Below are 57,671 nucleotides of genomic sequence, written 5' to 3' on the forward strand. Positions count from 1 at the left end.
GTTTCTTCTCAGCTCCTTCTGAGTCTTTCATAAATAAGTCGAATTTGTGTCAACTTATTTCAGGACGGGACATAAATTCAACTACTAAAGGCCTTTTAATAAAGGCCTTTTTTCAATAATAATGGGTAAATTCAGCATCTAAATTTTTAATGATGCTAAAACGATTTTCTCTTGTGCTTGCTGCCGGACTCACACTTTACGGCTGTAAAACACAAAAAACTGCTGCAACTACCTCCACAGCAGATTCTTCAACAAAACAAAAGTCCAAATTCAAACCTTACAACAAGGTAATTACTGCCGAAGCAAAATCAGATGCCGGTCTTTTTACCACCCACAAGGTTGACGACAAACTGTATTTTACCATCCCAGACAGCTTGATGGGTAAAGATATGCTGCTGGTGAGTCGTATCGCAAAAGTACCTTCAGGCTATGGTGGAGGCTACGTTAATGCCGGCTCCAAAGTAAATGAGCAAGTCATTAGATGGTCAAAACGCGGCAATTATGTAGACGCGCGTGTGATCAGTTTTGAGAACCAAAGTGATGAAGACAGCCCGATCAGCAAATCGGTTGAGGCCAATAATTTCTTTCCTATTCTTTTTAGTGCAGAGGTTGAGACCAAAACACCCGATTCTACAGGTGTAGTGATTGATGTGACCAAATTATTCACACAAGATATCGCGGCAATCAATGCGGTTTCACCAAGATCAAGAAAACAGTATAAAATACGTAGACTTGACAACAATCGTAGCTATATCGAATCGGCACACGCCTATCCTCAAAATGTTGAGATCAAACACGTAATGACTTACGAAGCCGAAGAACCGCCACAACGCGATCAGGCAAGTACGCTTACTTTTTTAATGAATCAGTCGATGATTCTTCTTCCCGAAGATAAGATGCAACCACGTCTTGCTGATGAGCGTGTAGGTTGGTTCACGCTTAGAAAATACGATTACGATTCTGATGCGCTTAAATCTGATGATTATCGCATTTTAAGAAGATGGAGACTGGTCCCTAAAGATATCGAAGCTTACAAACGTGGCGAGCTCGTAGAACCGGTAAAACCTATCGTGTACTATCTAGATCCTGCGACTCCTATGAAATGGAGACCTTATTTTAAACAAGGAATCGAAGATTGGAATGCCGCCTTTGAAAAAGCAGGTTTCAAAAATGCCATAATCGCAAAAGACCCGCCTTCTCCGGAAGAAGATCCAGAATTTAGCCCTGAAGATGTGCGCTATTCTGTAATTCGCTATGTGGCGAGTACCACCCGAAATGCTGTTGGACCTTCAGTATCTGACCCACGTACCGGTGAGATTTTAGAATCTGATGTGATCTGGTATCACAATCACCTACGCTCTTATCGCAACCGCTTTATGATCGAAGCAGGTGCTCAGAATCCGGCTGCAAGAACTTTAGAAACTCCTGAAGCTGAAATTGGCGAAATGATGCGCATGGTAATCGCACACGAAGTAGGTCACGCGATCGGTCTTCCTCACAATATGAAAGCTAGTTCTGCTTACCCAACAGACTCTTTACGTGTCGCTTCGTTTACACAGAAATATGGCTTAACGCCTTCGATTATGGATTATGCCCGTGTAAATTATGTAGCGCAACCCGAAGACGAAGGTGTTCGCTATATCAGAATGATGGGGCCTTACGATTATTATGCTGTGAACTGGGGATATCGCTATCTTCCGGAAGCAGACAGTCCTGAAGCTGAAAAACCTACCTTAGACCAATGGATTCTTGAAAAAGCAGGAAATCCTTGGTATGAGTTTGGCAGTTCAAGAGGTGTTGATCCACATTCACAAACCGAAAGTTTAGGAGACGATAACATCAAAGCCAGTTTATACGGATTGGCAAATATGAAAAAGGTCGTTCCTAACTTAATTGACTGGACGACTAAAGACGGTTACGGCTACGACGATCTTGACGAAGTTTATGGCGAATTAACCCGACTGTGGAGAGGTTATGTTTATCACGTGATCACTAATGTTGGTGGAATTTATGAAACCCGCAAAACAGCAGATCAGGAGGGTGTGGTGTATGAGCCGGTTCCTGAAAGCATTCAAGAGGAAGCGGTGGCATTCTTAAATGAGCATGCCTTCACCACTCCAGAATGGCTTCTTGATGAGGAAATTTTAAACCGAATAGAATCAGACGGTGCTATTGAACGCATTCAGAATTTACAAACACGTGCTTTAGGAAGTCTGCTTAGCGTAGATCGCATCAACCGTATGGTGAGCACCGTAGAACAAGAAGGAAATTCAGCCTACACGCCTCTTGAGCTGATGACCGATCTACGCAAAGGAATTTTCAGCGAATTGTATGCTGCTCAAAAAACCGATGCTTACCGTCGTAATTTACAGCGTGCATTTGTAGATATCGCTTCAGAATATATCAAAAAGGAAAAAGCTGCAGAAGACGAAGTGTTGAAGTCAGACGTAAGCGCGTTGATGCGCGGTGTGCTTACGCAATTACGTCGCGACTTGAATAGAAGAAAAAATTATTCTGGCGACACGATTACAAAATATCATTTTGAAGATTTAATCGCACGCATTGATACCGCTTTTGACCGAAATTAAATTTAAACACCCAACCCTATTTTCAACGCCCGGCTGCTCCCAGTCGGGCGTTATTTTTTTAACAGAATTCTTCTTAAACCCGCTGTTAATTTGCCTTAAATCAGGTTAAACCCTGTTAATTGCAAGAATATAAGCGTGCTCCTGAATACTTTAGTAGTGGATTTCAGCATAAGTTGAAGTCTAAACCAAAAAAAAAATTAAGCTATGAGTTATTCTGATAAAATGGGCGAAAAGCTCAACGAACTACTAGAGAAAAATTATGATGCCGAAGCAGGTTATAAAAACGCTGCTGAGAAAGTAGAAAATTCAGCATTAAAAAATTATCTGCTAAGTCGTGCGCAAGACCGTTATGATTTTGGTCACGAATTAAAAGCAGAACTAAAAACTTTTGGACAAGAGCCTGAAAAAGGAACAAGCCTCGCCGGTGATGCACATCGCTTATGGATGGATTTAAAAACAGCTTTAACTTCAGATAAAGATGAAGCTGTACTAGAAGAAGCTATTCGCGGCGAGCGCGCTGCAGTAGATGAATATGATGAGATTTTGAAAGAAGAGAGCCTTCCTTCATCTACAAAATCGATCATTACCGCACAGCGCAATTCGGTGAAAAATGCTTTAAACGAGGCGAAAGCGCTTGAAGTACTTGCATAAAAACAGAAACTGAACCTGAAGATTTTCAGGTTCAGTTTTAAATTGTGTTAAACTAACCAACCTAACGTTAAACAATCTTAATGTATTTGTTTTCAGAGTATTGAATCGCTATATTAAGAATGGATGTTAACGAAACACATCCCACCAACCAAAAATTTGTTTCGCTAATTTAAAGAAGATAGAAGATGAAGTTTACTGAGAAAATTTCGAACAATTTAAACGAACTATTAACCAAAAATTACGATGCCGAAGCCGGTTATAAATTGGCTGAAGAAAACGTAAAGGACAATACGCTAAAAGAATATTTTGGGCGTAAAGCAAAAGAACGTTACGACTTTGGGCATCAAATCAAAAATGAAATAAAAGTGTACGGCGAAAGTCCTGATAAAGGAACCAGTGTAGCCGGAGATGCGCACCGTTTATGGATGAATGTAAAATCGACCATATCTAAGAATAGTGAAGAAGCGATTTTAGAAGAAACCATCCGTGGAGAAAAAAATGCGATCGAAGAGTACAATGCTATTCTCGAAAATCCAAATCTCCCACCAACAACGGAAGCCATTTTAAACACACAACTAGACCTAATCAAAGGCACATTAGAAGAAGTAAAAGCCTTTGAAGTTATGGCATAAACACATTTATTTGAATTAGCCAACCGAAAGTAAATGTTGAAAAGCGCCTTGATCTCACGATCAAGGCGCTTTTTATTTGTATTGTCAAAAGAATTAATACTTCAAGATTTCCCTGAGGCAGTTTAACTCAAATACCCCGTTAATAACTCCTCATATCTTAACTTTTTAAAGCCTCTGTTTTTCTTTAATTTTAAACTTTTCCGCGTTTGCGACTTCGCAAAAAATAACCCAAAGAGAACCAGAGATGTACCTGATATTTGATACCGAAACTACCGGCTTACCCAAGAACTGGAGCGCTCCCATCACCGATTCTGACAACTGGCCAAGAGCCATCCAGATCGCTTGGCAGCTGCACGATGATATGGGCAACTGTATCGAGCACGAGGATTATTTAATTCGTCCTGACGGATTTGACATTCCTTTTGATGCCGAGCGTATCCACGGGATTTCTACCGAACTCGCACAACGTGATGGTTTACCTCTTGGTGAAGTTTTAGGCAAATTCAAAGCGGCGCTTGAACGCACCAAATTTGTGGTAGGTCAAAACGTGGGCTTTGACGTTAATATTATGGGAGCGGAATTCCATCGATTGGATGTTACCAATCAACTACAAGAATTACCTGTTCTTGACACCTGTACCGAAACCACAGCACAACTCTGCCAGATTCCCGGTGGACGTGGTGGTAAATTCAAATTACCCACACTAACCGAGTTACACCAGTACTTATTCAATCAACCCTTTGCAGAAGCGCACAATGCTACTGCCGATGTGGAGGCAACCACGCGTTGCTTTTTTGAACTGGTGCGCAGACGCATTTTTACGCAGGAAGAATTAGACGTTCCCGCCGGATATTTTGAGAACTTCTCAGAAGCCAATCCGCAGCCTATTGAGTTTATTGGCTTAAAACACATCAACCTCAAAAAGGCTTCAGACGAAATTCGCAAAGAGCTGCAAAAAGCAGATCAGGCCGATATTTCAAAAGAAGAAATCAAGGAGAATAAAGAGCAACTGGCCAAGGTAGATTTTGTGCATTTGCACAACCACTCACAGTTCTCTATTCTTCAGTCTACTGCCAGTGTTCACGATCTGGTGGCAGCAGCAAAAAAACATAAAATGCCCGCGGTGGGAATCACCGATATGGGTAATATGATGGGAGCCTTCCACTTTGTGAAAGCCTTGACCGCACATAACAAAGCAGCGCAAAAGAAAAACGACGAGCTTTTAGAAGCCGGTGAAGAACCTACGGAAACCATCATCAAACCTATCGTGGGTGCCGAGCTTAACGTTTGTCAGGATCACACCAACAAAAGCCAAAAAGACAACGGATATCAAATCGTTTTTCTGGCAAAGAATAAACGCGGTTATCACAACCTTGCAAAAATGGCGTCCCTCGCCTACACCGATGGTTTTTACTACGTGCCACGTATAGACCGCAAGATCGTTGAGCGCTACAAAGAAGATATCATCGTGCTTACCGGTAACCTGTATGGAGAAGTCCCCAGCAAGGTGCTGAATGTAGGTGAAAAACAAGCCGAAGAAGCCCTGCTATGGTGGAAGGAAACTTTTGGTGATGACCTATATATCGAGGTGATGCGTCACGGTCAGGAAGATGAAGATCGTGTGAATCAAACCTTGATCGAATTTTCTAAAAAACATGATGTAAAACTGGTAGCGACCAACAACACCTTTTACATCGACAAAGAAGACGCTCCCGCACACGATATTTTGTTATGCGTGAAGGATGGCGAAAAAGTGGCTACGCCAAAAGGTCGTGGCCGCGGTTATCGTTTTGGTCTTGACAATGAAGAATACTACTTCAAGTCGGCAGACGAGATGAAAGCGTTGTTTACTGATCTGCCGGAAGCCATAAGTAACGTTGATGAGATCGTTGATAAAGTGGAAGCTTTTGTTCTGGCACGTGACGTACTTTTACCGGCCTTTACCATTCCTGAAGAATTTCAGTTTGAAGAAGACAAGCAGGATGGTGGTAAGCGCGGAGAAAACAAATACTTAAAACACATCACATTTGAAGGTGCACGCCAGCGCTATCCTGAGATCACTCCAGATATTGAAGAGCGCCTCAACTTTGAGCTCAGCGTTATTGAAAATACCGGGTATCCAGGATATTTCTTGATCGTGGAAGACTTTATTCGTGAAGCCCGCAATATGGGCGTTTCGGTAGGTCCCGGTCGGGGTTCTGCTGCCGGTAGTGCGGTAGCCTATTGCTTGGGAATCACCAATATAGACCCGATCAAGTACGACTTGCTTTTTGAGCGTTTCCTGAATCCGGATCGTGTGAGTATGCCCGATATTGATATCGACTTTGATGATGAAGGCCGAAGCCGCGTTATGGATTATGTGATCGATAAATATGGGGCCAATCAGGTGGCGCAGATCATCACCTACGGTACGATGGCGGCAAAATCTTCGATCAGAGATACCGCGCGGGTTTTAGATCTTCCGCTAAGTGATGCCGATCGTATCGCCAAGCTGATCCCTAATATGTCGAAACTCGCCAAGATTTTTGGGCAGAGTGAAGCCGACTTAAAAAAGAAATTCCGTTCTGAAGATTTAGTCAAAGTCAACGAACTTTTAAACCTCGCTGAAGGTGACGATCTTGAAGGACAAACCTTAAGACAAGCGCGCCAGCTGGAAGGTTCGGTACGTAACACCGGGATTCACGCCTGTGGGGTGATCATCACACCCGACGATATCACCAACTTCGTTCCGGTTTCTATCGCTAAAGATTCAGACTTATACGTCACCCAGTTTGACAACTCGGTCGTAGAAGAAGCCGGTCTACTAAAAATGGACTTCTTGGGTCTGAAGACCCTGACCTTGATCAAAGACACGGTAAAACTGGTAAAACATAAGCACGGGATCGATCTGGACCCCGACAGTTTTCCGCTAGATGATCAAAAAACCTATGAGTTATTCCAGCGCGGAGATACGGTTGGGATCTTTCAATACGAATCACCGGGGATGCAAAAACACATGCAGGCGTTAAAACCTACGGTTTTTGAGGATCTTATCGCAATGAACGCTCTGTATCGCCCGGGACCTATGGAATACATCCCGAGTTTTATCGCGCGTAAACACGGGGAGGAAGAAATTCAGTATGACCTTCCTGCGATGGAAGAGTATTTGGAAGAGACTTACGGGATTACGGTCTACCAAGAGCAGGTGATGCTGCTGTCGCAAAAACTGGCAGGCTTTAGTAAAGGTGATGCCGATGTTTTGCGTAAAGCGATGGGTAAAAAGATCTTTGCCCTGCTGGAAAAACTGAAACCACAATTCTTAGATGGTGGAGAGAAAAACGGCCACGACCGAAAGATTCTCGAAAAGATCTGGAAAGACTGGGAAGCTTTTGCTGCATACGCCTTTAACAAATCGCACTCTACCTGTTATGCGTGGATCGCCTACCAGACCGCGTATTGCAAGGCCCACTACCCTGCCGAATATATGGCTGCGGTACTGTCAAACAATATGAACGACATCAAGCAGGTGACCTTCTTTATGGAAGAATGTAAACGTATGGGACTTGAAGTTTTGGGGCCTGACGTGAATGAATCGTTCAGAAAATTTACTGTTAACGATCGTGGTGCGGTGCGTTTTGGAATGGGTGCTGTAAAGGGTGTTGGTGCCAATGCCGTAAAAACGATTGTTGAAAACCGGGAGGATGGCCCTTATCGCAGTGTGTTTGATTTGGCTAAACGTATCGACCTGCGTGCTGCCAATAAAAAAGCTTTTGAATCTCTGGCACTTGCCGGTGGCTTCGACAGTTTTATGCCTACACATCGTGCGCAATATTTTAAAGATGAAGGCGACGGCATCACTTTTCTGGAAAAAGCGGTGAAGTATGGTGCCAAATTTCAAGAGAATGAAAACTCAGCACAGGTAAGTCTGTTTGGCGAAGCCAGTGAAGTTCAGATTCCCGAGCCGGTGGTGCCTCCTTGTGAAGAATGGGGAACGATGGAAAAACTACGCCGCGAGAAAGAAGTGGTGGGTATTTATATTTCGGGACATCCGCTGGATGACTTCAAACTGGAAATGGATAATTTCTGTAACGGAAAAATAAGTGATTTTAATAATCTGGAAATGCATCTCAACCGCGAACTCACCATTGGTGGGGTCATTAGCGACGTGCAACACCGGGTTTCTAAAAACGGAAAAGGCTGGGCTGCTTTTACGGTTGAAGATTTTGACGAGTCGTTTGAGTTTAGAATGTTTGGCGAAGAGTACCTCAAGTTCAGGCACTTTCTAATCCCCAACTCCTTTGTGCATATGCGTGTATTTATTCGTGAGGGATGGACCAACCGCGAGACGGGTAAAAAAGGCGATCCGAGAATGCAGTTCAACAACTTTATGCAGCTGCAAGACGTGATGGAAACCTTTAGCAAAAAGCTTACGATCAATCTGGATCTGCAAGAAGTACAAGGCGACCGCATCGAGCAATTGCGTGAAACTTTATTTAATCACCGTGGCGATCATAATTTGCATTTCTACGTATTTGAACCCAAAGAAAAAATAGCGCTACAAATGCCAAGTAGAAAGAAAAAGGTAAAAATCAGCAGCGCATTATTGAATGAATTAAAAGCGCAACGGTTTAGTTTTAAATTGAACTAGTGGCAAAACAATAGATCAGCCCAAAATCGAAATATGATCTTAAGGCATTCAAAAATCAATTTAACTGATTAAAACATAGTCAAATCTAATTCGCTGGTTGTAAGCTTTGGAAAAATAATTGACTAATTTTGCATTATAACCTAATAACAGAATTAAAATGGCACTAGAAATAACAGACGCAAATTTTGAAGAAACCGTATTACAATCTGACAAGCCTGTATTGGTAGACTTTTGGGCTGCTTGGTGCGGACCTTGTAGAATGGTAGGACCTGTAATTGAAGAGATCAGCACAGAGTATGATGGTAAAGCCGTTGTAGGTAAACTTGATGTTGATGCTAATCAGGAGTTTGCTGCTAAGTATGGTGTGCGTAACATCCCAACCGTTTTGATGTTTAAAGGCGGTGAAGTTGTAGGTCGCCAGGTAGGTGTTGCTCCAAAAAATGTATACACAGAAGCTATTGACGGTTTACTTTAAGAGTTTATACTCTTGATTTGAGTAAACACGTACATTATAAAAAAGGTCTGACGTAGCGTCAGACCTTTTTTATTAACGACGCTAAAGGGTTTAATCTTCAAAGGCTTGTCTAACTCCGTTTACGAGGTAAAACTTTAGCTGTATGCAAGCAGTCTCTGCAAGATTTTACGAGCAATTCATATCTTAAATGCGTATACTTGTTAGACTAAATTTTGTACGTTAATCTATAGAAAAAGCCATAGCGCTATTCAAATAAAATTCAGAAAATGGAAACTAAAAAAGGAAAACCACAAGATCTCATCGATGCTAAATTATTAGAAGAACGCAAAGTATTCTTATGGGGTCAGGTAGACGATAAAAGTGCAAAACACGTCGTAGATCGCTTATTATATCTGGACGCGTTGAGCAACGACGAAATTCAATTTTACATCAACAGCCCGGGAGGATATGTGACTTCAGGATTTTCAATATACGATACGATCAAATCGATTAAAAGTCCGGTTTCTACCATTTGCACCGGCCTGGCTGCGAGTATGGGAAGTATTTTACTTTCGGTAGGTGAAAAAGGACGTCGTTTCATTCAGCCACACGCCCGTGTGATGATTCACCAGCCAAGTGGTGGTGCACGCGGACAAGCAAGCGACATTGAAATTACCGCTCAGGAAATCTTAAAGACCAAAGAGTTGAGTGCAAAAATTCTTGCTGACAACTGCGGGCAGGATTTTGATAAAGTAATGAAAGATTTTAACCGTGACCATTGGATGGGTGCAGAAGAATCTGTTGCCTACGGAATCGTAGACGGAATCGTTTAATCAAAAAACAGTAAGCAGCTTGCAGTAGCAGTAGGCAGTATCCGAAATACGGTCAACTGATACTGCGAGTTGCAATCTGAAAACCCCGAAACCTAAACCACAAACGTGATCGATCTACAGGCGCATCTTAACAGCATTGCCGGTTTCAATAATCTGGAACTGCTCGCCGGTCAAGTGGTAGAAGGTTTTATTAGCGGGATGCATAAGAGTCCGTTTCACGGCTTTTCTGCAGAATTTGCAGAGCATAAGGTTTACAATACGGGTGAAAGTACCAAGCACATCGATTGGAAGCTGTACGCACGTTCAGACAAGTTATACACCAAACGCTACGAAGAAGAAACCAACCTGCGTTGTCATCTCATTATAGACAACAGCAGCAGTATGCACTACCCTAAACTCAAACAAACCGATTTTAATCAACCTAATAAAATTGCGTTTTCGGTATTGGCAAGTGCGGCTATTATGCAATTGATGAGGAAGCAGCGGGATGCGGTTGGACTCAGCATTTATGCAGAGCAGTTTGATTACTATGCTCCGGAAAAAGGAAGTGAGCGCCATCATCATATGTTGCTCGATCAATTGAATCAGGTTTTAATTCAACCCGACAAAGCGCAAAAAACAGATACCTACGCTAATCTTCATTTTATTGCTGAAAAATTGAAACGACGTTCGCTGGTGTTTTTATTCAGTGATCTTTTTCAAAACGAATTACAACAAGAAAAGACCTTTGAAGCTTTGCAACATTTGAAGTACAATAAGCACGAAGTCGTGCTTTTTCATACCTACGATAGCGCTACCGAATTAAATTTTGATTTTGACAGCACACCCAAGCGATTCGAAGATGTAGAGACCGGAAAAAGCATCGATGTTTTTTCTGACAATGTAAAAGAAGGATACAACAAAGCCGTAAGTGATTATTTTACAGCACTTAAACTGCGATGCGCGCAATACAACATCACCTATGTAAGTGCTGATATACAGCGTGGTTTTGCGCCAATTTTGAGCACATTTTTAGTAGAACGAAAACAGTTTTTATAAGAAATAAAAAAACTTTCATTTTTTGTTTGCACACTTAAAAAAGGAATGTATATTTGCACCCGCAAGAAAGGAAATGATCAACGCTTCTGCTCTTGCAAAGTTCATAAAATATTGGTCTGGTAGTTCAGTTGGTTAGAATACATGCCTGTCACGCATGGGGTCGCGGGTTCGAGTCCCGTCCAGACCGCAAAAAGCTCTTCAAGAAATTGAGGAGCTTTTTTCGTTTTATATCTTTTGTGAACTTTTTATTTTCTTCCTTCTAGATTCTGAAGGTTTTTAATTAAAGGGAATAGCGTAAACTTCAGTCGATTAAATAATTCCCTGACGTGCGAGTTTAGCGACCAGATGCGTCGAATTCTTTACATCAAACTGAATAAAGAGTTTGCTTACGCGCTTATCTAAAGAACTCTCACTATTGGGTTTGATGCCTTGCTTGATGAGTCGCTCACGTATCTCTCGTTTACTATAACCTTCAGCGAGATCGTTGATCACGATAAGATCTAATTCTTCAAGTTCAATAACATTACGCTTTTCGCTTAAATCGATTTGAGGCGAAACAAAAACAGCACCTGTAGAAGCTTGCTTTACAGCTTGTATGAGTTCGTTTAAGCTACTTCTGCCTTTGCATACATAACCATCAATTTTATAAACGTCAAGTAGTTCTTTGATCTTAACCGGATTATCTTCTACAGAATTTACAATGATCTTAATCTCCGGGTCTAAAGCTCGTACTGCTTTGATCAAGGCGTAGCCCGATGTAAGTTTTCGGGTTAAGCTACCGGGTTTAAATGATAAATCGGTTATCAAGAGTTCAAAAGGCTGCTGCTCTTGAAGCGCTACCTGAATGCGCGTATATGCGGTATCACAGTATTGCGCCTCATAAACTTCAGTAATAAAGGTTTGCTCTTTAAGGGTATCAACGATGCTCTTGGTATCTCCTTGAAAATCTTCAGCTATCAATACTTTTTTAAACATAAATCCTACTTTTTAATAAGGCAATTTGATCACCGCTTTAAAACCAGTTCCGGGTTCTGTTTCAAAAGTAAGGGTTCCGCCGATGGCTAGAATACGCTTTTCCGTAATCTGAAGTCCATTTCTTAGCTGCAAGTCTGCTGTGCTCGCTCCGCGACCGTTATCTGTATAGGTTACTTCGAGCTGTTGCGACGCATTACTGAATTTTAAAGTAACCCGTTGAGCAGCGCTATGTTTACGCATATTGATCATCAACTCGCGCAACACTTTGTACAGCGTGATCTTACTCACTGCATTAAGCCGATCCCAATTCACCTGCTGGTAGCCTAACAACAACAAATTTGTCCCCTCTGGTGTCTGCTCGCGCAACATCCCGGAAAGGATTTGTGTATAGCCGGCTCCTGTATCAATCTCGTTGAGCGTACGCGAAAAATCCCTGCTTTGATCATATAAGCCTTCTAAACGATCTAGCACTTGCTCATTACCGGCATTACGCTGCAACATCAACATCACATTATTTAACCCCGAACCAAAATCGTCGTGCAAACGCCTCGAAATAGCAGCTTCGGTATCATAGGTGGCTTTAAGTCTGTCAATTCGATGCGCATCTTTTAAGCGTTTTGCACGGTATTTTTGATTGAAATAAATCAATACCGAAAGCAGTATCGCTACGACCAACGCGGCAATGATCCAAAGTTTTGTGTAGCGCTCTTCGGCTAGTTTTAATTCATTTTCAACATTTTGCTTTTCAAGATTTAAAAGCGCTTCCTGCTTGAGTTGGTCGTCGTATTTGTATTTAGCAAATTGTGTTTTGACTTTGAGTTCGCTTTCATACAAACTATCTCGTAATGCTATATAACGGTCTTTATACCTTAGATTTTCCGGATCTAATTTCATTTTAAAATGTAGAACATCCAGCTCAGCTCGTGGGACATGAAGTTTGCGTGAAATCCCTATAACTGAATCAAAATAGGCTGTAGCCCGTTGCGGTTGCCGCGTCATAAAAAACTCACCTAAATGCGTGTAGCTAGCCATAGATCCTGTGTGATCATTGGCTTTTTTACGTATTTCTAACGGAATAAAAAAAGCTTCTAACGGTGTTTCAATTTTAGAAGACCACATCGCATACGCCATATTATCAAGCACTCTTGCCTTTAAAGTACTAGAATCCTCAAGGGTTTCTGCCGGAATATCGTTAAGTAATTCAAGTGCTTTTGTATACTCTTGCTGATCAATATAGAGTGTTGCCAAGTTATTTTTATAAATCGGCAGATCTTCGCGAGGTGCTCCTTGTAAAATTTGATCATAGAGCGCTTCTGCTTCCTGTAGATTTTTTAGCCTGCGATGATTTTGAGCAAGACGGTCTAAGGTTGAGAAATACGTCTGAGCATTTTTACCTTGATCGATATATTTTAAAGCTTCGGTAAGGGTCTCTTTACTTCCAAAAAAATCATTTTGCCTTTTCTGAATTGCGCCCATATTTAACAAGGCTTTTCCTATCCCGTTACTATCTGACACTTTCTGGTAATAAAATTTAGATCGGTTATAGCGCACAAAAGCACTATCGGGCTGCTGTATGATGGCCTCAAAATAGTAACCCATCAAGTACTCCTGCATCGCCAAAATAGCGGGAGCATTCATAAACCGCGTGCGATTCATTTGTCTATCGTAAACGAGCAAGCTATCGTACTCACCTAATGATAAGTGCAAATAGTTCTTTTGGTAAGACAAGCGCGCAAAACGCTTCGTGTTTAGCTCACTATGCGCTTTTTCAAAGGCCTTATTCGCAAAATGTTTTCGCTCTTCTAAACTGTATTCCAGATTCTGCGCTTTCTTATCATAGAAGCTGATAGAATCAGAAGGGTCTTCGCTGGTTTTTAGGTCGGTATTTGAATTAGAGGTGCATCCTACAATTAAGAGAACGAAAATCACAAGAAAGCGGTAATACAAGGGGTCAGGATTTTAGCTTAAAACTTCTATGATTAGAAGCTAGTATATATAAAAAATTTAAAGCGCAATAAATTTGATTGAGTTTGAAGATCACTTAAACTGTCTAGGCTCTGGAAGCGGAACATATTCTTCTTCATCCCCCGGGACTTTAGGAAATGCGTCTAAGTTTTGATTTTTCCAATCGGTTTTGGCTTGCTCTAAAACAGCTTTATCTGAATTGACAAAATTCCAAAACATAAAACGCTCTTCATCAAATGGCTCACCGCCAAACAAATAAAGGGTAGTTTCCTCATTAGTTTCAAAAGCGCATAATGAAGCTTTTTTAGCCACCAGAAGTTGTTTGGTTCCGTAAGTGTTTCCTTCAACCTTTACCGAGCCTTCTAAAACATACATCGCCACTTCGCCATAAAGTCGGTCGCCTATGTCAATTTTTTGAGCAGCTTCGGTTTTTATTTCGATAAAAAACAGCGGACTATGCACAGGAACGGGAGCAGATTTCCCTTCAATTTCCCCTGCAATGAGCTTGTACTGAATTCCGTTTTCTTCCCACTTGGGTAAAGCTTCTTTTTCAATATGATAAAACGAAGACTCGCTTTGCTCCAGCGCTTTAGGTAAGCCGACCCAAATCTGAAAACCATGTAGAAATTTAGATTCGTCTCGCAGATATTCCGGAGTGCGTTCAGAATGCACTACTCCTTTTCCTGCAGTCATCCAGTTGACAGCACCCGGCTTGATCTCAACCGCATTGCCCAAACTGTCCCGATGAAAAATAGATCCTTCAAACAAATAGGTCAAGGTTGAAAGCCCAATATGCGGATGTGGAGGCACATCGAGATTTTGATATTCTTTTAAACAAGCAGGCCCCATATGGTCTATAAATAAAAACGGCCCCACGGCGCGCTTCTTTCTAAACGGCAGCAACCTGCCCACCATAAAATTCCCAATATCTGCTGCTTTTTCTTCAATTACCAGACCTACGTTTGATTGCATGTGCTACTCTTTTTAGATATAGTGTTTCTTACACATACCTTAAAAATAAGACAGAAATGCAAATTACAAGCATCACATAGCGATCCTTCCGCTATAATAATCTAAGATTCGTGACGTCAATAAATAGGCATAACGCGCGTTGGTAAGATTAATACGCGCATTGTCAAGGTTATTTTTACTGGTGATGTAGGCCACGCTGGTAGAAACACCCAAATTGAATTTCACTTCATTAATGCGGAAAGATTCTTCATAGGCTTCAACCTGCGCTTCTAAAAGTTGGAAATTTGAGTATGCTGTATCCAGATCATTGTAAGCGCGTGTTATATTTTGTTTTAAGGCACGCTTCGTCTGCTCCAGCACCACCGAAGCCTGATCGCGATTTACCTTTTGCAATTGTACAGCATTCTTTGCCTGAAAGCCATTAAAAATAGGAATGCTCACCGAAACACCCGCAGCACTATTCAGGTTGTTGTTGAACTGATCGGTGTACGAAATGGGAGAGGCTTCAAACAAACCTTCTTGTGTAAAGACAGCATAATCGGTCCCGTCAAGGCGCACAAAATCTCCGGTTTGTACGGTTTGCGTTCCGGCGTCTTCAAACAGGCGCGCAGCGCTAGAATAATTGGTTCCAAAATTTGCAAACAAACTGATTTGCGGTGCATATTGAGCACGGGCTACCGCAACTCCTTTTGCTGCTGCTTCCTCGCGCAATTCTTTTGCTTTCACCGCTGCTAAATTGTGCAACGCAGCCTCATAAACTGCATCTGCAGTATCTGACCGAGGTTCAAGATCCAGTAAAAGCACCAGTTGTGAAGCTTCGATAGGACGCTCTGTATTCAGCAGAAATTTTAGATCTGCAAGTGCATTGTTCAGACTATTCTTAGCGTCATTTACCGCGGTTTGATCTAAAGCTACTTGCCCTTGCAAATCGTGATAAGCCACAGGATCTCCGGTTTCTTCTTCTTGTAATTTATGAAGTCGGTTGAGTTGCTCTTTAGAAGTGATCAAGCGTGTTTCGGCTAGTTTTACTAACTCCCGAAAGTTAAGTACCTGAAGGAAACTCAAAGTCACATCAAGCACTAAATTCTGCCGTGCTTCTTCGATTTCCATTTCGGCGGCAGCCTTATTGAGACTGTTTTGCTTCAGCGTATTTAAAATTCGAAAACCGTCAAAAATGGTCGTATTAATACTGAGTCCGGCGTTAGAGTAGGTCAGCTCTTCATTCACATAGCTGTTTGTAAACGGGTCGATACTTCGGCCATTGCTCAACCCCAAATTATAATTGGCATTGATTGACGGAAGCAGCGCATTGCGGCTTTGCTTAAACTGAATGGTTTCGGTTTCTGCGCGTAGACCGGCAGCTTTTAAATCCAGGTTATGAGTCAGTGCGATCTCTATACACGCTTGCAAACTGATATTTTGTGTTTCTTGTGCATTTAACGTATAAACACAAGCACAAGCTACAAAGGCGTGCTTTAGCAATTTGATAAGCATACTTAATTGATTGATGATGAATTTTAACTAACAGCCCTGAGCAAGCCCAAGGCTGATGTTTCCCGATTGTCGGAAAAAAGGTTGATTAGGCCTTGGTTTTGCTTCCGTCTAAAAGGTGAATGATTCGGTTACCATATTCGGCATTGGCTTCAGAATGCGTGGCCTGAATGATCGTCACGCCTTCTTGATTCAGTTCTTTAAAAAGCTGCATGATTTCTTCTCCTTGTTTCGAATTGAGATTCCCGGTAGGTTCATCTGCCAGAATGAGTTTGGGTTTTGCGATCAAGGCACGCGCGATCCCCACAAGCTGTTGCTGCCCCCCGCTCAACTGACTGGGGAAAAGATCTTTTTTACCTACAATATTAAACCGGTCGAGCATGTCTGCTACCAAAGCTTTACGCTCTGAAGACTTGATATTTTTGTACAACAGTGGCGTTTCTATGTTTTCGTAAACCGTCAATTCATCAATTAAATGATAGGCCTGAAACACAAAACCAATGTATTCTTTATAGAGTTTAGAGCGGTGTTTTTCCTTAAGCGTATGTACCGACTCGTCCAGGAAATTATATTCGCCTTCCTGAAATTCGTCAAGCATCCCGATAACGTTGAGCAAGGTTGACTTCCCCGAGCCCGACGGACCCATTATCGAGATAAATTCGCCTTCTTCTACCTGAAGACTGATGTCATTTAAAAGGAAAACACGTTTTCCTCCTTGTTTGACCCACTTGTAAATATGATTGAGTTGTAAAAGCATAATGTATTTATAGTTCTATTCTAAGGTTCTTATTCGGTTCTTAAAGAGCGTACAGGATTTTGTGAAGCCGCCCTTATGGTTCTAAAGCTGATCGTGAGTAAAGCGATGAATAAAGCCGCAGCCCCGGCTGCGATAAAAATCCAAATGTTTAGGGTGATGTGACTGGCATAACCTTGCAACCAATTATGAGCAAACCACCACGCGAGCGGCACAGCAATAGCAAAACCTACAGCAACCAGTTTTAAAAAGTCGGTAGAAAGCATCAGGGTGATTCTAAGAACACTTGCTCCCACCACTTTGCGCACACCGATTTCTTTTTTGCGCTGCGCCACCATGAGCAGGGAGATCGCAAACAGCCCGATACAACTTAAGATAATCGCCAAGATCGAACCGCTGGTGATCATTGTAGCCATTCTTTTTTCTGCTTTAAACGTGCGGTCTACATTCTCATCGAGAAAGGACCCGAGAAAATCGGCCTTTGGCTCGATCTCGCCCCAAACTTTTTCTAAAAGCGGAAGTGCTGTTGCCGCTTTATTAGGAGCCACTTTTATATAAGCATAATGCATATTCCAGTCGGGCTTTAAAAATAACGTGAGCGGTGCCACCGAAGTGTTAAGCTTCTGAAAGTTGTAATCTTTCAACACTCCTACGACATTGTAAGCTACGCTGTCGTCCATAATAAACCGGGTTTCCAACGGATTCTTTTCCTGCAATTGGGCCGCCATTTGCTCATTGATCAACACCGCAAGACTATCTGAAGCATAGTCTCTTTTAAAACTACGGCCGGCAACCAGTTCCATATCTAAGGTTTCAGGATAGTCGTAATCTACCATCAAAATATGCGTGGTAACCATACGGCCTTTATACTCAAATCCCATCTGGCTTGTTCTGGAGCTTCCGTCGCGTCCCAGCCCCAAGCTGTTATTAGAAGCCGTGATGTCTAAAATTTCAGGATACGCCTGCAATTTATTCCGTAGTAATTGCATCACCTGCGCATCAGAACGTTTTCCGTTAAGCGGTATTGAAATCACTTGCTCTTTGTTATAGCCCAGATTTTTATTCCGCATAAAATCGATTTGTTGCCAAAGCACAAACGTACCACTGATCAATAAAATCGCGATCCCAAACTGAATGACCATCAGCACATCCCGCACCCGATTTTTACGCGTGAGATTGAGTTTTCCTTTTAAGGATTGAAGCGTCCCTAATTTAGAAAGCAGCAGTGCAGGATATCCACCGGCAATCAACGTGATCACCATAAAGACCAGTATAAAACCTAAAAGCACTTTAATACTAAAAACAGCTTCAAAAGTAGCCCGAGTTGAAAACAAGGTTTTAAAAGAATCTGAAAAAGCGGCCGCCAATGCACCTCCTAAAATTGCAGCACCCAAAAAAATAAAAATGCTTTCACCCCAAAACTGAAAAAACAGTTGTGCTTTGCCGGCGCCTAAGGTTTTACGCATCCCTATTTCCCGTAAACGCTGTGTGCTTTTTGCAATACTCATATTGATGAAATTCACACAAGCGATAAACAAGATCAAAAAGCCCACACCTAGCACCAAATACGGCATCGCTTTATCTACGTGCGCGATTCCGTAATCAAAATTGGCATAGGCTCGGTCTTGAAAAGGCAGTAAGCGTATTTGTTTGTAGTTTCCGTTTTGATCGGGCTGTGCTCCATCGCGCTTGGCGGCTTCTAGATCTTCTTTATAATGCAATTGTGTGAACGGAGCGGTTGCCTGCTCAAATTGTTGCGGAGTGACCCCCTGCTCTAGCTGTACAAAAACCTCGTGATTCTCTTTACTCCAATCGTCTTTAATACTCGCATAAGAGAACGAAGCCTGATTACTGAAATCTAAAGCTAAGTCAAACTTTATACTGCTCTGATCGGGGAAATCTGCTGTAATTGCATTTACTGTAAATAATTTCTCTTCTCCTTCGGTGATGACGCGCAGGGTTTTACCTAAGGCGCTTTCTTTGCCAAAAATACGTTCTGCCGCGTGCTCCGTTAGCGTTACAGTACTCAAGTCTTTTGTGGGTTGCGTTTCAACTCCGCGAAGTACAGGAAAACTAAACATCGAGAAAAAATCAGGATCTACGTAGGCAGCACTCATACGCAATTCCTTATCACCGGCTATGACCAAAACGCCTTTACCGTTAACTCGTGTGCTTTGGGCGATTCCCGGTACTTCTTCTTGTAAGGCCGGAGTAAAAGGCACCGATTTAGGAACGCTTGACACGATCCCTTCGGGCGTTTGTTCAGTGGAATACACCTGATATAAGGATGCATTATTTTGATGAAACCCGTCGTACGAAAGTTCGAAAAAGGCATACATTCCCAAGAGAACGGCCACCGCAAAGGCCGTACTCAAACCTACAAGATTCAGTATACTGAAGGTTTTATCCTTCCATAAATTCCGTAGGGCGATTTTGATATAATTCTTTAACATAAGGATTGATTTTGATTGATGAATTATTCGGTTCTCAGTGCTTTTACGGGATTGGCAATTGCGGCTTTCAGCGTTTTAAAACTCATAATGAGTACTGCAAGCAGCATCATCCCTAATCCGCTTAAGGCAAACACCCACCAGCTCATTTCGGTTTTATAGGCATAATCTTCGAGCCACTGATGTAATCCCCACCAGGCAATGGGCAGCGCGATCACATAGGCTACGATGACTAGTTTTAAAAAGTCGGTACACAGCAAGGCATTGATTTGAAGAATGGAAGCTCCCAACACTTTGCGAATCCCAATTTCTTTGGTGCGTCGTGAGGTGGTGTGAATTACCAGCCCCAACAATCCTAAACAACTAATGAGCACCGCAAGACCGGTCGCCCAGTTGAGTAAGGTTGCAATACGCTGCTCTTGCTTATAAAATTTTGAAATGCTCTCGTCTACAAACGAGAGCCTAAACTCCTCTCCGGGATACACCTCTTGATAAAGCTGCTCTACTTTTGCAATGGTATTTTGCCAACCGGAAGATGCACCGGTAAGTTTGACGTGCAGTGTTCTAAAATTGGTACGGCGATCTCGGCTGGTATCTCCGGTAAGCATCAGCGGCATCACTTTATCTTTAAGCGAGCGCTGATTAAAATCCTGCATCACTCCAACGATCAATCGTTGATGCGAATTGAGTTCAAGATATTGCCCTACAATTTTCTCAGGATCTTTAAAACCAAAAGCACGCATTCCGGTTTCATTGATCACATATTCTTCGATGGTATCATTAAGTGCTGGTCTTCCGGCAAGCAATTCGATATCATAAAGCTTTAGGTATTCGGTATCACCATTCAGAATTTGTAGTTCCTGAATAAGCTCCTGACCGTCTTTTTTAAAAATCCCCATTCGAGTCGCCATATTGAATGAAGCAGGCGGCATACCCCCCAGACTCACGTTTTGAATTTCAGGAATACGCTTCAATTCCTGTTCTAAAACAAGCCGTTTGTCTATTGAAAAATCATCCCATGGCGTTTGCAGGTAAGCAACAGCCTCGGTATTAAACCCTAAATCCTGATGCATCATATAATAGATTTGCTTTCCTACAAGGAGTGTGGCGATCACAAAAACCTGTGCAATCGCAAACTGAGAAACGGTTAACACCTGACGCAAAACGCCCTTTTCTTTGCTGCTCGAAACGCTTCCTTTAAGCACGCGTGCCGGTTTAAAACGGGACAACACGACTCCGGGATAGAAACCCGACAATAATGTGATCACAATAACAAGCACGACAACTAGTGCCGCAAACCAAGGAGTCAGCATAAGACTCAGCTCAATTCCTTCAGCCATAAAACTATCAAAAGCCTTAAGCGCTAAGACGCAGAAAACAACAGAACATAAAGCGGCTATAAGCGTGAGCAGAAAGGTTTCGCCTAAAAACTGAAGCACCAATTGACGTTTAGAGCTGCCCATGGTTTTGCGCACTCCAATTTCTTTAGCACGACTCGCTGCTTGAGCGGTATTCAAATTGATAAAATTGATGCTGCCTAAAAGCAACAGGAAAAGCGCCACAAAAACCAAGCTTATCAAAATACCTTTATCGGCTTCATAACCCGAATAGCCATAGGCGCCATACTCGTGATCAAAATGCAAATCAGACAAGGCTTGTAAATTGAACGTACGCTTATTGTTGTACTTGAGCATATCGGCATCAACGTGCGCTTCGCTCAAAGTAGCCAACTGCGTTTTGATTTGCTCCGGCGTACTCTGCTGCGCGATCTTGATATACAATTGCGAAGCATTATTGGTGTTTCCCCAATCATCACCAAAAATCTGATCGCTGCTTTCGGTTTGCTTTGCGGTTTCTAGCGAAATGAACTCATTAAAGTGTAAGTCGGTACGCTTGTCAAAATCTTCAACAATCCCGGAAACTGTTGCTGAAATGGTTCCATCATATACCAAAGATTGTCCCATTACAGCTGCTAAAGGCATATTCGGAAAATATGCTTCAGCACGCTTTCGGGTTAACACGACACTGTTGGGTTGCTGCAGCGCCGTTGCTTTAGAACCGGCGATCCATTTGTATTGAAAAATGTCAAAATAGCTGGCTTCGGTAAGAATTATACGTTCAGGATCTTTAAAGGTTTGCTTGTTTGCTTCGGCCTTAGCTTCAGAAATCCACCAATTATAAAAATAAGCCGATTGCTCAACACCGGTGAGTTGCTCCTTAGCAGCGATACGCATCGGCGGGGTAACCCCTCCGTTTTTATAATTCCCTTGCGGCGTTTCAAAATCGGTTACCACACGATAAATGCGATCGCCGTCCTCGTGAAAGGTATCAAAGCTAAAATCATAATACACCATGAGTCCGATCACAAACGAAGCACTCAACCCAATAGCCAGACTGATGACATTGATGGCTGAAAAAAGTTTGTTTTTCCAGATGTTGCGCCAGGCGATTTTGATATAGTTTTTAAGCATTTGTGTTCGTTTTTGATTGATGAATTATTCCGTTTTTAAGCTTTTTGCGGGATTGATAATTGCTTTTTTAGCCGATTGAATTCCTACGGTTAACATAGCGACACCTGTTACTACAGAAGCAGCAAGCCCAAAAACCCACCATTTTATTTCTATGCGATGTGCATAATCCTGAAGCCATTCGTGCATCGCATACCAACCAATTGGAATAGCGATAAAAAGTGCTACGGCAATGGTTTTTAAAAAGTCTTTAGAAAATAATAGCACAATAGATTGTACCGAAGCGCCAAGCACTTTCCGAATTCCTATTTCTTTTACGCGCTGCTCGGTTACCTGAACGATCAAACCGAAAACACCAAGGGCCGCCAGAAATAAACTAAGCGCACTAAAAAAGCTGAAGAATTGTAAAAGTTTGGTCTCAGCTTCGTATTGTTTTTGCAATAGGTCTGAAACATTATTGATTTCCAGAAGCTTGTAAGGATAAAACTCTTGCCACAATTCGTTGATTTTGGCTATAACTTTTTCTTCAGAGCCGGGTTTTATACGCATGAGTAGGCTTCCGCGATCTGGATTTTTATCAGCCTGAATCACGACTGGTTTTGCGCTGGTTCTAAGATTTTCATTATTAAAATTGCTTACAATACCAACAGGCGTTACTTCCAAATCTTTGTTAGCGACATTTAATTGATCAACTTTTAAAAGTCTTGCAGCCTGAGCGGTAATTAGAGATGGTCTTTTCTCCAACTCAGCTTTTTTGACCGAATCCATTTCAATATAAAAGCTTTGTGGCAGGGCATCACCGCCAAAATCATTGCTCAAAAATCTTCCTTTTTCAATTTCCAGCCCTAAAGTTTCAGCTAGGTCGGTATCGGCGAACATATACCAGATCTCCACTTCATCACCAGTTTTGTCCGGATTTTCAATTCTTCGATTCATACTTCCGCCTCCACCAGATGGAATCCAGGAAGAAATACTCGCATTTTCTACAAACGGACTTTTAAGTAATTCGTTTTTAAAACTCTCGCCTTTATTCTGCCAAGTCGAATATTTAATGCTTAAAAGATTGGAAGCATCGAACCCAATATCTTTAGATTTTAAAAGTGTTACTTGTTGGTTTACCACGATCATAGCGATGAGTACAACCAGTGATATTGAAAACTGAAAGACCACAAGCCCTTTTCTCACAAACTGAGTTTGGCCTGTAGCATTAGATCTAAATTTCTTGCGCAATGAAGCCAAAGGATTTATTCTTGAGATCAACAGCGCAGGATATAAGCCCGTTAGAACACTTAAGGCGAAAATCGATGCAATGGCACCTAAAAATAATAACGCAGAATTGCTAAAAGTAAGCGCCAAAGGATGATCGATATAACTTACGATGCCTGGTAAACTCAGCTGATAGATCGCAAAAGCAAGAATGCCAGAAATAAGAAAAAACAATCCAGACTCTGCCAAATATTGAGATATAAGCTGAAACCGATCTGCTCCTAAAACCTTTCTAACACCAGTCTCCTGCATTTTGTGAGAAGCTCTGGCTGTAGTTAGGTTGACATAATTGATGCAGGCGATAACCAATAATAAAATCGCTATCGCACCTAGAATATAAAGTTTCTGAGCACTTCCTTTGTAAATCTGGTTGCCAGCAAAATCAGATCTTAGATAAATATCTTGTAAAGGCTGTAACTCAAATTTATCTGGATGTTCCACTTCGGTATAATTTGAATACCAATTATTATATTTCGCTTCAAAGGTTGTTTTATCCACATCGTTTTTCAGACTTACATAATAGGTTTGAAAAAATCCAAACTGCTTTTTATTAAGTACCTCTGTTCTGGGTTTATGCAGATATATCACCTGCCCTCTTAGATGTGTATTTTCCGGAATATCTTTGAAAATCCCCGTGATAAGATACTCGTTAGGCTCATTGCTGTAAGAAGGCAGATCTTTAATGGTCTCTCCAACCGGGTTTCTACCGTTAAAAAATCTTTTTACCAAGGATTCTGAAATGATAATATTTAGAGTTCCTTCAACCAAATTTTCAGGATTCCCTGAAGTGATCTCAATATCAAACATCTCCAGAAATGAAGGGTTGGTGTAGATCACCTTGGTTTTTGTGCCTTCACCCCGAATATTTCTAAAACTAAAATTGGTGTCAAATTGTTCGATGGTGGTAATCGCCTCCACATCCGGGAAATCTTTTAAAGCGATATTAGTTCCTGATAATGCATAATCTCCTTTTTCTAAAAGTTCTCCATCCCGAGTAGTTATAGTATTCAGCCTAAAAATCTGGTCTTTTTTGGTCCAAAAGCTATCATACGATGATTCATCGATCACCACAGTGGTTACGGCTAGACAGGCTGCTAATCCAATCGTTAACCCAATAATATTGATTAGCGAATAAGTGCTGTTTTTAAGAAGATTCCGCCAAGCGATTTTGATATAGTTTCTAAACATATTATTGTTATTGCTATTCTAATTATTATTCTGTACGCAGTGATTTTACGGGATTTGCTATTGCTGCTTTTATGGCTTGAATGCTCAGGGTCAACAATGCAATAGTGATCGCAATACCTCCCGCTAAGAAATAGAGTTCATAAGGATCTGAAATTTTATAGGCAAAATCCTGTAACCAGGTTGTAGTTATATACCATGCTAGAGGCATTGCGACACAAAGCGCAATCACAATAAGTTTCAAAAAGCTGATAGACAACAAGTAGGTGATTTGAGCGATAGAAGCACCAAGAACTTTACGTATGCCTATTTCCTTTTTTCGCTGTGCTGCCATAAAAACTGAAAGTCCAAACAAACCTAAGCAAGAAATCAAAATGGTTATTGCGGCAAAAACATTCAGAATCTTCGCAGTGCGCTGTTCACTTTCATAAAGATTTTGATAATCTTGATCTAAGAAGGAATACGTGATCGCACTATCAGGTTTAAACGCTTTCCATACCTGTTGAATTTCTGAAAGGGCCTGAGCTGTATTCCCTTGTACCTTAATTAGAACTTTAGCAGACCAGTCATACTCTGCAAAAAGTGCTACCGGAGTGATCTTTTGATGTAGTGATACAAAATTAAAATCTTGCAGAACACCTTTGACATATCCAGCCCTTCCATTAAGATTTACTGCCTTTCCTATAGCTTCTTCTGGAGTAAATCCTAATTTATTTGCTGCTGTTTCATTCAACATAAAAGCATAAGTACGTTCTTCAGAAGCAACTTTCACTTGCATTTTATCGGTTTCATTAAAATTGGACCCTGCGATTACGTGCATATCCAATGTGGTAACATAGTCTTTATCTACAGGTGCTGCAGTTATTGAAATCCCGCTTTCTTGGCCATTAACCTGAATACTGTACCCGCCTTGCATATCTACCGGAGTATGAGAAGATGTCGTGACGTTTGATATGGACTGCGAGGCCAATAATGCATTTTTAAAAGACTCTACCGTTTGTTGAGACATTCCGTTAGCATCGACAACAACAACATTAGATCGATCAAGACCTGTATCGGTATCTTTAATGTAATCAAGTTGCCTTTTTGCTACCAAAGTACCAATGATAAAAACTACGGAAACCGTAAACTGAAAGACAATTAGCAACTTTCTAACACTACCGCTTTTGCTCAGGGAGGAGGTGTTATTCTTTAAGGCAGTTGCTGGTTTGAACCTCGATAAAATAAGTGCAGGCCAACCTCCTGCTAATAGTGTAGTACTGCAAAGCAGAACTACCAGAGTGATTACGAAGTATGACCAATCCCAACTAGCAAGACTTATATTTAATCCTGTCAGATTATTAAATGTGGGTAGCAATGCGAGTGCTCCCAACGTACCTATCATGATAGCCAAAACAATTATAACCCCTGCTTCGGTTAAAAATTGAGCAATTAAGCTTTTACGCGGAGCACCCATCACTTTACGCACACCTATTTCTCTAAGACGCTCAACAGATTTTGCTGTCATTAAATTGGTGAAATTTATTGCCGCTATTGTAAGTAACAACACTGCTAATGCTCCCAAAATGAATAAATAGGTTTTCAAATTACCTGATGCTTCAGCCGAAAGATGATCTTCATTAAGTGGAACAAAGTCAAAGTGCATCTTAAAACCAGCCTGAAAATCTTCCTCAAATTCCTTTTGAACAAAGGCATTAAACTTTTGCTCTACCTGTGTACGTTGTTGTGCATCTTTCAGCAGCAAATAAGAATGATCGTTTGCTGAATTCCAGATTTCCCGTTCAGCACGCTTACTTGATTGATAAGATCCCAACAAGTCAAATTGAAGCGAAGAATACGGTAAGTTATCTTCAATCACTCCGGTTACTTCCCATACATTATCATTAATAACAACTGACTTTCCTAAAGCCGGTTGAGCTCCAAAATATCGGGTAGCAGTGGTTTGAGTAAGTATTACAGCATTAGGCTTGTTTAGAGCTGACTTAGAATTACCATTTAAAAAATCAAAACTGAAAATATTAAGAATGGATGCATCTGCAAGAATCATATTCCTTTCAGTGAAATTCTTACCATCTATTTCAACCTCCCGACGATCATATTTATAAACACGCACCGCATCTTCTACTTCAAAAAATTCCCGCTTGGCTACGGGAGCAACTGCAGTTGGCGTGTAGCGTGAAATGGTAGCTTCTGCATCAGAAGGAGACTTATAGCTATAGTTTACATATACGATACGATCTGCCTTCTCATTAAAACGGTCATACCGCAATTCATTTAAAATATAAGTTCCGAGGAGCAAAAAACTTATAACGCCTACAACCAAGCCTGCAAGACTTAATGAACTCGTCAACGTATTCTTACGGAGACTTCGCCAGGCGATTTTGATATAATTTCTAAACATTTGTGTTCGTTTTCTGTTGCTTGTTTTCCTATTCCGTTTTTAGCGATTGGGTTGGATTTTGAAGTGCAGCTTTTATACTCTTAAAACTGATCGTAGCCATTGCTATAAAAAGTGTGATACAAGCCGCTAGCACAAATTGCCCCAACTCTAGATCCACGCGATATGCAAAATCCTGCAGCCATTTTTGCATTAAATAATAGCCTATGGGGAACGCAATCAGAAAGGCAATGGCTACCAACTTGATAAAGTCTTTAGCGAGCAAGCCTACTATTTCTGTAACGCTCGCGCCCAGCACTTTTCGAATTCCGATTTCTTTAAAACGCTGTTCGGTGGCAAAGGTGATCAGACCAAACAAGCCCAGACAGGCCACAAAAATGGTTAGCATCGTGAAGATGCTTAGAATCACTCCCATTTTCTCTTCTTTGCGATAAGTTTCCTCAAATGAATCTTCTAAGAACGAATAGGTAAAAGCTTGTTCAGGATTGAATGTTGCCCATTTTTCTTCAGCAAAATCGAGAACTCCCGCGACGTCGGCATTCTTGGTTTTTACGATCAGACCGCCGTAAGGATTGTACGCCAAGACCAAAGGATCGATCTCGCTATGCAAGGACTTAAAATGAAAATCTTTAATGATCCCTATAACCGTCAGGCGTTCATTTTCAGTATCAGCCGCACGTTCAAAAGTTGCTCCTATAGGATTCTCTCCCAACCCTAAAATTTTAGCTGCCTGCTCATTCAGGATCACCTTATCAGATTCATTTTTTAATTCCGTAGAAAAATTGCGTCCTTCAATCAATTCCAGTCCCAACGTGGGGATATACTGCTCATCTACATCATAAAAGAAAAATTTTCTCAGGTAAGTGTTATTCTTAAAAATTCCGCGCAAATGATTGTCTGTTTCTCCCGCAGGAACAAAAGCCGATCTGCTTATACTGGCAATTCCGGGGTTTTGAAGCAACTCTTCTTTATAAGCGTTTACACGTTCTGATCCCATTTTATAGGCATCTCTCAACACGATCACCTGGCCTTTCTCATAGCCTAATTTTTTATGCTGAATGAATTGCATCTGTTTATATACCACGATCGTAGCAAGAATCAAAGAAGCCGAAATCACAAATTGAAAGATCACCATCCCGCTTCTCAAACTTGTGCTGCGACCGCTACGCGCAATTTTATTGGTGATGGCCGCCAGCGGTTTAAAACCAGACAACACAAATGCCGGATACGCCCCTGCAAAAAGACTTATGCCCATGATGAAAACCACAAGCAGTAACACATTTTGAACCGAAATAAAATCAAGCAGCGCAAGTTCTTTTCCGGCCAGCGTATTGAACGCCGGTAAAAGCAAGACGATGATGCCTATCGCCAGAAGCGTTGCAAAAGTTGTAGTAAGTATAGATTCGGTTAAAAACTGCGTGATCAATTGCTTTTTGGCCGAACCCAAGACTTTACGAATGCCCACCTCTCTGCTACGCTTTGTTGCGGTTGCTGTAGCGAGATTCATAAAATTAACGCAGGCGATCAACAACATAAATAACGCGATCGCACTAAAAATATAGACGTATTTGATATCTCCCGTGGGAGACAGCTCGGTATTCGGACTAAAATCTGAGTGTAAGTGAATATCAGTGAGCGGCTGTAAAAACAAACCTAATTTGTTGTTCTGCTGAAATTCTTCATAAGAAATCCCGATAGCCTGCTTGACCTGATCTCCTATATATTTTTCTAAAAGCGCAGGAATTTGTGCTTCCAGCTGTGCCAAATCGGTCTCCGGCTGAAGCTCTAGATAGGTCGCAAAACCTGAGGTTACCCACGAATTTGATGTGCTGCGTGTATTGTGCTGCATAGGTATAAAGACATCAAACTGCAGATGGGTGTTTTGCGGAAGATCCTCGAGCACCGCGGTTACTTCGAGCGCTTCTTCAATATCCTGAAAGTACACACGTTTCCCGATAGGATTTCCTGTACCAAAATACTTTTTAGCTTCAGATGCGGTAAGTACAATGCTGTTGCGGTTTTCAAGCGCAGTTTCAGGATTTCCTTTGAGGAAATTCAAGTGGAATATTTCAAAGAAATTAGGATCTACAAAAGCGGCTTTCAACTCTTCATAGCTGGTATTCTTGTACTGTACCTGCGGATTGTAGACCATACTCAGTCGCGTAGCATTTTTCACTTGCGGAAAATCTGCCTTAAAAGATTTGGCCACCGGCGCAGCAACCATGGCTTCTTTGAGTTCTTCTCCGTTTACATTTCCGCGAAGCACGACACGCGCTATACGATCTGCATTATCAAAAGACTGCTCGTAGCTCAACTCGTCCCAAACGTAAAGCGAGATCATTAAGCAACTGGCAATCCCTATGGCAAGACCACTGCTATTCAAAAAGAACAGGGATTTGTCCTTTTTGAGATTCCGCCAGGCGATTTTGAAATAGTTTTTAAGCATAACTGATTACATATTGGGAGTGATGAAGTCCCGTTTATTTGATTGATTTTCGGTAGCTGCCGATTGATGAATGAATCCCCATAAGGAATTTTAAACTTCTAGTGTTTTGCTTTTATACTCGGTCAATACATTTTCGGTTACTTTTTGACCGTCGAGCATCCTGATGATGCGGTGGCTGTATTTGGCATCGTGCTCACTATGTGTAACCATAATGATCGTCGTCCCGGCTTCGTTGAGTTCGGTAAGCAGGTCCATTACTTCATTACCGTTGCTGCTGTCCAGATTTCCGGTAGGTTCATCGGCAAGTATGAGTTTAGGATTATTCACCACGGCGCGTGCTACGGCCACACGTTGCTGCTGCCCTCCAGATAATTGCTGCGGAAAGTGTTTGCGACGGTGCATGATTTGCATTTTCTCAAGTACTTCGTCCACACGCTTTTTACGTTCTGCAGGTTTTACGCCGGTATAGATCAGCGGAAGCTCTACATTTTCAAAAACGGTGAGTTCGTCAATGAGATTAAAGCTTTGAAAAACAAAACCGATGTTGTGCTTACGCAAATCGGCACGCTTGCGCTCATTAAAGCCGGCAACTTCAATTCCGTTGAAAATGAAACTTCCTCCATCAGGATCGTCCAGCAAACCAAGGATGTTAAGTAAAGTTGATTTACCGCAACCCGAAGGTCCCATAACGGCTACAAATTCACCTTCCTGAACCTGAAAAGACAATTTATTTAAGGCGATGGTACGCACTTCTTCGGTGGCGTAGTATTTCTCTAAGTCTGTAATTTTTATCATTAGGAAACGATTAGTGTTAATAGGGTGATGATTAGTGTTGTCATAGGTTTATATTTTAATCCTGAAGTACCAATTCTTGTACTTCTTCGTAGTTATCATAACTGCTGGTGATCACACGATCGCCGGGTTCTAAGCCGCTTAAGACTTCATAATATTCGGTGTTTTGACTGCCTAGTGAAATGTCTGCTTTATACGCTGACGCTCCATCTTCACTTACTTTGAAAATCCAATTTCCACCGGTTTCTTGAAAAAAGCCCCCTTTCGGAATCAATAGCGCTTGTTTTTCCTGACTTAATGCTACACGTATTTGCAGCGTTTGCCCGCGACGAATACCTTCAGGAACTTCAGATTCAAATTCCATATCTACTTGAAACCTTCCGTTGGTTACTTGCGTGTATACTTTTTTGATGACCAAAGTGTAGTTCTTTCCATCAAAATCAAAGCTTCCGGTCTGACCGGTATAAATTCTAGAAATGTAATGCTCATCGATATCTACACGCACCTTATAACCGCTCAACACATCAATTTGCCCCAGACGCTCTCCTTTATTTTTAGACTGTCCAATTTCAGCATCCAGCGAAGTTAATTGCCCATCAACCGGCGCTTTCACCACGAGATCAGCCACTTTGCGACGCATCAACTCCAAGGCATTTTGTGTACGCTGGTACGAACTGCTCACTTGATTTTGTTCCTGCTTTACCGCCAAAGAATCTTGCTCCAAAATTTGCTTAGCGAGTTGCATACGCTCTTTCTGGTAGTTGTAATCATTTTGAGATTTGATCAAATCCTGACGCGCGATCGCATCCTTATCGTAAAGTTTTTTGTTGAGTTCGTATAAACGCTTGGCCTCAATAAGACTGTTCTCAACATCGGTATATTGATTGAGTTTATTAATGGTATTCTGGCGCGCTGCGTTTTGCGAAATCTGCATCTGCGTCAGCAAATTATACACCTGTGTTTCCTGATTGACCAAACTCAATTCTAAGTCGGTGTTTGAAAGCCGTAAAATGGGTTCGCCCTTTTTCATAATCGCCCCATCTTCTACAAACTTTTCTTCAACGCGGCCACCCTCTAAGGCATCGAGATAAATAGTTGTGATAGGCATTACCACCCCATTCACCGGGATATTTTCTTGAAAAACACCTTGCGTCGCAGTGGCAATACTTATGCGTTCTTTTTGCACATTGAGTTTTGCATTTCCGGTAGTGGATAGGATCACAAAAAGGATGAGCGCCACGATACTCATAGCACCAACGATCATCAGTATTTTAGAAGTTGTAAAACGCTTTTTTTCTAAAGGGATGTCCATAAATAAATTGTTTGCACCCTTTAGTTAAACAATACTGTGCCAAAAATACAATTAATTGAATTTCAGTATTTTAACAAATAAATACAATTTAAAAGTGTTCGATTTTGATACACTTCATGTACGCCTGCGATACAGTTTATTGACCTGTAGAAATAAGTCTTTTAATCCCAAAAACTGAAGCCTTATAAATTGTAATATTGTACGTATGCAACTCAAAGACGCCCATATATTAGTCATTGATGACGATGAAGATGTGCTCACCGCGCTACGGCTTTTGCTCAAACCCAAAGTAAAACAGGTGGTCGTGGAGAAAAATCCTAATGCGCTGCAAGGACTCCTCAATGCGCAGGATTTTGATGTTGTTATTCTCGATATGAATTACAACGGACTCGTAAATACGGGAAATGAAGGTATTTTTTGGCTGAATAAAATCAAATCCTGGAAACCGGCTACAGACGTAATTCTCATCACTGCCTATGGCGATATTGATCTTGCTATACGATCGCTTAAAGAAGGGGCTTCTGATTTTCTGGTCAAACCCTGGAAAAATGAAAAGCTTCTCGATGCCATCAGTGAAATCCTGACCAAAAAACGCAAAAACAAAACCCTTAAAATCAAGCTGGATTCGGCGACCGAGATCATTGGGGAAAGCGAACCTATGCAAGAGGTTTTTGTAAAGCTGAAAAAAGTAGCGCCCACCGATGCTAATATTTTGGTTTTAGGCGAAAACGGTACCGGTAAAGACCTGATCGCACGTTCTATTCACGAAAATTCGTTGCGTAAGCACAAACCTTTTGTAAAAGTAGACGTGGGTGCGCTCACCGAAAGTTTGTTTGAAAGCGAACTTTTTGGCTACAAAAAAGGCGCATTTACTGATGCACGCGAAGACCGAAAAGGACGTTTTGAAGCCGCCCACGGCGGAACCTTATTTCTTGATGAAATTGGCAATATTCCCTTGCGGCAACAGGCGCGGTTGCTCACGGTTTTGCAAAACCGGCAGGTGACGCCTTTGGGAGCCAATGAGGCGATCCCGGTAGACATCAGGTTGATTTGTGCAACCAATCTTAGCCTGAAGGATCTCGCGGATGAAAAAACCTTTAGAAAAGATCTTATCTACCGCATCAATACAGTTGATTTGATCATTCCGCCGTTGCGGGAACGCCAATCTGACCTCACCTTACTCGCGCATTATTTTGTGAAACTGTATGCCGAAAAATATGGCAAAGCTTCTTTTGAGCTTGATCCCGACTTTATCAAAAAGCTTAAAGAGCACCCGTTTCCCGGCAATGTACGGGAGTTACAATATGCATTAGAACGCGCTGTTATTATGGCTGAAGGAGGAATTCTACATGCTGAAGATTTGGCTTTTTCCCCCATCGAACAACAGCCTGAAACCGAACTCAAATTAAAAACGACCAATTTGGATGCGGTTGAAAAAAACACCATCCTAAAGGTGATCGAGAAAAACAAAGGCAACATCTCAAAATCGGCTAAAGAATTGGGTATTACACGCACGGCCTTATACCGCAGACTCAACAAATATGACCTATAAACGCTATACCGCCGGACTCTTACTAAGGGTGTTGCTTTTGCTGGCAGCGCTGGTGGTGTTGGCCTTTGGCCTCGTAAAGTTGAATACTTATGCGATACTGGGAGGAAGTCTGGCAAGCATTGGTTTGCTCTATTTTTTACATCAATTTCTCATCAGGCGTTTTGTAGCGATGGATGATTTTTTTGAAGCCGTCAAGTACCGCGACTTTTCACGATGGTTTTCAGAAAAACACGGTCCGCAGGATCTTAGAAATTTACATAAAGGCTTCAATTCGGTAAACAAAACCATCAAAGCCATCAACAATGAGCGTCAGGCGCAATTTGTCTATCTTCAAAAAATATTAGAGATGGTTGATGTGGGTATTATTGCCTACAATTTAGATTCAGGCGCTATTCTTTGGGCCAACGAATCTATACTGAGCACGCTTGATCTACCTGCGTTTAAGAACATTCATTTTGTTGAAAAAAGAAGACCGAAACTCTACGAGGAGCTTTTTGATACGTATCGTACCGAAGCGACTTCCATAAGTATTACGTTGAAAAACGAACATCTGAAAGTCTTGATCTCTGAAACAGTTTTTCAGGTAGAGGAAGATGCTTTTAAACTGGTCGTGTTGCAAAATATTGAAGACACACTTAATCAGAATGAATCTGATGCCTGGAAGAAATTGCTAAGCGTGATGACCCACGAAATTATGAATAGTATCGCGCCTATTTCTTCCCTTGCCGAAACCTTACAACAGCACATCGCAGCTTCAAAAACCAATCAAGAAACTGAAATTGATCTGGATGATCTGCATGCTGGCATCAGCAGTATCAAAAAGCGAAGTGAAGGGCTGATGAAATTTGCAAAAACCTATCGCAGCCTGAGTAAAGTCACGCACCTCAATCTGGAAACGGTGAGCGTCAACGAACTCTTTACAAACATAAACGACTTGCTGCAGCCCACACTTGCAGACAAACCTGTGGAGTTAAGTTTTGGAATGGATCAGCCGGAGATGCTTTTAGAAATTGACAGTTACCTCATCGAGCAGGTTTTGATCAATCTTATTCTCAATGCCATTGACGCCACAAAAATGGTCGCACAGCCTAAAATTTATGTCAACGCTACGCAAAACGCTAAAGGTCGTGTGCTATTGAAAGTTTTAGACAACGGCAGCGGCATTCCAGAAGAAATTAAAGAAAGTATCTTTATTCCTTTCTTCAGCACCAAAAAGACCGGTAGCGGTATCGGTCTGAGCTTGAGCAAACAGATTATGACCTTACATAAAGGGAAAATTCAGCTTAAAAGCGAACCCGGCACAGGAACCGAGTTTACGCTTCAGTTTTGAGAACAGACATAGACTACCAAAAGTAAATTCGCTCTCTGGCGGTGCCATAAAAAAGCCCCGATTTCTCGAGGCTTTTACATGTGTATTAAGTCTGTCTTAATTAGAACGCACCAATAAAGTGGCTTCCTTCAACATTTACTAATTCTGCTCCTTGAGTAACCGCTCCGGTTTCGGTATCGATCACGTAGATGTTTCCATTTTCACCTACAGGCGCTTGGGTTACATAAATTTCGTTTCCGTCAACCGCAAAACCTTGATACTGGAATAAGTAAAAATCAGGATCGTAAGGAATCTCTGTAATTTGCTGTGCCGTTCTAGCTTCTAAGTTTACCAATGCAAAGAAACCTTGAGCTCCTGCAACACCTTCTGCAGAACCCTCGTGACGATACGCTACCACTGCTTTTCCGTTTGCAGCGGGTCTCCACGCCAGGATGTAAGCACCATCAACACCTAAAGCATCATCAAGATTGAAAACATACGAATCATCATATTCATTGTCTGAACCTATACGTAAGATGTGAGATCCTTGAGGGTCACCTTGGTTGGCTTGGTACACGGCACCGTTGTATTCAAAAGCGTTGATGCTTCGGTAACCGCTAGTATTACCTTTTCCTACTCCAGACATAATCACTTCAGGATTAAGTAATGACGGGTAGTCTAACACGATGGTAATAGATTCTAAAGGATCAAAATTTCGGTCTCTTTCAGTAGTTTCAGGATCAACTTTATCTAAACGTGCTCCGATGTATAATTTATCACCAGCTGCGTTAAGGGTTGGCATATCTGTTCTACCAATAAAAAATCCTTGCGCTTCTAAATCTGCTGGTAGAGCAACATTTGTTTCTTCAAAATTTTTGATTGCCGAGTTTACCAAGTCTAGTGTCACCACGCCTAAAGTAACATCTGTACGTAAATACGTGTCATCAGACTCATCCGCCGGAGTACCGTTATCGTCAAATTGATGCTCGGTAGAAGCATAAACTGCCGCTCCTGTTTGATCACCATCAAAAAGTTTGATCCATCGTGGAGCCGTACCTACGTAAGGTGCAATACTGATCGCTGAACCAATTTGTTCAAAATTCTGTCCACCTTGAACGTCATATTTTGTGTAGTTTCCTCCGGTGTCTCCCGCATAGCTGATGTTGAAAATAGTAGATCCATCTTCTGAAGCTTGTAATCTTGCAGTTCGGTTAGAAGGCACGATAAATCCGTTATCAAAAGGCTCAATAGAAACCGAAGGATCTTTTGCCTCTGCACTGGTTACGGAGTAAATCAAGGTTCCTCCATTACCATCTCCCGGATTGTCGCCCATACGCGCAGCGGCGATGGTGATCATACGTGCTTCTTCAGGCTCTGGTCCTACCACACCGGTGTTATCATCATCTGAGCTACAAGATGCTGCGAGTCCCAAAAGGGTTATGAGAGAAAAAGCTTTTAAGTTTAAAAATATACGTTTCATTGCTTTTTTGTTTAAACGATTAAAATTTATTGATTGAATAGTTAAGTTTTAAATAGAATGCTCTTCCCGGTTTTTGTACCGAAAGGTTATCATACAAAGGCTTGTCAAAGATGTTCTTAACATCAAAACTGAGCACAAAGCGTTTTTTAGGGAAGGTGTAACTCATCCCAAAATCCTGTGCCAACTGCTCAGGAACTTTAAAAAAATCATCGCCTACGGTATTAGATCCCTGTGGAACCAAGTATGAAAATTCACCGGTATAATAGAGCGTATAGAACAAGTCTAAGCGCGACTTTTTCTGAAATAGATTATCTAGAGAATAGCGTAGATTTCCGTTCATCGTAAGGAAAGGCGTGTTGGGCACAGCGACCTCTGTTCCGCGGTTTTCAATCTCCAAATCAAATTTTGAAATATTGAAATTGGCCGAAAGCTTATCGTTGTACACATAGTTCACCTGCGCATCAAAACCTTGTGAAGTACCACTTCCCTGATTTACATAAACGATAAGTTCGTCATCAACATTCAGTGAATTTTCAATTGGTAAACCTATACGGTCTTTGATGTTTCTTGTAAAAACATTTGTTGATAGTGTAACCCGATGTTTGTTGAAGGTAAAGGCTCCAAATCGAAATCCTAAGTTGTAATTATTACTCTGCTCAGGATTAATACTGGCGTTGGCAACTACGTTATCCCCATCGTTACCAAAAATTTCGGTCTCATTGGGTAAACGAATGGCTTTTTCTGCAGATGCGAGTAGAAACACTTCTGGAGTAATCCCGTAAGAAGCAGCAAAACCATAACCTTCAAATTCTTTATTACTGCTTACCACTTCGTCAACGATCACACGGTTACCTGCTTCGTTGGTTATAATCGCCGGATCTTTACTAATGGTCTTTTGCTGATAGTATTTCCCAAATAAACTCGCTTTTAACCGATCATTAAAAGCATTGACCTCATAGGTAAAAGACACAATGTTTTTGTGTAAATCACGAGTGCCCACAAAAGTGTTTTCTAGCACTGAGCGTAATTCATCACTGTCTTCCCGATCGATCCCGCTGTACATATGATTAAGCAAGACCTTGTGATTATCGTTAAAGGCATAAGAAAGGCCTGTACGTATAGAAGCTACATTTCTACTGATTTTCGCTAAGGTTGGTCCACCTTCTTGTTGTGAACCCCAAGTATACTCATATTCATTTCCTCTAAAGTCGATCGCGCGCTCACCATTCCAGCTGTAGGCAGCAGCAACAGTATCGTTCAGTTGACGGTTACGGCTCCCATAATATCCGTTGATGTTCACATCAAAACCTTCAGTAAACAGATCTTTCTTTTGATAAGTCAAATTGGCCAGTGCCGCATCAGACTCATAAAAGCGCCCTTTATATGGCATTATGGTCATAAATGCCCCGTGCTGCACTTCGTTGTAATCATCAGATCCTGTAAAACCAACATAAAATTGATCGGCCCAACTCACATCGGTATATCCTACTTGAACAACACCGCCTGTAGAACGGTATGCGTCATTAAAACGTCTTGCAGTAATGGGTGTTTGTACCCCGCCTAAACCGGTCACTACAACACTTCGCCCTGATACCTCGTAGTCGTTATCAGAATAGTTATGAAAGCCTGAAGCTTTAACCGTAAAGCCAGATTTATCAAAACGGTATAACCCATTAACGCTGGCTTGAAACGTGTTGAACGATCCATAAGAAACCGAAGCATTCAGATTGGTTCCTGCAGATTTATCTAGCACGATATTGATCGCTCCTCCCAAAGCATCATCAGAAAGATGCCCGGGAACAACCCCCTTATATACTTCGATCTGCTCGATCATAGCAGGCGGAATGCTGTTGAGATTAAAAGAAGATCCAAAGGTTGAAATAGGAATCCCATCAATAAAAATACGCACCGCACTGCCTGAAAGTCCGTTAAGACTGTATTGTACTTGCGATCCTAAACCACCATTCTGTCTAATTTTTACACCTACGGTGGTATTGAGCAGCTCGTTAGTCTGAATATTACGCTGTGCAGCTTCTTCTGTATTCACCACATTTACCGCAAAGCCCTGCTTTTCCATTTTGGTTTTGATCGACTCTGCACGAATGGCCACTTCGTCCAACTCATAATCCTTGGCGTTATCAAGCTTAATGTCGTGACGCAGATTTGCGTCTTTTATTGTCACCTGATCAAAAGCGATAAAATCGCCACTTACGATCTCGAGCGTATAAGTTGCTGAAGGCAAATTCTGAAAACTGTAAACCCCTTGAAGGTTGACTTTAGCTTCTTGAGAAATTCCACCTCCGGTTAAGATAATTTCAGCTTGTGGTACGATATATCCATTGGCATCTTTAACCACGCCACTCAGGCTGTATTGTGCACTTAAGGTAATTGGAAGGATAAATAATAAAAGGAGTAATCTTGGCTTCATCAGTAATTTATTGCTGACAAATTTATGCTTATTTAGATTAAGTACAAATAAAAACAAGGAAAGATGAAAAAGCCCCTCAACCCGCAAATACACAGGCGTTAAGACGCTTTTTTAGCAAGTATTTAAAAAATTATTTTTAATCAAACTAAATAAAAGCAACAAGAATTCTTCTTAAAATACACTGCAACGCATTAAGAAAAGTCGATTAACAGATCCCAGAAAACTGTATCAAGTAAATAATTATTGTATAAATTACATTTATTTTTAAAGCCCTAATAGTTTCCGTATGAAATCACTTTTTAAATCTTCATTAGTACACCTTTTATTTCTTGTTTTTTCCTTTCAGTGTGTTGCGCAATCATCAATGCAAGGTTACCTTTTTGCTTACTTTGAAGGTACCGGGGCAGACCAAGAAGCCATTCGGTTTGCAGTGAGTGATGATGCTGTACATTGGAAGGCACTTAATCAGAACAACCCGATTATTCCTTCCGCAGCCATTTCAAATACTGGCGGAGTAAGAGACCCTCATCTTCTAAGAGGTGCAGAAGCCGATGGTTTTTATATGGTCGCAACAGATATGTTTACCAAAAAAGACGGCTGGGACACCAACCCGGGAATTGTTCTCATGCATTCTGATGATTTGATAACCTGGCAATCCACTTCGATCAATCTCGAAAAATCATATCCCAAATTCAAAAACACCAAATGGGTATGGGCGCCACAAACCTTCTATGATACTAAAAAGAAGAAATACCTGGTGTATTTTACCGTGCGCTCTCACGACAACCTTAAACTCGACTTTTATGCAGCTTATGCCAATAAAGATTTTACCGGTTTTGAGGCTGAACCCAAATTACTTTACAGCGCAAAAGACGGTGCTATTGATGGAGATATCATTTATAAAGATGGAACCTACCATCTTTTTTATAGAGGATATACCAAAGATGCAGCAGGCAATGAAATTCAAAACGGTATCAAGCAAGCTACGAGTGAAAAGCTGTTAGGCCCCTACACGGAATCTTTTGAATACATCGACTTTTATGCCGATAAAAAAACGACTGTAGAAGGCAGTTCGGTATTTAAACTGAATGATAAAGACGAATACATTCTTATGTATGATTTGTATTCTAGCGGAAGGTATGAGTTTCAGCGCAGCAAAGATCTGTACACTTTTACCAAAGAAACCGAATCTTTTACCAAAGATTTTCATCCCCGACACGGGAGTGTCATTAGTATTACCAAAGAAGAAGCGCAACGCCTCGATCAAAAATGGGATGGCGTTCCTGTTTCTTTGCTCACCGATGCACAAGGCCGCTACCGTTTTCAATCACAAGGAAATCCTATAATTCAGCATAAATACACCGCAGACCCGGCAGCATTGGTAGAGAACGACACGCTCTGGTTATTTACCGGTCACGATTATGCCGGCGGACAAAAAGGGTATAAAATGAAAGACTGGCTGGTATATTCTACCACCGATTTAAAAAACTGGACCGAACATCCTGTACCTCTCAAGATTGATGATTTTACCTGGGCAACCAGTGGTGACGCCTATGCCGGTCACGTCGCTAAAAGAAATGGAAAGTACTATTGGTACATCAGTACCAACTGGAACGGGATAGGTGTCGCAGTAGCCGATAAACCTGAAGGTCCTTACAAAGACGCACTGGGCAAACCGCTACTTACCAATGAAGATTGTTTTGCATCGAGCCACTCTTGGACCTGCATTGACCCGGCCATTTTTATTGACAAGGACGACCAACCTTGGATCTTCTGGGGGAATGGGGTTTGTTATTACGCAAAGCTGAAAGACAATATGATCGAGATCGAGGGCGAAATCAAAACCATAGATTTTGAAGGTCTAGAATTTACCGAAGCACCTTGGGTTCACGAGCGTGACGGTAAATACTATCTCACCTATGCCACAGAATTTCCTGAAAAAATCGCTTATGCAGTCGCAGATAAAATTGATGGACCATACACCTACAAAGGCATTCTCAATGAAATTGCCGGTAACAGCAATACCAATCATCAAAGTATTGTTGAATTTAAAAACGACTGGTATTTTATCTATCACAACGGCGGCATTCAACCTGATGGTAGTAGCTATAGCCGTTCGGTATGTATAGATCCTCTACATTATAATGAAGACGGAAGTCTAGAACGTATTCAAATGACTACGGAAGGTGTGCAGGCTAAAAACTGATGCTATTGGTATTACTTCCATAAAGAAAGCCCGTCAAATGACGGGCTTTCTTTATTAAAATTCAAATCTAGATTTTACTTTAAAGCGGCTAGAATCTTGTGGAAGATCTCGTTATTTTCAAAAGCGCCTCTGAAGTTTTGCGCCTGCGGACCGTAAGCAAAAACAGGTACCATAATCCCCGTATGATTGGTGGTTAAGAATTCGCCGTGTAGTTCACCCTTATCCAGATCGCCACTAATGATCCCAAATCCGGAAGTCTCGTGATCGGCAGTGATGACTACCAGTGTATTTTTAGTCTTGTCTGCAAACTTTAAAACTTCGGCGATGGTTTGATCAAAATCAAGCATTTCCTGTACAATTCCGCTGGTATTATTAGCGTGCCCATTGCTGTCAATCTGCGCCGCTTCGATCATCATAAAGAAGGGTTTTTTGTTATTTTCCAGGATTTCAAGCGACTGCTTTACACTGTTGGGTAAAAGCGGTCCGCGACCATCTGCGATAGAAGGTACTTTCCCATCACCCACATAAATTGCGGTTTTTTCTTCGATGGAATTGAAATCGGCTAAGGTTTTCACTTGATACGAGTCAGGAACCATCGCTGCTTTAGACTTGCCACCGGCGATAAAAAAGTCAATTTCGCTTCCTTGCAGATCTGAAAGAATACCTTTTGCGTCGTCACGTTCTTTACGGTGTGCAAAAAACGAAGCCGGAGTAGCCCCGTCGATCGCATCTGTTGTAATCAAACCTGTAGCAAAACCTTTTCTGCCTAAAAACTCCGTAATGTTTTGAAGCGTCTGATCGTCAGGATCTACGCCAATCGCACGGTTATGCGTTTTGGTTCCGGTGGCCATTGCGGTCGCACCCGCAGCAGAGTCGGTAACCAGATCGTCTGTAGCCGCAGTTTTTGAAAAACCAATGTCTTTTAACTGAAGAACGCTTAAATCACCTCCGTTTGCTACTTGACCCGAAGTGATCTGTGCTAAACCGGTACCGTCGCCAATCATCAAAATCACATTTACCGGAGTATCGTTGTAATCAAATTTGAATTCCGGCTGATATACTTCGATCTGCTGTGTATTTACATAGGTATTTTGATCAAGCGTTTTCAGGTACGACACGGCCTCCGCAGGCTTGTCGCTATTGATAAAATCCACACCCAGATTAGCAAAACGCGTCCACGCAATTTTAGTATCGGGACTTGCCCAAAAGCGGAACGGCTTGTTTACCGCGTGCGCTTTGGCAATCGCCTTCTCGACTTTTTCAAGTTCGGGAGCGACCATATTTCCGAAGCCATTCCAAACTGAATAGTTTTTATAGTTCACACTTACCAAAGCCACTTTGCTTAGATCAATGCTATCCAAATCTTCCAGATTTTGATGATCAAACTCAATAAAATCAGGATACTCTGAATAGTCTGTTGCCTTGGGCTTGTTGCCGGAAATCACAAAACGCAGCCCTTCAACCTCATCTAAATTGTGCTTTTTGATGGCTTTTGTGATCGCTTTCAGGGTAGCTTCAGCATCAGATTTTATATCGATCAACAACTGAAGACTTCTCAGTCGGCCTTCTGTTTGCAATTGTTTAAGCGGCTGCAAGTACAGTTTTTCAAGCGTATTGGCCTTGTTGATTTCATTTTCGCTATGCGTAACAAAAAGTGTGTTTTCTTTTAAAAACACATCCACTTCGATACTGCTGGCACCGCCAATATACGCTTCCCAAAACGGAAATTCCTGTGCATAATCGTTGTGCGCGTGAACTTTATAATTGACCTTTTGCTGTGCAAAACTCAGGCTGCACAGACAAAGAAAAAGGATTAAAATGCTGTTTTTCATATTCTTATTTTTTAGCCTTGATGGCGTTTAAAATTTTGTGGTAAATCGCACTGTTTTGATAAATTCCTTTAAAATGATCAGCGCCTTTTCCTGCTGCGAAAACCGGGATCAACTCCCCACTGTGTTGGTCTGTAATGAAATAGACTGCAACTTTTTCGGGCACTTCGGTTTTCTTACCGGTTTCTTCATCAACCTCATAATATTTACCAATGCTCGCCCCGCCGGTCTCGTGATCTGCAGTGATGACCAAAAGCGTATTGGGATGTGCTTCTACATAGTCTAAAACCGCACCGATGGTTTGATCAAAATCAGCCACTTCCTGTATCATCATTTCGGCATCTTTGGCGTGCCCGCCCCAATCGATATACGAACCTTCGATCATCAAAAAGAAAGGTTTATTGTTGGAGTCAAAATACGACAGCGCTTGTAAACTCGCATCTTTTAAAAAGTCTCCACGTCCTTCTGTTTTAGACGGAAGTCCCTCATCTTCGATAATAAAGGCGTTGCGCATATCTGGTTTTGCTTTGCTAAGCGCCAAGGTGTCCAGATTGTAATTTCGGTTTAAAAGCGTTTGAAACAAATCCTGATCATCACTACGCTGGTCGAAAAATTTACGCCCACCACCGGCTATAAAATCAATATCTGCAACCGCTAATTGCGCTGCGATCTCTTCGTGCATATCACGATCTTTGACGTGAGCATAAAAAGATGCCGGCGTAGCATGAGTGATGCTCGTTAAGCTGATGAGTCCGGTTTGGTAACCTTCTGCTTTCAGTTTTTCTAGAATCGTTTCCTGCGGAATGGTATCATTTGAAACGCCAATTGCGCGTTTATAAGTTTTCTCTCCTGTGGAAAACGCTGTGGCTCCCGCTGCAGAATCGGTAATCAAATGACTTGTAGAATACGACTTGTGCAAGCCTATGGTCTCAAACCGTTCGAAATTTGAACGTTGATCTCCAAAATAAAAAGCACTCGACACCTGCGGAATTCCCATCCCGTCTCCTATCATCAAAATGACATTTAAGGGTTCGTCGCTTTGAGTTTGCTGTTTTATGTTTTGCGTAGTGCCGCATCCCTGCATTACCAATGCACTGATTGCCACACTTGCGCTAATTAAATAGTTTTTCATTGCTGTTTTTTAAAAAGTACAACGGCAAGAGTTTCCTCTTGCCGTTGTTTTCTACACACACTTAAAAATTAGTATCCTTCGTTTTGCTCTAGATATCCCGGAGTGTTTGAGGCTCCATCTATCGCTTCCTGAGGAATTGGGAACAACCTGTGAAGTACATCACTATCTGTTTTTGACGTCCAGGAATCTTCGTAAGTGCCAAAACGAATCTGGTCGCTACGGCGAGACATCTCCCAGTAGAACTCAAAGCCACGCTCACGCAATAAAGTAGGCAAGGTGATCTCCGTTAGTGCTGCCGGGGTTTGATCTGGACGCGCATTTCTTGAGGTACGTACCGTATTTACATCGGTTAAAGCGCCTGCAGCATCGCCCATTCTCAATTTAGCTTCAGCACGCATTAAATACACATCTGCAAGACGTAACAACACTAGATCTACACTGCTGTAATTGTTACCATCATCTGAAGTTTTACTGAATTGCCACTTGGCAAAACGATAGCCGCTTGCATAACCTGCGCTTCCGTCAAGGCTGATGTCTAAAGTATGATCTACATAATACACGATATCTTCAAGATCTGAACCGTTCTCACGTGCCTCGGCAAGTGGATAGATTCTATAACCGCTATTCCCACTGGCATCAGTACCGGTCATAAAGCTTCCCGATCTGTAATTCTCTTTACGAGGTGCCCACATCGTACCGCGAATGATACCACGGTCGATCTCAAAATCTTCATCGGCGATAAAGTAATGATCTTTATCTGTGCTTAAGCCTAAGGTATCTTTAGTATACGGAGTTAATCCTGAAATGTCTTCCAACTCTGCAGGCACTTGTGCATTCTTTTTATAAAAACGTGCATCTGCAGCTGCAGGGTCAACATTACCGTAAGCATCTACCCAGTTTTGATAAAACTCAGGTGTAGCGGCAGGACCGTCTGTACCGTCCATACTTAAATAAAAATCACCGGGTCTTGGGAACAACGAACCAGACATCGACCAGTATGCCCAACGGTTGTGGTCATTGTTCAATACACCACGCAGATCAAGCGCAAAAATAAGCTCGGCGTTATCGTGATTCTCGTCATTAAAAAGATCAAAATATTCCGGTGAAAGCGCATAGCTTCCGTTATTGATGATGCGATCTGTATAGTTTATTACATTGGCCATATCTTCATCGGTAAATACCGGAGTTCCGTATGGATCTCTATATACGCCTGCATTCAGATATAATTTCGCTAAAAACCCATAAACCGCATCTTGCGTCATACGACCGGGACCGTTAGAATTACTAAGATTTTCAAGCGAAGCAAGAAACTCTTCTTCGATATACGTCACTGCTTCAGCACCTCGTAATACTTCTGAAGTTTCTGAGGTTGCTTCTTTTCTAAAAGTAAGTCCCCAGCTGTCTAAGAACAGCATGTTCTCATAGGCGCGTAACGCACGCATTTCTGCCAATCCCTGAATTGCTTCGGTATCACCTGCTTCGGCAAGCGGTCTTAAAACATCAATTGCTGCTACTGTTCTAAACAAGGCGGTCGTTAAATAACTCCAGGATTGCGTTACCAGACTGTTGCTTGAAGACATCAAGTGTCTGTGCGCTGTTGTGTAGGTGTCATTATCTGCCCATTGCGTTCCACCCAAACCGGTACGCGGAGGAAGGATCGCTTCGTCTGAAGGAATTTCCTGTAAGCCAAAATAACGCGTATGTCTAAAGGTTTGTGGTAAAATACCGTAAGCCGCAGAGATCGATCCTGTAATAGGCTCTGCGAGTCCGTCTGTTCCCGTTAGGGATTCGTCTAATATTTCTTCTTCGAGGTCTGTACAACTACTGAAGAGTAAAGCACTAAGCCCAACAACCAGCGTGAGAATTCTATAATTCATTGTAAACAATTTTTAATTTTTTAGAAGGATACATTTAAACCAAATACCACCGTACGTGCTTTTGGATAGGTATAGTAATCAATACCATAGGATTTTGAATCGCTCGAGCTACCTGTGTTCAATTCCGGATCAAAACCGGTGTAATCTGTGATGATAAACAGGTTTTGCCCGGTAACAGATAGACGTACATTGTCTAACCATTTGTCCATACCGATCACTTGAGGGTTTAAGCTATAGGCAAATGTTGCGTTGTTAAGGCGTAAGAACGCACCGTTCTCCAAATAACGCGTAGAAACTGTATTGGTATTGCTGGGATCTTCATTAGGATAGGCTATCGCCTGATCTGTGGTATTCAAAGAGTTTGAAATTTGTGTTTTATTAAACAAACTCATACGGGTATGATTGTAGATCTCATTACCACTTACCCCGTTAAAATTCAGTCCTAAGTCAAAGTTCTTGTACTTGAATTTAAGGTAGAATGCATAAAGGATATCGGGCACTGCACTACCTGCAGAGATGCGATCACTGTCATCGATCTGTCCGTCACCGTTAAGATCGGTGTAAGTACTGAAACCGTCAGCACCAATTCCTGTAAACTCGCGCAAGAAGAAATTACCTATAGGCTGATTGTTCATATACCCATTAATGGTCGCTCCGGTTTGCCCTGCTCCACTGGCTGTTCCTGTAGTCACAATGGTAAAAGGAGAATCGGTGATCTCATTTTTGATATAAGAAATATTTCCTCCTATGTTGAACGAAAAATCACGGGTACGGTCACTCTGATAATCCAGAGCAACTTCAATACCGCTGTTCTTGATCTTCATATCAGGAATATTCTGCCACTTGTAACCTACTTCATCAATAGGATCCTGAGTAGAGAAATACAGCAATACATCATTGGTTTCCTTTAAGAAATAGTCTACCGAACCGCTCAATTTATAATCCAGAAAACCGAAGTCTAAACCAATGTTTGTCTGTGTGGTTTCTTCCCACTGAAGATCAGGATTTGCCGTACGTGCGAATACCAAACCGTAGTCGTAGCCCTCGCGTGTGGTGATTCCATCATTTAAAGGGTAGATGTCATTATCTGCAAAACTTTCTCCATAGCTCAAACGGGTTTGTTTAGCAGGAATTTCCTGATTCCCCGATTTACCCCAGCTCGCTCTTAACTTTAAGTTGTTGATCCCGGAGTCTGCCATAAAATCTTCTTTAAAGATATTCCAACCTAAAGCTAGAGAAGGGAAAGTAGCATAGCGGTTGTTCTCTCCAAACTTGGTCGAACCGTCAGAACGCAAGGTTGCAGTTACCAGATATTTGTCTTGATACGTGTAGTTCACACGACCAAAGAACGACTGCAGTTCGTTACTAACCGCATTAGAATATTGTGTTGCATTTTCTCCGCGTGCTGCCTCTAACTGATATCGTGGCTCGATACCGTTATTTGGGAAATTTTCAAAATAAAAGCCTTTATCGTGAATGTAGAACTTTTGATAAGAATGCCCCGCTAACAGCGTCAACCCGTGATCGCCAAAAACATTATCGTAGGTTAAGGTGTTTTCAACCAGCGTGTTTCTGTTAGTCGTAAACGAGGTATTGATCGATCCTTGTGCATAGTCCGGATCTGCAGCATACGGGATGTACTGCACATCACGATCTGTTGTAGAGTAATCTACCCCAAGGTTCAATTTATAAGTAAGATGATCTACAAATTCTAACGAGGGTGCGATATTAGCGATCATACGGTTGTTATTAGAAAAATCACCGTAGATATTCTCGATAATAAGCGGGTTGATCCCTGTTCCAAATACAGTAGGTTCCCCATTGGTATACGCCGGCGTGGTTGGATTAAGACTCAACATATTGCTCACCATGGTACCGATGTTAGGACGCGTATTTTCGGTACGGGTCGCAGTAAGATTCAAATCGATCTTTAAACGATCGTCCCAACCTTTTTGCGTTACATTGGCACGTGCCGAGTAGCGCTTCAAGTCACTTTTGTTAATGATCCCTTCCTGATCATCAACACCAATAGAAGCGAAGTAAGACGTATTTGCCGAACCTCCACTCATCGAGAAGTTGATGTTATTAGTAATCGCTGTACGGGTCAATTCGTCTTGCCAATCGGTATTTGCACCGTTATCGCTTAAGCTTCCGCCTATTTGTGGTACGATGGTTCTAAACTCTTCTGCAGAAAACACATCGATCTTATTAGCGATTGTAGAAATTGCGGTAGAAGCCGAAAAATTCATTTGCGTTCTTCCTGCTTTTCCTTTTTTGGTAGTAATTACCACCACCCCGTTTGCCGCACGCGAACCGTAAATAGCAGCTGCCGAAGCATCTTTCAATACGTTGATCGACTCGATATCCTGAGTGTTGATAAAGTTAAGCGGGTTTGTTGCCAGACCGTTTCCGGAGTTGTCTAATACAAAACCGTCAACAACATAAAGTGGAGACGTTCCAGAGCGCAAAGTTCCCACACCACGTATGATGATGTCTTGACCTGCTCCCGGCTCACCACTGGTATTGGTCACGTTAAGACCAGAAACTTTACCTTGTAGCAAGTTCCCCGGGTTATTCACCACCCCTTTGTTAAACTCTTCAGCAACCACAGAACTTACCGCTCCGGTTAAATCTGATTTCTTCTGAGTACCATAACCTACAACAAGCACCTCATCTAATTCTGAAGTATTTGCAGCCAGTTGAATGCTATACTTAGTTTCTTGAGTTACCTCAATTGTGGTGGTCTCAAAACCTACATAAGAGACTTCGAGCACATCGCCCGGATTGGCATCAATGCTAAAGTTTCCGTCAAAATCTGTGGTGGTTCCTATAGAAGTTCCTTGCACCATTACCGATGCTCCGGGTAATAAAACTCCGTCACTATCGGTTACAGTACCGGTTATCGTTTGTTGTACTGTCTCATTGTTAATAGGGTCAACAGTGCTTTTTAGCGCCAAATACGGCGTTTTCGCTTGGGTTTGTGTAGAAAAAAATACAATTGAAGCGAATGCAACTATATTTTTATACGTAATAGTATTATTTTTAAAATTCATGGTTAAGTAATTGATTGGACACAATGCTTAATAATGGATGGCGCAGTTGTTGGTAGCAGCTGCGTTTTTTTGTTGGGAGTGTTACATAGAAATTTATTTTAGGGGTATTTACTTCAAGCCGCTAAATAATTGAATTTTCCGCTAAAAGGTTTTACTTTAATGTTACCGAAGGATTAACCTTAAAAAGCCCTCCTCTTAAAGCTTGAAACGACCTCAGCCGCTTCGGATTTTTGAAAAACACACAGTTTAAACCCGCTTATTTCTAAAAAGCACTAATAAGAATGTGCTTTTCTTAAAAAATCTATAAATTCACTTCAAAACCTGCATCAAGTACAATCAAAAGATTACCTCAAGCTTATTAACACAAACCGCCCAAAGAGTAAGTTTTAGTTTACATTAAAACAACCTTTAAATAATCCCTTAGGCATTAGGATTGCCTAACAGCAGCTAGAGTAACCACCTCCTCTCCAACCCAGTTTTCAAAATACAAAGCATTGATTATTAGCTGATTTCAACCAAAAGTGATATTTTAGTGGCACTTTACGCCCAGGCAGATGATTTAAAACAGGGCGTCTCGTTGCAGCTAACCCGTACACTACTATGATTCAGCAAACCGCCCGATTGTTCTTCTCCAGCTTCGTTATTCTGTGTGTTTTTTACGCGTGTCAACCCAAAGATTCGGCAGCTTTGCAGCTCTACCCCCAACCTGAGCAAAAAGCTGTAAACGTAGACACCCATCTAAAAATCACTTTTGATACCAAACCAGAAATTGGCACTTCGGGACTGATTCGTATCTACGAACAGGAAACCGATACCTTAGTCGATGTGCTCGACTTGAGTATTCCACCAGGCCCGACCGAGCCTCGCAAAAATCCTGAAGCTACTTACACGCAAACCCCATATCAATATGCTCCAGCCACAGCTACCAATGCCAATACCAAACCCGGCACTCCATCAGGCACCGCTGCTCCTAATTCTGATGAGTACCAACTTACCATCATTGGCGGTTTTACCGATGCTTTTCATTTCTATCCCATAATCATTCACGACACCACTGCCATCATTAACCTGCACCATAATTTGCTGGAGTATGATACGTCCTATTATGTTTTGGTAGACAGCACCGTTTTAAAAAATAGCGGTAAACCCTTTAAAGGCATTTATGATAAAACCCAATGGACCTTTACCACCAAAACCCAAAAACCTGATTTGTCTACTAAGCGTCTGGTGGTAGACCATAAAGGGACGGGCGATTTTAATACCTTGCAGGGTGCCGTTGATTGTATTCCGGATTTTCACAAGGACTCGATTAAGATCTTTGTAAAGGAAGGGATATATGAAGACCTGATCTATTTTAGGAACAAGACCAATATCAGCATAAGCGGCGCAGATCAAAAAAACACCATTATCCAATATGCCAATAATGAAGTTTTTAATCCACACCCGGAGTATGTAAAAACCAATGAATGGCCGGGAACCTTCCCTTCACGTAGAGCGGCTTTTGCAATTGATAACTGCGAGAACATTCAATTGCATAACCTCACGATTAAAACGCTATTAAAAGGACAGGCCGAAGGACTCCTCATCAACGGCGACAAAATACTGGTTAAAGATGTCTCTATCGTTGGGGATGGTGATGCCTTGCAAACCAACGGTCCTGCCTATTTTGAAAATGTCACCATAGATGGTGGCGGAGATATGATCCTGGGACGTGGACCCGCATTTTTCAAGTCTTGTGAGTTCTACTCGCCCGGCCCGTTTATGTGGGTAAGAAATACTGAAGAAAATCACGGTAATGTTTTTGTCAATTGCAGTTTTACGGGAACGCGCACTAACGGAAGTGAAATCGCCCGTGCACCTGACAATAAAGGCTACAACTATCCCAATGCAGAAGCGGTTTTGATCAACTGTTATTTAGACAATATCATTCCTGAAGGATGGGGTGCAGTGGGTGAAGCAAAAGACCAACTGCATTATTGGGAATATAAGAGCCGTAAACTTAAAGATTCTACTGAAGCTGACGTTTCTCAACGGGCTGCCTATGCTAAACAGCTTCAACTACCCGAAGACCAACAATTGATCACAGATTACCAAAACCCAAAATTCATTTTAGAAGGCTGGACCCCCAAAGTATTTTAAAAACCGTTCTTGAGTTGGTTCAAGCCTTTTTTGTCGATGAGCTTGATGCGCTTTCCTTTGGTCTCAATGAGTTCTTCCTTTTTAAATTTGGCAAGTGTACGTATGCAAAGTTCGGTTGCCGTACCCACGACATCTGCAATATCTGACCGTGATAAAATAAGCGCGAGGTAGCCTTCTGCATCCAGGCCAAAATTATTCTCAATATACAACAGGGTTTCTGCAAGTCTTTGGTTTACCGTTTTCTGCGACATATTCACTATAACGTCATCTGCCACTTTGAGCTCCTGCGCCATATATTTTAAAACCGCTTGTGTAAACTCAGGGTTATCTTGAATACCCGCTGTAATGTTATGTTTAGGAATAAAACACACTTCCATATCATTAAGTGCTACAGCACTAAGATTGGTAGTTTGCTCAGCGATAACCGAGCGCTGCCCCATGACTTCTCCTTTTGAAGCGATCTTGACAATTTGATCCTTACCGTTATCGCTTATTTTAGAGAGTTTAGAAACCCCATTACGCACGCAATACACACCTCCCAGCTTCTCTCCTTCCTTAAAAAGAGGTTCCCCTTTTTTGATCACACGCATCTCTTTACTATCAGAAATGGCTTTGAGCTCCTCCTTTTTAAGGGCTCTGAGGGAATTGAGCTCTCTAATGATACAGTTTTCGCATCGGGTTTGTTCGTGTGCTGCCATACTTCAAAATTAACACATTTTTTTTGAGAACTGACAAAAGTCATCTTTTAACCTTAGGATCTTTTAGTCCTTTGTATCAGGTATTTGAGCAAATTAGATTAAAATGGAAAACTGCTATCATTGTGGTGACCCGTGTTTAAGCGACAGCATAAAGCATCAGGACAAGATGTTTTGCTGTAACGGCTGTAAAACGGTATACGACATTCTTCACGAGAATGATCTGGAATACTATTACAACCTCGACCAAAACCCCGGGATCTCACCTAAAGCGGTGCAAGGCAAGTTTGACTTCCTCACCAATGAAACCATTCTTGATAAACTTCTGGAGTTTAACGAGCAAAACACACAGATCGTTTCATTTACGATCCCTGCCATTCATTGCAGCTCCTGCATTTGGGTGTTAGAAAACCTCAACAAACTTAACGCTGCGATAAAAAGTACGCAGGTCAATTTCCCGGAAAAAAGCATACGCATCACCTATGATGCCTCGGTACTCTCGCTAAAACAAGTAGTAGAATTGCTGTGTATGCTGGGCTACGAACCTGCAATTTCTCTTGAGGATTTCAATAAAAAGGAAAAGAAAACAGACCGTTCACTCATTTATAAACTGGGCGTTGCCGGCTTTGCCTTTGGCAATATCATGTTCTTGTCTTTTCCAGAATATTTTGAGGTTGAAGAATTCTGGCTCGATCAATACAAGCATCTTTTTAGGGGTTTAATGCTGGCGTTCTCGATTCCTGTGGTAGTGTATTCTGCTCAGGATTACTTCCGCTCTGCGTATAAATCAATACGCTCAAAACTGCTTAACATCGATGTCCCCATCGCATTGGGTATTCTGGTTCTCTTTGTACGCTCGTGCGCCGAGGTGATCACTCAAACCGGAACAGGCTTTTTTGACAGTCTCGCCGGTCTGGTATTCTTTTTATTACTTGGAAAGTTCTTTCAGCAAAAAACCTATGCGTTTTTGTCTTTTGAACGGGATTACAAATCCTATTTCCCTATTGCCGTCACCCGTCTGGAACCGGCAAAGCATTTTAAAAACAGATATCTGGAGCAGCAAGTACCGGTGTACGAACTGCAACCGGACGACCGTATTCTCATTCGTAATGGCGAACTCTTGCCTGTAGATGGCATTCTTTTAAAAGGAGAAGGATTGCTGGATTACAGCTTCGTTACCGGTGAGGCCGAACCCGTTGCTAAAAACGCCGGAGACACGCTTTTTGCCGGTGGAAGACAGCAGGGCGGCATTATCGAATTGCGCGTAACCAAAGCGGTAGAACAAAGTTACCTCACCCAATTATGGAGCAACGAGGCCTTTAAAAAAGAAAAACAAACCCACCTCAACAGCCTTACGGCGCGAATAAGTAAACATTTTACCTGGGGCGTGCTCAGTATTGCTACGCTAGCCGGCCTGTTCTGGTTGGTTTACAATCCGGCTATGGCCCTTAATGTATTTACCGCGATACTCATTGTGGCTTGCCCTTGTGCTTTGGCTCTTTCGGCACCTTTTACGCTGGGTAACTTATTACGCATCACCGGCAAACACAAATTATACCTTAAAGATGCAGCCATCCTTGAGCAACTTGCAGATGTAGACCATATTGTATTTGACAAGACGGGTACGCTTACCACAGCCTCAGAAACAGCCATTCGTTATGAAGGCTTGGCCTTAACCGAAGATGAAGAGTCGCTGGTCACTAGTACGCTAAGAGCTTCAAACCACCCACTGAGTCGCAGCTTATATGCAATCCTTCAGAATCACGACATTCAAACGCTTGATGAGTTTGAAGAGGAAGTAGGACACGGTATCTATGGCACTGCAAATCAAAACAGCGTCAAAATAGGTTCGTATGATTTTGTGGGCGGCAAGAACGCCGGATGGGTTTTTAAGAATGGAAAACGCACCGCGGTTCACATCAGTACTAATGCTGCTTACAAAGGTTGTTATGTGTTTTACAACCGCTTCAGAAAAAGCTTAAAAGAGGTCTTTACTGCCTTACAGCAACAGGCTAAACTCATCATTCTTTCTGGAGATAATGATGCCGAACGCCAAAATCTAAATGCACTCCTCACACAGGAAGTAGAGATGCACTTTGAGCAACAGCCAGACGACAAGCTCAATTTCATCAAAAACCTACAGCAACAAGGTAAAAAGGTTTTAATGATAGGTGACGGTCTCAACGACAGCGGAGCGCTGGCGCAAAGCGACGTGGGCATCGCCATTTCAGAGAATATCAATGTGTTTTCACCTGCCTGTGACGGGATTCTTGACGCTTCGCGCTTTAAAGATCTTCCCGCATTTATACAACTGGCAAAACAAGGAAAACGCATCATCAAATGGAGTTTTGTATTCTCATTGCTCTACAATCTGGTAGGACTGGTTCTGGCGATCACAGGTAATCTAAAACCGGTGTACGCAGCCATTCTCATGCCGCTGAGCTCGATAAGTATTGTGGTGTTTACAACGCTGGCCACTTACTATTATGGTCGCAGCCTTCAGCGCCAGGTAAACTAGATCAAGGCAAGACTCTGATATTGAATCATTTGTCGATGCCAATAAAAAATCAAAATAATTTCAAAAGCTGATTTATGTCATCTTTTAAACAAACATACACCGGTAATTTTACCGTATAAAATCAGGTAGGTATGAGTATCATTTATATGCTTCTCGCGATAAGCGTGGTTGTAGCTGTGGTCTTTTTTGTGGCCTTTATTCTCTCGGTAAGACAGGGACAGTACGATGACACCTATACCCCATCTGTACGTATGCTTTTTGAAGACGAACTCGTAAAAGGTGCTTCTAAAACTTCAAAAGCTACACCACAATCCAAAACCCAAAACAACGCTAATCGCAAACTGAAGTAATTATGCAAACAGAACAGTTTTATTACGATAACAAGATCGTAAGAAAGTTTATCAATGCCACCATCTTCTGGGGGATCATTGGTATGAGCGTAGGACTACTGCTCGCCTTTATGTTTTTATTTCCCAACCTTACAGATGGCATCTCGTGGCTCAGCTTTGGGCGCCTACGTCCCTTGCATACTAATGCCGTGATCTTTGCCTTTGTAGGAAATGCCATTTTTGCCGGAGTCTACTACTCGACTCAACGCCTGCTTAAAGCACGTATGTGGCAAGACTGGCTGAGTAACTTTAACTTCTGGGGCTGGCAGCTCATCATTGTAGGTGCTGCGCTTACGCTTCCGTTAGGCTATACTACTTCAAAAGAATATGCAGAACTCGAGTGGCCTTTTGATATCGCCATCGCCTTGGTATGGGTGGCCTTTGGTGCCAACCTTATCGGTACGATCTTAAAACGTAGACAGCGTCACCTGTATGTTGCGATCTGGTTTTATTTAGGAACCTTTGTTACCGTAGCGGTGCTACACATTGTAAACAGCATCGAGATCCCGGTAAGCGCTCTTAAAAGTTACTCGGTATATGCAGGTGTACAAGATGCACTGGTACAATGGTGGTATGGCCACAACGCGGTAGCCTTCTTTTTAACGACTCCGTTTTTAGGCTTGATGTATTACTTTGTGCCTAAAGCGGCAAACCGCCCGGTATATTCGTATCGTCTTTCTATCGTGCATTTCTGGTCGCTCATCTTTATCTATATCTGGGCAGGACCACACCACTTATTATATTCTGCATTACCCGACTGGGCACAAAACCTTGGGGTAGCGTTCTCAGTAATGTTGATCGCACCGTCTTGGGGTGGAATGATCAACGGACTCTTAACCCTGCGTGGTGCTTGGGATAAAGTACGTACCGATCCTGTTTTGAAGTTTATGGTAGTTGCCATTACCGGGTATGGGATGGCCACTTTTGAAGGCCCTATGCTCTCGCTTAAAAACGTAAACGCGATCGCACACTTTAGCGACTGGGTTATCGCCCACGTACACGTAGGTGCTTTGGCGTGGAATGGTTTCTTAACCTTTGGTATGGTATACTGGCTAGTACCTCGCCTGTTTAAAACCAAACTCTGGTCTACCAAACTGGCTAACGTGCATTTCTGGGTAGGAACTTTAGGGATCATTATGTACGCGCTACCGATGTATGTTGCAGGATTTGTACAGGCATCTATGTGGAAACAATTCAATCCTGACGGAACGCTTACCTACGGAAACTTCCTGGAAACCTTAACCGAGATCATCCCAATGTACTGGATGCGTGCCATAGGAGGTAGCTTGTATATTCTGGGTGCATTTGTAATGCTGTACAACGTATTTAAAACCGTAAAAAGCGGAAGCAAAGTAACCGACGAACTTGCTGAAGCTGCACCGCTACAACGCGTGACCAGCAAGCGTACCGCAAAAGAAGGCTATCATACCTGGTTAGAGCGTCGCCCGGTAAAACTTACCATTTTTGCAACCATCGCTATTTTGATCGGAGGTATGGTTCAGATCATTCCATCCTTGATCGTTGACGATTATGTACCGGTAATTTCCACCGTAAAACCGTATACCCCGCTTGAATTAGAAGGTCGTGACCTTTACATCAGAGAAGGTTGTGTGTCGTGTCACTCACAAATGATCAGACCGTTCCGCAGTGAAGTAGAGCGTTATGGCGAGTATTCCAAATCAGGAGAATATGTTTATGACCATCCCTTCTTATGGGGTAGTAAACGTACCGGCCCCGACCTGTTACGCGTAGGTGGAAAGTACTCAGACAACTGGCACCTTAATCATATGTACGATCCGCAGAGTACCTCATCCGGTTCGATAATGCCTTCTTACAGTTGGTTGATACGTAGCGAACTAGACAAGTCGAAGACCGAAGATAAGATGAGAGCAATGCAAAAACTGGGCGTGCCGTATACAGTTGAAGATATCGAACGCGCACAACAGTGGATGCTGGAGCAGGGAACCCAAATAGAGCAAAACCTCTATACCGATCCTGATTTTGCAGACACCTACGAGTCTGATAAAAAGTATGCGCAAGAAAACGGTGAAGATTTCGTAGAAATGCGCAACCGGGAGATCGTTGCCCTTATCGCGTATCTACAACGCTTAGGAACCGATATTAAAATTAAAAACAGCCCTGAAGTAAGCGCTGCTAAAACCGAATAGCCATGTTGAAATTTGTAAAACAGAATCTAGAAAATATTGATGGGGTAAGCATCTACCCCATCATCTCCCTACTCATCTTTTTCCTCTTTTTTGTAGCGCTCTTCTTATGGGTATTTACCGCAAAAAAAGAGCACATCAACGAAGTGAGTAACATTCCGTTAGACGACCAACTAAAATCTGAACACTCATGAGAAGTATCGCATCACTTATACGCATTCTGGTTTTTGCCGGCTTTGCCTACCTCTTTTTAAATTATGTAGGAACGCCCGAAGACGAAGCTTCGGTATTCACCACACAAAACTGGTTGTGGGCCATTTATGCCGTGCTGGTTTTTATGTACATCGCTTTTGAGATCTGTATAGAAAGCCTACGCGCTGTACTCTTTAAAACCCTAAAGCCGGAAGCTCAAGCACAATATCAGGCAGAAGTTGCTGCAAAAAAAGAACAACGTACCGCCTGGTTAAAAGGTCTTTATGCTAAACTCACCCGAGTAAAAGCTATTGAAGAAGAAGACGAGATCATCCTAGACCACAACTACGATGGCATCAAGGAACTTGACAATAACCTTCCGCCGTGGTGGGTATACGGGTTCTACGCTACCATACTATTTGCGGCCATTTACCTCATTCGTTTTGAAGTGCTGGGCGGCGACAACCAGATCGACGAGTATGAGCAAGCAGTGGCTCAGGCAAAAATAGAGATCGAAGAGTACAAGAAAACCGCAAAAGATCTTGTAGATGAGAACACAGTAGAATTGCTTACCGATGCTTCAGACATCAAAGCCGGGGAGAATATCTTCAGCGGTAATTGTGTGGCATGTCATAAAGCCGGCGGTGGCGGTGGTATCGGCCCTAACCTTACCGACGATTACTGGATCTTAGGTGGAGGCATCAAAAATGTATTCCATACCATTTCTGAAGGAGGTCGTGCCGGTAAAGGGATGATCGCCTGGAAAACCGACTTGAAACCCAGTGAGATCGCTCAGGTTGCCAGTTATGTATTGAGTCTGCACGGTACCAATCCCGCAGATGCTAAAGAGCCTCAGGGTGACCTTTGGGTTGATGAGAACGCTCCAATTGGAGAAGCTCAGGTAACGCAAGACTCAACACAGATCGAAGTGTTATTAGAAACAGAAGCGGTAACCGGAGATATCATTCAGACTAAAGAATAAGCCATGGCTTCTCAGGATCAAGAACATTTTAGAGACAGTATAGGAACCATCAACGAGGAAGGAAAACGCTCGTGGGTGTATCCTAAAAAACCGGTGGGTAAGCTCTATGAGTACCGCAAGCTGGTGAGCTATGTGCTCTTGATCTTTTTATTTGGCGCACCTTTTATTCACATCAATGGCAATCAGTTTTTGATGTTCAATGTGCTGGAACGCCGCTTTAATATTTTTGGGTTTCCTTTTTGGCCGCAAGACTTTCACCTGTTTGTGATCATTATGATCACGGGCGTCGTCTTTGTGGTACTCTTTACGGTCGCTTTCGGAAGGCTTTTTTGTGGGTGGATTTGTCCACAGACTATTTTTATGGAGATGGTCTTCCGCAGAATTGAATACTGGATCGAAGGCGATCGCGGGAAACAAATGCGTCTGGA

General features: G+C 42.0%; 36 protein-coding genes and 1 tRNA gene (1 of these 37 running past the window's edge). 18 read left to right on the forward strand and 19 right to left on the reverse strand.

Annotated features, from left to right (window positions below):
- Positions 1-152: 152 nt before the first annotated feature.
- From WA338_RS17075 to WA338_RS17110, 8 genes are all read left to right on the forward strand, one after another.
- Positions 153-2,588, forward strand: a complete 2,436-nt coding sequence (locus WA338_RS17075) for a zinc-dependent metalloprotease (RefSeq protein WP_009778741.1) — start codon at positions 153-155, stop codon at positions 2,586-2,588.
- A gap of 204 nt (positions 2,589-2,792) precedes the next feature.
- Positions 2,793-3,239, forward strand: coding sequence for a ferritin-like domain-containing protein (locus WA338_RS17080; RefSeq protein WP_009778740.1), 447 nt, complete (start codon positions 2,793-2,795; stop codon positions 3,237-3,239).
- Positions 3,240-3,424: 185 nt separating this feature from the next.
- The gene (locus WA338_RS17085) at positions 3,425-3,871 is read left to right on the forward strand and encodes a ferritin-like domain-containing protein (RefSeq protein WP_272985084.1); all 447 of its coding nucleotides are present in this window, start codon (positions 3,425-3,427) and stop codon (positions 3,869-3,871) included.
- Positions 3,872-4,115: 244 nt separating this feature from the next.
- Complete coding sequence (dnaE, locus tag WA338_RS17090; protein WP_272985086.1) at positions 4,116-8,498, forward strand: DNA polymerase III subunit alpha; 4,383 nt, start codon at positions 4,116-4,118, stop codon at positions 8,496-8,498.
- Positions 8,499-8,655: 157 nt separating this feature from the next.
- A complete protein-coding gene (gene trxA / locus WA338_RS17095; protein WP_009778737.1) occupies positions 8,656-8,973 on the forward strand; it encodes a thioredoxin in 318 nt (105 codons plus the stop codon).
- A 266-nt stretch (positions 8,974-9,239) separates the two neighbouring features.
- Positions 9,240-9,785 carry a ClpP family protease gene (locus WA338_RS17100; protein WP_009778736.1) on the forward strand — a complete coding sequence of 182 codons (546 nt, stop codon included), beginning with the start codon at positions 9,240-9,242 and terminating at the stop codon, positions 9,783-9,785.
- 108 nt (positions 9,786-9,893) lie between these two features.
- Positions 9,894-10,823, forward strand: coding sequence for a DUF58 domain-containing protein (locus WA338_RS17105; RefSeq protein WP_040533126.1), 930 nt, complete (start codon positions 9,894-9,896; stop codon positions 10,821-10,823).
- Positions 10,824-10,936: 113 nt separating this feature from the next.
- A tRNA-Asp gene (locus WA338_RS17110) sits at positions 10,937-11,010 on the forward strand.
- 122 nt (positions 11,011-11,132) lie between these two features.
- Here the strand turns inward: WA338_RS17110 and WA338_RS17115 are convergent.
- From WA338_RS17115 to WA338_RS17170, 12 genes are all read right to left on the reverse strand, one after another.
- On the reverse strand, positions 11,133-11,798 hold the full coding sequence (locus WA338_RS17115; RefSeq protein WP_272985088.1) for a DNA-binding response regulator: 666 nt from the start codon (positions 11,796-11,798) through the stop codon (positions 11,133-11,135).
- A gap of 12 nt (positions 11,799-11,810) precedes the next feature.
- Positions 11,811-13,745: a tetratricopeptide repeat-containing sensor histidine kinase gene (locus WA338_RS17120; RefSeq protein ID WP_273005057.1), complete on the reverse strand. Its 1,935-nt coding sequence runs from the start codon at positions 13,743-13,745 to the stop codon at positions 11,811-11,813.
- Between the two features lie 90 nt (positions 13,746-13,835).
- Positions 13,836-14,735 (reverse strand): pirin family protein, encoded by a 900-nt coding sequence (locus tag WA338_RS17125; protein WP_272985092.1) that lies wholly within the window; start codon positions 14,733-14,735, stop codon positions 13,836-13,838.
- 72 nt (positions 14,736-14,807) lie between these two features.
- Positions 14,808-16,229 (reverse strand): TolC family protein, encoded by a 1,422-nt coding sequence (locus tag WA338_RS17130; protein ID WP_272985093.1) that lies wholly within the window; start codon positions 16,227-16,229, stop codon positions 14,808-14,810.
- Between the two features lie 85 nt (positions 16,230-16,314).
- Positions 16,315-16,983: an ABC transporter ATP-binding protein gene (locus WA338_RS17135; RefSeq protein WP_167598696.1), complete on the reverse strand. Its 669-nt coding sequence runs from the start codon at positions 16,981-16,983 to the stop codon at positions 16,315-16,317.
- A 29-nt stretch (positions 16,984-17,012) separates the two neighbouring features.
- Positions 17,013-19,433 (reverse strand): FtsX-like permease family protein, encoded by a 2,421-nt coding sequence (locus tag WA338_RS17140; protein ID WP_336094301.1) that lies wholly within the window; start codon positions 19,431-19,433, stop codon positions 17,013-17,015.
- Positions 19,434-19,456: 23 nt separating this feature from the next.
- Complete coding sequence (locus WA338_RS17145) at positions 19,457-21,901, reverse strand: ABC transporter permease (protein ID WP_273419662.1); 2,445 nt, start codon at positions 21,899-21,901, stop codon at positions 19,457-19,459.
- Between the two features lie 24 nt (positions 21,902-21,925).
- The gene (locus WA338_RS17150) at positions 21,926-24,352 is read right to left on the reverse strand and encodes an ABC transporter permease (protein ID WP_009778718.1); all 2,427 of its coding nucleotides are present in this window, start codon (positions 24,350-24,352) and stop codon (positions 21,926-21,928) included.
- Positions 24,353-24,377: 25 nt separating this feature from the next.
- Positions 24,378-26,750, reverse strand: coding sequence for an FtsX-like permease family protein (locus tag WA338_RS17155; RefSeq protein ID WP_009778717.1), 2,373 nt, complete (start codon positions 26,748-26,750; stop codon positions 24,378-24,380).
- Between the two features lie 28 nt (positions 26,751-26,778).
- Complete coding sequence (locus tag WA338_RS17160; RefSeq protein ID WP_272985102.1) at positions 26,779-29,193, reverse strand: ABC transporter permease; 2,415 nt, start codon at positions 29,191-29,193, stop codon at positions 26,779-26,781.
- Positions 29,194-29,283: 90 nt separating this feature from the next.
- Positions 29,284-29,988: an ABC transporter ATP-binding protein gene (locus WA338_RS17165; RefSeq protein ID WP_009778714.1), complete on the reverse strand. Its 705-nt coding sequence runs from the start codon at positions 29,986-29,988 to the stop codon at positions 29,284-29,286.
- A 55-nt stretch (positions 29,989-30,043) separates the two neighbouring features.
- The gene (locus WA338_RS17170) at positions 30,044-31,297 is read right to left on the reverse strand and encodes an efflux RND transporter periplasmic adaptor subunit (protein WP_336094306.1); all 1,254 of its coding nucleotides are present in this window, start codon (positions 31,295-31,297) and stop codon (positions 30,044-30,046) included.
- A gap of 205 nt (positions 31,298-31,502) precedes the next feature.
- On the opposite strand from WA338_RS17170, the gene WA338_RS17175 reads away from it, so the two are divergent.
- Both WA338_RS17175 and WA338_RS17180 read left to right on the forward strand, forming a co-directional pair.
- On the forward strand, positions 31,503-32,849 hold the full coding sequence (locus WA338_RS17175) for a sigma-54-dependent transcriptional regulator (protein ID WP_272985104.1): 1,347 nt from the start codon (positions 31,503-31,505) through the stop codon (positions 32,847-32,849).
- Positions 32,839-34,179, forward strand: a complete 1,341-nt coding sequence (locus WA338_RS17180) for a sensor histidine kinase (RefSeq protein WP_009778711.1) — start codon at positions 32,839-32,841, stop codon at positions 34,177-34,179. Before WA338_RS17175 ends, WA338_RS17180 begins: the two co-directional genes overlap by 11 nt.
- Before the next feature lie 100 nt (positions 34,180-34,279).
- On the opposite strand, the gene WA338_RS17185 is transcribed toward WA338_RS17180, so the two are convergent.
- Positions 34,280-35,638 carry a hypothetical protein gene (locus tag WA338_RS17185; protein WP_009778710.1) on the reverse strand — a complete coding sequence of 453 codons (1,359 nt, stop codon included), beginning with the start codon at positions 35,636-35,638 and terminating at the stop codon, positions 34,280-34,282.
- A gap of 19 nt (positions 35,639-35,657) precedes the next feature.
- Positions 35,658-38,066, reverse strand: coding sequence for a TonB-dependent receptor (locus WA338_RS17190; RefSeq protein ID WP_272985106.1), 2,409 nt, complete (start codon positions 38,064-38,066; stop codon positions 35,658-35,660).
- 286 nt (positions 38,067-38,352) lie between these two features.
- Here WA338_RS17190 and WA338_RS17195 point away from each other — a divergent pair, with 286 nt between their 5' ends.
- Positions 38,353-40,272, forward strand: coding sequence for a family 43 glycosylhydrolase (locus tag WA338_RS17195; RefSeq protein WP_273006677.1), 1,920 nt, complete (start codon positions 38,353-38,355; stop codon positions 40,270-40,272).
- 74 nt (positions 40,273-40,346) lie between these two features.
- Here WA338_RS17195 and WA338_RS17200 read toward each other — a convergent pair whose 3' ends face one another.
- The 4 genes from WA338_RS17200 to WA338_RS17215 form a co-directional block, all read right to left on the reverse strand.
- Positions 40,347-42,104: an alkaline phosphatase gene (locus tag WA338_RS17200; RefSeq protein WP_336094310.1), complete on the reverse strand. Its 1,758-nt coding sequence runs from the start codon at positions 42,102-42,104 to the stop codon at positions 40,347-40,349.
- A 4-nt stretch (positions 42,105-42,108) separates the two neighbouring features.
- The gene (locus tag WA338_RS17205) at positions 42,109-43,233 is read right to left on the reverse strand and encodes an alkaline phosphatase (RefSeq protein ID WP_009778706.1); all 1,125 of its coding nucleotides are present in this window, start codon (positions 43,231-43,233) and stop codon (positions 42,109-42,111) included.
- A gap of 68 nt (positions 43,234-43,301) precedes the next feature.
- Complete coding sequence (locus WA338_RS17210; protein ID WP_009778705.1) at positions 43,302-45,110, reverse strand: RagB/SusD family nutrient uptake outer membrane protein; 1,809 nt, start codon at positions 45,108-45,110, stop codon at positions 43,302-43,304.
- Positions 45,111-45,130: 20 nt separating this feature from the next.
- Positions 45,131-48,163 (reverse strand): SusC/RagA family TonB-linked outer membrane protein, encoded by a 3,033-nt coding sequence (locus WA338_RS17215; protein WP_336094313.1) that lies wholly within the window; start codon positions 48,161-48,163, stop codon positions 45,131-45,133.
- A gap of 600 nt (positions 48,164-48,763) precedes the next feature.
- On the opposite strand from WA338_RS17215, the gene WA338_RS17220 reads away from it, so the two are divergent.
- On the forward strand, positions 48,764-50,302 hold the full coding sequence (locus WA338_RS17220; RefSeq protein WP_336094315.1) for a pectinesterase family protein: 1,539 nt from the start codon (positions 48,764-48,766) through the stop codon (positions 50,300-50,302).
- Here WA338_RS17220 and WA338_RS17225 read toward each other — a convergent pair.
- Positions 50,299-51,000, reverse strand: a complete 702-nt coding sequence (locus WA338_RS17225) for a Crp/Fnr family transcriptional regulator (protein ID WP_009778702.1) — start codon at positions 50,998-51,000, stop codon at positions 50,299-50,301. The two genes, WA338_RS17220 and WA338_RS17225, sit on opposite strands and share 4 nt — an antisense overlap.
- Positions 51,001-51,103: 103 nt before the next feature.
- On the opposite strand from WA338_RS17225, the gene WA338_RS17230 reads away from it, so the two are divergent.
- The 6 genes from WA338_RS17230 to ccoG form a co-directional block, all read left to right on the forward strand.
- Positions 51,104-53,515, forward strand: a complete 2,412-nt coding sequence (locus WA338_RS17230; RefSeq protein WP_273419874.1) for a heavy metal translocating P-type ATPase — start codon at positions 51,104-51,106, stop codon at positions 53,513-53,515.
- Positions 53,516-53,646: 131 nt separating this feature from the next.
- Positions 53,647-53,865, forward strand: a complete 219-nt coding sequence (gene ccoS / locus WA338_RS17235) for a cbb3-type cytochrome oxidase assembly protein CcoS (RefSeq protein WP_009778700.1) — start codon at positions 53,647-53,649, stop codon at positions 53,863-53,865.
- Positions 53,866-53,867: 2 nt separating this feature from the next.
- On the forward strand, positions 53,868-56,072 hold the full coding sequence (gene ccoN, locus WA338_RS17240; RefSeq protein ID WP_009778699.1) for a cytochrome-c oxidase, cbb3-type subunit I: 2,205 nt from the start codon (positions 53,868-53,870) through the stop codon (positions 56,070-56,072).
- 2 nt (positions 56,073-56,074) lie between these two features.
- Positions 56,075-56,263, forward strand: a complete 189-nt coding sequence (locus WA338_RS17245) for a CcoQ/FixQ family Cbb3-type cytochrome c oxidase assembly chaperone (RefSeq protein WP_009778698.1) — start codon at positions 56,075-56,077, stop codon at positions 56,261-56,263.
- The gene (locus tag WA338_RS17250; protein WP_009778697.1) at positions 56,260-57,243 is read left to right on the forward strand and encodes a cbb3-type cytochrome c oxidase N-terminal domain-containing protein; all 984 of its coding nucleotides are present in this window, start codon (positions 56,260-56,262) and stop codon (positions 57,241-57,243) included. Before WA338_RS17245 ends, WA338_RS17250 begins: the two co-directional genes overlap by 4 nt.
- A 3-nt stretch (positions 57,244-57,246) precedes the next feature.
- On the forward strand, positions 57,247-57,671 hold the start of the coding sequence (gene ccoG / locus WA338_RS17255) for a cytochrome c oxidase accessory protein CcoG (protein ID WP_009778696.1). Its footprint extends 997 nt past the window's final position; only the first 425 of its 1,422 coding nucleotides appear in the window; it begins with the start codon at positions 57,247-57,249; its stop codon lies beyond the right edge, outside the window.

This window comes from Leeuwenhoekiella sp. CH_XMU1409-2, from assembly GCF_037029365.1.
In the GTDB taxonomy this organism is placed as follows: Bacteria; Bacteroidota; Bacteroidia; order Flavobacteriales; family Flavobacteriaceae; genus Leeuwenhoekiella; species Leeuwenhoekiella blandensis.

Excerpts from the sequence above, each read along its gene's own strand:
- WA338_RS17150 (WP_009778718.1), bottom strand. The coding sequence starts at position 24,352 with ATGTTTAGAAACTATATCAAAATCGCTTGGCGGAATCTTCTTAAAAAC.
- WA338_RS17155 (WP_009778717.1), bottom strand. The coding sequence starts at position 26,750 with ATGTTTAGAAATTATATCAAAATCGCCTGGCGAAGTCTCCGTAAGAAT.
- WA338_RS17230 (WP_273419874.1), top strand. The coding sequence starts at position 51,104 with ATGGAAAACTGCTATCATTGTGGTGACCCGTGTTTAAGCGACAGCATA.
- WA338_RS17180 (WP_009778711.1), top strand. The coding sequence starts at position 32,839 with ATGACCTATAAACGCTATACCGCCGGACTCTTACTAAGGGTGTTGCTT.
- WA338_RS17190 (WP_272985106.1), bottom strand. The coding sequence starts at position 38,066 with ATGAAGCCAAGATTACTCCTTTTATTATTTATCCTTCCAATTACCTTA.
- WA338_RS17085 (WP_272985084.1), top strand. The coding sequence starts at position 3,425 with ATGAAGTTTACTGAGAAAATTTCGAACAATTTAAACGAACTATTAACC.
- WA338_RS17170 (WP_336094306.1), bottom strand. The coding sequence starts at position 31,297 with ATGGACATCCCTTTAGAAAAAAAGCGTTTTACAACTTCTAAAATACTG.
- WA338_RS17145 (WP_273419662.1), bottom strand. The coding sequence starts at position 21,901 with ATGCTTAAAAACTATATCAAAATCGCCTGGCGCAACATCTGGAAAAAC.
- WA338_RS17160 (WP_272985102.1), bottom strand. The coding sequence starts at position 29,193 with ATGCTTAAAAACTATTTCAAAATCGCCTGGCGGAATCTCAAAAAGGAC.
- WA338_RS17195 (WP_273006677.1), top strand. The coding sequence starts at position 38,353 with ATGAAATCACTTTTTAAATCTTCATTAGTACACCTTTTATTTCTTGTT.
- WA338_RS17130 (WP_272985093.1), bottom strand. The coding sequence starts at position 16,229 with ATGCTTATCAAATTGCTAAAGCACGCCTTTGTAGCTTGTGCTTGTGTT.
- WA338_RS17215 (WP_336094313.1), bottom strand. The coding sequence starts at position 48,163 with ATGAATTTTAAAAATAATACTATTACGTATAAAAATATAGTTGCATTC.
- WA338_RS17205 (WP_009778706.1), bottom strand. The coding sequence starts at position 43,233 with ATGAAAAACTATTTAATTAGCGCAAGTGTGGCAATCAGTGCATTGGTA.
- WA338_RS17210 (WP_009778705.1), bottom strand. The coding sequence starts at position 45,110 with ATGAATTATAGAATTCTCACGCTGGTTGTTGGGCTTAGTGCTTTACTC.
- WA338_RS17135 (WP_167598696.1), bottom strand. The coding sequence starts at position 16,983 with ATGCTTTTACAACTCAATCATATTTACAAGTGGGTCAAACAAGGAGGA.
- WA338_RS17075 (WP_009778741.1), top strand. The coding sequence starts at position 153 with ATGCTAAAACGATTTTCTCTTGTGCTTGCTGCCGGACTCACACTTTAC.
- WA338_RS17245 (WP_009778698.1), top strand. The coding sequence starts at position 56,075 with ATGTTGAAATTTGTAAAACAGAATCTAGAAAATATTGATGGGGTAAGC.
- WA338_RS17165 (WP_009778714.1), bottom strand. The coding sequence starts at position 29,988 with ATGATAAAAATTACAGACTTAGAGAAATACTACGCCACCGAAGAAGTG.
- WA338_RS17185 (WP_009778710.1), bottom strand. The coding sequence starts at position 35,638 with ATGAAACGTATATTTTTAAACTTAAAAGCTTTTTCTCTCATAACCCTT.
- WA338_RS17225 (WP_009778702.1), bottom strand. The coding sequence starts at position 51,000 with ATGGCAGCACACGAACAAACCCGATGCGAAAACTGTATCATTAGAGAG.
- ccoN (WP_009778699.1), top strand. The coding sequence starts at position 53,868 with ATGCAAACAGAACAGTTTTATTACGATAACAAGATCGTAAGAAAGTTT.
- WA338_RS17100 (WP_009778736.1), top strand. The coding sequence starts at position 9,240 with ATGGAAACTAAAAAAGGAAAACCACAAGATCTCATCGATGCTAAATTA.
- WA338_RS17080 (WP_009778740.1), top strand. The coding sequence starts at position 2,793 with ATGAGTTATTCTGATAAAATGGGCGAAAAGCTCAACGAACTACTAGAG.
- dnaE (WP_272985086.1), top strand. The coding sequence starts at position 4,116 with ATGTACCTGATATTTGATACCGAAACTACCGGCTTACCCAAGAACTGG.
- WA338_RS17220 (WP_336094315.1), top strand. The coding sequence starts at position 48,764 with ATGATTCAGCAAACCGCCCGATTGTTCTTCTCCAGCTTCGTTATTCTG.
- WA338_RS17115 (WP_272985088.1), bottom strand. The coding sequence starts at position 11,798 with ATGTTTAAAAAAGTATTGATAGCTGAAGATTTTCAAGGAGATACCAAG.
- WA338_RS17250 (WP_009778697.1), top strand. The coding sequence starts at position 56,260 with ATGAGAAGTATCGCATCACTTATACGCATTCTGGTTTTTGCCGGCTTT.
- WA338_RS17125 (WP_272985092.1), bottom strand. The coding sequence starts at position 14,735 with ATGCAATCAAACGTAGGTCTGGTAATTGAAGAAAAAGCAGCAGATATT.
- WA338_RS17140 (WP_336094301.1), bottom strand. The coding sequence starts at position 19,433 with ATGTTAAAGAATTATATCAAAATCGCCCTACGGAATTTATGGAAGGAT.
- WA338_RS17200 (WP_336094310.1), bottom strand. The coding sequence starts at position 42,104 with ATGAAAAACAGCATTTTAATCCTTTTTCTTTGTCTGTGCAGCCTGAGT.
- WA338_RS17175 (WP_272985104.1), top strand. The coding sequence starts at position 31,503 with ATGCAACTCAAAGACGCCCATATATTAGTCATTGATGACGATGAAGAT.
- trxA (WP_009778737.1), top strand. The coding sequence starts at position 8,656 with ATGGCACTAGAAATAACAGACGCAAATTTTGAAGAAACCGTATTACAA.
- ccoS (WP_009778700.1), top strand. The coding sequence starts at position 53,647 with ATGAGTATCATTTATATGCTTCTCGCGATAAGCGTGGTTGTAGCTGTG.